The sequence below is a fragment of the Ruegeria sp. BHSC223 genome, assembly GCF_059613025.1.
On record NZ_JBXWRR010000001.1, the window covers coordinates 55452 to 109183 of the forward strand.

A 53732-nucleotide genomic window follows, 5' to 3' on the forward strand; every position below is an offset into this window, starting at 1 on the left:
TGGTCTGGACCGGCAGCGATGGGCAAGGCGTGATGGCCGAGGATCAGTTCCGCCGACTGTCCGACGAGATCGAGGCGAATTTCCAGGGCGCGCGCAATGCTGGCCGGCCAATGGTGCTGGAAGGCGGGCTCGACTGGAAGCCGATGGGTTTCTCGCCCTCGGACATGGAGTTTCAGAAGACCAAGGAAGCCGCCGCCCGCGAGATCGCGCTGGCCTTTGGCGTGCCGCCGATGCTGCTGGGCATCCAGGGCGACGCGACCTATTCGAACTATCAGGAGGCCAATCGGGCGTTCTATCGCCTGACGGTTCTGCCCCTGGTGACGCGGGTGGCGGCGAACCTGTCGGACTGGCTGTCGGGCCTGTCGGGCGAGGAGGTGCTGTTGAAGCCCGACCTGGACCAGGTGCCGGCGCTGGCCGCCGAGCGCGATGCGCAATGGGCGCGGGTCAGTCGTGCCGATTTCCTGACCGGGGCGGAAAAGCGGATGTTGCTGGGCCTGCCGGCGCTGGCGGAGGACGCCCATGGCTGAGGGGTCGGGCTATGCGCCCTTTGACTGTGCGCCGGGCCTGCGGCTGGAGGCGCATGAGCGGGTGGCCGCGTTGCAACACGAGCATCTGTGCCGCAGGCTGGACCAGCTGGACGAGGCGATCGAGCGGATGGAGCGGCGGCTGTGGCTCACGGTCTACGGTGTCGCAGGCGCGATCCTGGCCCAGGTCTTTCAATCCTTTCTGGTGATTTCTCCCTGATATGGCAATGATTTACGAGGAGTGTTTCATGGAAATGGATGCCGGACTTGAACATAAATTCGCCCGCTTCGGCGATGGTCTGACGGTCAGCGAGGATGCGGTGATCGAGGGCTATGCCAGCCTTTTTGGCCAGACCGATCAGGGCGGCGACAATGTGCAGGCGGGGGCCTATGCGGCCTCGCTCAAGGCACTGAACGCAGCCGGGCAGCGGGTCAAGATGCTGTGGCAGCACGACCCGGCCCAGCCGATCGGGGTCTGGGATGAGGTGCGCGAGGATGCACGCGGTCTGTGGGTCAAGGGTCGGTTGCTGGAGAGCACCCAGAAAGGGCGCGAGGCGGCGGCCCTGATCCGCGCGGGGGCCATCGACGGGCTGTCGATCGGCTATCGCACCCGCCGGGCCAGCAAGAATGACAAGGGCCAGCGGCTCTTGACCGAACTGGAGCTGTGGGAAGTGTCGCTGGTGACCTTTCCCATGCTGCCCAGTGCCCGGGTCGCGGCCAAGGGGACATCCCCCGAGGTCGAACAGGCCTGGCGCAGCATTGCCGAGCTGTTCGACAGCGCCCGGCAGGAACTGGCGCGAAGGTAAGCGCGCCGCAACCCACCCGAAAGGACGTGCCGATGAGCAAGACCGAGATCCCGGCCTTGGCCGGAGAGGGTGTGCCCCTGGTTCAGGAGGTGAAGCAGGCGATGACTGGCTTCGTGAATGAATTCAAGGGTTTTCGCACCGAAGTTGAAACCAAACTGCAACAGACAGAAGAGCGTATGACCATGCTGGATCGTAAATCACTCACCGCGGCGCGTCCGCATCTGGCCGCCTCCGTCGAGGACGGCGCCCCGCATCAGAAGGCGTTCGACGCCTATCTGCGCTCGGGCGATGACGATGCGCTGCGGGGGCTGACCCTGGAAGGCAAGGCGATGTCGACCGCGATCAACAGCGATGGCGGCTATCTGGTCGACCCGCAGACCGCCGAGCGTATCAAGGCGGTGCTGCATTCGACGGCCTCGATCCGCTCGATCGCCTCGGTGGTGCATGTGGAGGCGAACTCGTTCGACGTGCTGATCGACCACACCGATATCGGTGCCGGCTGGGCGGATGAGACCGCTGCGGCCAGCGAGACCGGGACGCCGTCGATCGACCGTATTTCGATCCCGCTGCACGAGCTGAGCGCTCTGCCCAAGGCAAGCCAGCGCCTGCTGGATGACAGCGCCTTTGACATCGAGGGCTGGCTGGCCGACCGCATCGCCAACAAGTTCGCCCGCGCCGAGGCGCAGAGCTTTATCAACGGGGACGGGGTCAACAAGCCGCGCGGTTTCCTGAACCATGCCGCTGTCGACAATGACAGCTGGGCCTGGGGCAATATCGGCTATGTCGCCTCGGGTGTGGCCGCTGGTGTGGATGCCGATGATATCGTCGATCTGGTCTATGCGCTGGGGGCGCAGTACCGCGCCAACGGGGCGTTCGTGATGAACTCGAAAACCGCGGGCACCATCCGCAAGCTGAAGGATGCCGATGGCCGCTTCCTGTGGTCGGATGGTCTGGCGGCGGGAGAGCCCGCGCGGCTGATGGGCTATCCGGTGGTGATTGCCGAGGACATGCCCGACCCGGCAACCGACAGCTATTCCATCGCGTTTGGCGATTTCAACGCGGGCTATACCGTGGCCGAGCGTCCGGATCTGCGCGTGCTGCGCGACCCGTTCAGCGCCAAGCCGCATGTGCTGTTCTATGCGACCAAGCGCGTGGGCGGCGATGTGAGCGACTTTGCCGCGATCAAGCTGCTGAAATTCGGCACCGCCTGAGCGTAGCCGGAGCCGGGGCCGGGTGACTGGCCCCGGGTGCGGGCGCGCGCCGGTATCCCTGGCGTTGTCTAGCTGCTCCCCTCCGTCCGAGCAACGTGAGGCGGCGCGGGCCCGCATGACATGAGACGAACGGCCCGGAGGGGCCCGAGCTTGCGGAGTGAATTGATGATGTTGATCGAAGAGACCGCCGTTGCGGATGCCGCGCTGCCGGTGGCACAGTTCAAGGCGCATTTGCGGCTGGGCACCGGGTTTGCAGAGGATGACGTGCAGGACGAGGTGTTGCGCAGTTTCCTGCGGGCCGCCATTGCCGCGATCGAGGCGCGAACGGGCAAGATCCTGATCTCGCGTCAGTTTTCCTGGACGGTCTACAACTGGCGTGATGCCACGGGGGACGTGTTGCCGGTGGTGCCGGTGCAGACGGTCACCTCGGTGACGCTGCGCGATGGGGGCGGGCAGGACACGGTGCTGGACCCGGCCGCCTATCGGCTGGAACGTGACAGCCAGCGGCCGCGGCTGCGCCCGGCGGGGGCGCTGCTGCCGACCGTGGCCACCGGTGGCGCGGCGATTGTCGCCCTGGTGGCCGGGATGGCCGCCGATTGGGGCGGGCTGCCGGCCGATCTGGGGCAGGCGGTGCTGCTGTTGGCGGCGCATTACTATGAATACCGGCACGAGACAGCGCTGGGCGATGGCTGCATGCCCTTTGGCGTCACCAGCCTGATCCAGCGCTATCGCACCGTGCGCTTTGGCTCGGGGGTGGTGCAATGAAGGCGCCGCATCTGAACCGGCGCCTGGTGCTGGAGGCACCCGCGCGGGTGGCTGACGGCGCGGGCGGATATGCCGAGAGCTGGACGGCCCTTGGCACGGTCTGGGCCGATGTCACCGCGCGCAGCGGAGCCGAGCGGTTCGAGGCGGGCGCGTCCCGCTCGCGGGTCAGCTATCGCATCACGCTGCGCGCGGCGCCCGACGGGTCGTCGATGCGGCCCGCGCCCGAACAGCGGTTCACCGATGGCGCCCGCGTTTTCGTGATCCGGGCGGTGGCCGAGCATGACCCGGCCGGACGGTTTCTGACCTGTTTTGCGGATGAGGAGGTAACGGCATGAGCTATGGCGTGGCGGCGGCGTTGCAGGCGGCGGTCTATCAGCACCTGCTGGCGGATGCCGGGGTGGCGGCCCTGGTGGGGACGGACATTTACGATGCGCTGCCTTCGGGCACGCTGCCGCAGACCTATGTGCTGCTGGGTCCGGAAGAGGTGCGCGATGCCTCGGACCAGAGCGGCGAGGGGGCCGAGCACCGGTTCACCGTCTCGGTGATCTCGGAGGCGGCCGGGTTCGCTGGCGCCAAGACGCTGGCGGGCGCGGTGAGCGATGCGCTGGACGATGCGGCGCTGAGCCTGGCGCGCGGGCGCCTGGTGGGGCTGTGGTTCGACCGGGCCTCGGCCCGGCGGACCGGGACGGGGGGCGCGGTCCGGCAGATCGACCTGCGGTTTCGCGCCCGTGTCGAAGACAATTGATCAACCTGAACGTGGAGTAACATCATGGGTGCCCAGAACGGCAAGGACCTGCTGGTCAAAGTGGACATGAACGGCACGGGCCTGTTCGAAACCATCGCGGGGCTGCGTGCCACCCGCGTAAGCTTTAACGCCGAGAGCGTGGATGTCACCAGCCTGGAGAGCCAGGGGGGGTGGCGCGAGCTCTTGTCGGGGGCGGGGGTCAAATCGGCCTCGATCTCGGGCTCGGGCGTGTTCAAGGATGCGGGCACCGACGAGCGGGCGCGGCAACTGTTCTTTGACGGCGAGACGCCCGATTTCCAGGTGATCATCCCCGATTTCGGCATTGTCGAGGGGCCGTTTCAGGTGACCGGCATCGACTATGCGGGCAGTCATAATGGCGAGGCGACCTATGAGGTGAGCCTGGCCAGCGCCGGTGCGCTTGCCTTTACCGCGATCTGATCATGGCCAATCCGTGGACGGGAGAGGTGACCCTGGTCATCGATGGTGAGCAACGGGTGCTGAAGCTGACGCTGGGCGCGTTGGCCGAGCTTGAGGCTGAACTGGAGAGTGGCTCGCTGGTGGAACTGGTGCAGCGGTTCGAAGGGGGTGCGTTTTCCAGCCGCGACGTGCTGGCGTTGGTGGTTGCGGGGCTCAGGGGCGGGGGCGCGGATGTGAGCCGCGCCCAGCTTCTGCGGGCCGAGATCGCCGGTGGGCCGCTGGCAGCGGCGCGGGCTGCGGCGGAACTTCTGGCGCGCGCCTTCATGCTGCCGGGGGAAACATGAACGGGTTCGACTGGCCCGCGCTGATGCGGGCCGGGATGTTGGGATTGCGGCTGACGCCCGAGGCGTTCTGGCGCCTGACCCCGGCCGAGTTGCGGCTGATGCTGGGGCAGGGTGCCGGGACCGCGCCGATGGGCCGCGCCGGACTGGATGCGCTGCTGGCGGCCTGGCCGGACCAGACACAAGGAGAGGATCATGGCGGAAACTGACGGGTTTTCGGAACTGGAAGCCACGGGCGAAAGCCTGGGCGATACGCTGGGCGATGCCGCTGTCATGGCCGCGGGCTTTGACGCGGAACTACGCCGGGTGCGCAGCGCGCTGGCGGCCACGGGGCAGGATGTGCAGACGCTGGAGCGGGGCCTGTCTAAGGGGCTGCGCCGCGCCTTCGATGGCGTCGTGCTAGACGGCATGAAACTGTCAGACGCGCTGGAAACGGTGGCCCGGTCGATGATCCAGACCACCTATTCGGCGGCGATCAAGCCGGTGACCGATCATTTCGGCGGGTTGATCGCGGATGGTGTGGGTTCGCTGTTCGAAGGGCTGTTGCCCTTTGCCAAGGGCGGCTCGTTCAGCCAGGGCCGGGTGATGCCCTTTGCCAGCGGCGGCGTGGTCAGCGGGCCGGTGGCCTTTCCCATGCGGGGCGGCATGGGGCTGATGGGCGAGGCGGGGCCGGAAGCGATCATGCCGCTGGCGCGCGGCGCCGATGGCAAGCTGGGCGTGCGCAACAGCGGCGGCGGTCGCGCAGTGAACGTGGTGATGAACATCACCACCCCCGATGTGCAGGGGTTCCGCCGCAGCCAGGGTCAGATCGCCGCCCAGATGGGCCGCGCGCTGGGTCGTGGCAATCGCAATCGCTAACAAGGGGAGCGGATCATGAACTTCCACGAGGTGAGATTTCCCGCCAATCTGAGCTTTGGCTCGATCGGGGGGCCCGAGCGGCGCACCGATATCGTGACGCTGGTCAACGGGTTCGAGGAGCGCAACTCTCCCTGGGCACATGCGCGCCGGCGTTATGACGCGGGCGTGGGCATGCGCTCGCTGGACGATATCGAGACGCTGATCGCGTTCTTCGAGGCGCGTCAGGGGCAGGTTTACGGGTTCCGATGGAAGGACTGGTCCGACTTCAAGTCGAGCCGCGCCTCGGCCGAGCCGCGCTATGACGATCAGGTGATCGCTGTGGGTGACGGGGTCGAGACCGCCTTTCCTCTGGTCAAGACATATCGGTCCGGCACCGTCAGCTATGCGCGACCGATCAGCAAACCGGTACTGGGCACGGTCCGGATCGGTCTGGATCAGGATGAGATGAAAGAAGCGGTGGATTACGAGGTGGACGTGACCACCGGTCTTGTGCGTTTCGAGGCGCCGCCTCCGGTCGGTGTGCAGATCAGCGCCGGTTTTGAGTTCGACGTGCCGGTGCGCTTCGACACTGACCGGATCCAGACCAGCGTGGCCAGTTTCCGCGCGGGCGACGTGCCCAATGTGCCGGTGGTCGAGGTGCGTGTGTGATGGGCGGGCCGAGCGAGGCGATGCAGGCGCATCTGGCCAGCGGGGTGACCTCGCTGTGCCGGTGCTGGGCGATCCTGCGCAAGGATGGGGTGCGGTTCGGGTTCACCGATCACGATTGCATGCTGGCGTTTGACGGGTTCACCTTCAAGGCCGATAGCGGTTTGACGGCGGCGGCGTTGGAGCAGAGCACCGGCCTGTCGGTGGACAATTCCGAGGCGCTGGGCGCGCTCAGCGACGCGGCGGTGCGCGAGGAGGATATCGAGGCGGGCCGGTTCGACGGGGCCGAGGTACTGTCCTGGCTGGTCAACTGGACCGAGCCGGAGCAGCGCTGGTTGCAGTTTCGCGGCTCGATCGGCGAGTTGCGGCGGGGCGGCGGTGCGTTTCAGGCCGAGTTGCGCGGGTTGACCGATGCGCTGAACCAGCCGTTGGGCCGGGTGTTTCAGAAACCCTGTACGGCGGTTCTGGGCGATGGCGCCTGCCGGTTCGACCTGGATCAGCCCGGATACCGGGCAGAGATCGCGGTGGAGCAGGTCGACGAGGGCCGGGTGTTTCGCTGGACCGATCTGTCCGGGTTTGAGCCGGGGTGGTTCCAGCGGGGGCGGCTGGATGTCACGAGTGGCGCGGCGGCGGGTCTGTGGGCGCTGATCAAGTCGGACAAGGTGACAGCGGCGGGTCGCGAGATCGAGCTGTGGGAGCCGATCCGGGCCGTGCTGCGTCCGGGCGACGGGCTGCGGTTGACGGCGGGCTGCGACAAGCGAATGGAAACCTGCCGCCTGAAGTTCAACAACCTGCTGAATTTTCAGGGCTTCCCAGATTTGCCGCGCGAGGATTGGGTCATGGCCAGCCCCAAGCGGACCGGTGCCAATAGTGGTGGGAGCCTGAGATGACCGGGCGTGGCAGTGACGCGGTTGCCATTGCCCGCAAATGGCTGGGCACACCCTATCGGCATCAGGCCTCGACCCCGGGGGCGGGCAGTGATTGCCTGGGTCTGATCCGGGGTATCTGGCGTGGGCTTTATGGCCGTGAGCCTGAAGCCGTGCCGGCCTATTCGATGGACTGGTCCGAACCTCAGGGCGAGGAACGCCTGTGGCAGGCCGCGCGTCGGCATCTGATCGAAACTGCGCCCGGGCCTGTGGTGCCCGGAGAGGTGCTGTTGTTCCGGATGCGTGGCGGCAGCGTCGCCAAACATTTGGGCATTGTGTCCGAGGCGGGAGCCTGTCCCCGGTTCATCCACGCCTATTCCGGGCATGGCGTGGTCGAGAGCCCCCTGAGCGCGCCGTGGCTGCGGCGTGTGGTGTCCCGGTTCGAATTTCCTCAGGAGGTGAGTTGATGGCGACGATACTTCTTTCTGCCGCCGGTGCGGCGATTGGCGGCTCGGTCGGTGGAACCGTTGCGGGACTGTCTTCGGCGGTGTTGGGACGGGCCGTGGGTGCGACCGTGGGCCGGGTTCTGGATCAGCGGTTGCTGGGCTCGGGCGCCGAAGCGGTGGAAACCGGTAAGGTCGACCGCTTCCGGCTGACCAATTCGGGCGAGGGGCATGCCATCGCGCAGGTCTATGGCCGGATGCGGGTGGGTGGTCAGGTGATCTGGGCCTCGGATTTTGCCGAGACCACGACGACGAGTGGCGGTGGCAAGGGCTCGCGCCCGCAGCCGAGGACCACGCAGTACAGCTATTCGGTGTCGCTGGCGGTTGCGCTTTGTGAGGGCGAGATTGCCGGTGTGCGCCGGGTCTGGGCGGACGGGGACGAGATCGCGCGGGACGAATTGAACATGCGCGTCTATCGCGGCACCGCCGATCAGCTGCCCGACCCGGTGATGGAGGCGGTCGAGGGTGCGGGTCTGGTGCCTGCTTATCGCGGTACCGCCTATGTGGTGTTCGAGGATCTGGATCTGGACCGGTTCGGCAACCGGGTGCCGCAATTCTCGTTCGAGGTGGTTCGAAGCGACCAGCCCGATGCCGATCCTGCCGAGCTGGGGCTGGCGGGGCTGGTCAAGGGCGTGGCGCTGATTCCGGGAACCGGGGAATATGCGCTGGCCACCACCCAGGTGAACTATTCCAACGGGCCGGGCAGTTTCTGGGCGGCCAACAGCAACTCTCCATCCGGGCAGACCGATTTTCTGACCTCGTTGGAGGCGCTGGGCGAGGAATTGCCCGAAGTGGGCGCGGCCTCGCTGGTGGTGTCGTGGTTCGGTGGCGATCTGCGCTGTGGCAATTGCGAGATCCGGCCCAAGGTCGAGCGCAAGAATATCGACGGCAGCAACATGCCCTGGCGGGTTTCGGGCCTGAGCCGGACCACGGTGGATGAGATTGCGCGGATCGAGGACCGCCCGATCTATGGCGGTACGCCGGCCGACGCGGCGGTGGTCGAGGCGATCCGGCACATGCACGAGGCCGGGCAAAGGGTGATGTTTTATCCGTTCATCCTGATGGACCAGTTGGCGGGCAACACGCTGATCAACCCATGGACCGGTGAGGAGGGGCAGCCGCATCTGCCCTGGCGGGGGCGGATCACGCTGAGCCTTGCGCCGACCCAGCCTGGCACGCCCGACGGCACCGCGGCAGCGGATGCCGAAGTGGCGGCGTTTTTTGGCACGGCCTCGGCTGCGGATTTCGTGATCGGTGACGGGGTGGTGACCTATACCGGCCCCGAGGATTGGGGCCTGCGCCGGTTCATCCTGCACTATGCGGCGCTGTGCAAGGCGGCGGGCGGTGTCTCGTCCTTTTGCATCGGTTCCGAGATGCGCGGCCTGACCCAGATCCGGGGCGCCGCCGGGTTTCCGGCCGTTCAGGCCTTGCGCGCTCTGGCGGCAGAGGTACGGACCATTCTGGGGCCGGAAACCAAGCTGGGCTATGCCGCGGACTGGAGCGAATATTTCGGCTATCAGCCGCAGGATGGCAGCGGGGATCGCTATTTCCATCTTGATCCGCTGTGGGCCGATCCCGAGATCGACTTTGTCGGTATCGACAACTACATGCCGCTGTCGGATTGGCGTGATGGCGAAGACCATGCCGATGCCCAGGCCGGAACCCGACATATCTATGAGCAGGACTATCTGCGCGGCAATGTCGAGGGCGGTGAGGGCTATGACTGGTACTACCATTCGCCCGAAGCGGAGGCGGCGCAGATCCGTACGCCGATCACGGATGATGCCCATGGCGAGGCCTGGGTTTGGCGGTACAAGGATATCCGCAACTGGTGGGCCAACCCCCATCACGAGCGGATCGGGGGCAACCGTCAGGCTTTGCCCACCGATTGGGTGCCGCAATCGAAACCGATCTGGTTTACCGAGCTTGGCTGCGCGGCTGTGGACAAGGGCACCAATCAGCCCAACAAGTTCCTCGATCCGAAATCCTCGGAATCGAGCCTGCCGAAATACTCGAACGGCGCGCGCGACGACCTGATGCAACTGGCCTATCTGAATGCGGTACTGGGGTATTGGAACGAGCCGGGGAACAATCCGGTCTCGGTCGAGTATGAGGCGCCGATGATCGACATGGCCAATGCTTATGTCTGGGCCTGGGATGTGCGGCCCTATCCCGCCTTTCCCAACAATCGCGAATTGTGGGCCGATGGGGCGAATTACGCGCGCGGCCACTGGCTGAACGGGCGGTCGGGCAACCGCACATTGGCCTCGGTCGTGCGCGAGATCTGTGCCCGTGCCAAGGTGAGCGCGGTGGACCTCGGCGCGCTTTGGGGCATCGTGCGGGGCTATACGGTAGATCAGGTCAGCGATGCCCGATCCGCATTGCAACCGCTGATGCTGCGATACGGGTTCGATGCGATTGAACGCGATGGCAAGCTGGTCTTTCGCCTGCGCGATGGCGGCAGCCCCGTGGAGCTGGACCGCGCGCTGCTGGCCCTGCACGAAGAGATCGATGGCGCTCTGGAGCATCGGCGCGAGTCCGATCTGGAGCTGAGCGGACGGGTCAGGCTGCGTTTTGTCCAGGCGGATGCGAACCATGATGTGGTGGCCGAAGAGGCGGTTCTACCCGATGACGCCACTCATGCGGTGTCATCGAACGAGATGCCGCTGGCGCTGACTCGTGCCGAGGGACGACAGACGGTGGAGCGCTGGTTGGCCGAGGCGCGTCTGGGTCGCGATACGATCCGTTTTGCGCTGCCGCCCTCGAGGCTGGCGCTGGGCGCGGGCGACGTGGTGCGCCTGCCCGATGCCGGGGACGAGATCGGCGGGCTGTATCGTGTGGACCGGGTCGAACAGGCGCATATGCAGCTGATCGAGGCCGTGCGGGTTGAACCGAATATATATCAGACTTCGGACATGGCTGAGGATCGTCCTGTGGTTCAGGAGTTTGTGCCCCCGGTTCCGGTGCTGCCCTTGCTGTTGGATTTGCCGCTGATCACCGGGGATGAGGTGCCGCATGCGCCGCATGTGGCGGTCACAGCACAGCCATGGCCCGGTACGGTCGCGGTCTACTCCTCGGCCAGCGACGAGGCCTATCGTCTGGACGAGATCGTCGCGACCCGGGCGGTGATCGGAGTGACCGAGACGCCGCTGGCCCGCGCGCGCGCGGGCTTGTGGGACCGTGGCGATGCGGTTCAGGTTAAGCTGGTTGCAGGAGAGCTGGAGTCGCGTCCTCTTGAGGCGATCCTGAACGGAGAGAATCTGGCCGCGATCGGCGATGGGTCGACCGACAACTGGGAACTGTTCCAGTTCCGAGAGGCCGAGCTGATCGCGCCCGATACCTATCTGCTGCGCCACCGGCTCAGGGGACAATTGGGAAGCGACGCGTTGATGCCCGACGTGTGGCCCGCAGGCTCTCAATTCGTGCTGGTCGACCCGCGTCTGGTGCAGCTTGACCTTGCCAGTTCGGAACGGCGGATCGCGCGGCATTACCGGATCGGCCCGTCTCGTCGGAGTTATGACGATCCATCTTATGTGCACCGGGTCGATGCATTTGATGGCATCGGCTTGCGCCCCTATGCCCCGGCCCACCTGCGCGCAGTTGAGAACGGCGCCGACATTCAGCTGTCCTGGGTGCGGCGTACCCGGATCGACGGCGACGACTGGAGCCTGCCCGAGGTGCCTTTGGGCGAAGAAAGCGAAAGCTATCTGGTCCGGGTGATCAAGGATGGTGGCGTGCTGCGGGAAGAAACCGTGTCGTCTGCCGCCTGGACCTATGGCGCGGCGGCGCAGGTGGCGGATGCTGTGGCGCGGCCCTTTGTTCTGTCGGTGGCGCAGATTTCGGCCCGGTTCGGTCCGGGTCTGTTCCGTAGCGTGACGGTCGAGGCCTGAGCGATGCGTCCGGTTCTGCATGGCGATGTCAGCGCGGCGGCGCGGGCCTTGCTGCACGTTCCCGCCGGTACACGTCGGTCGCTCTGCCGTCGGATGCTGTCCGAGGCGGAGATGGCCGATGCCCATGTCCGTGCGACCGGGCGGCTCCATCCGCTGTTTGGCAATGGTTCTTTGATGTCTGCGGCGCGCAAGCGGGTGTTGGCGGATGAGCCCGGGTTCGACGATCCGGGCTATTGCCGGTGCTTCGAGATCGTGCTGAGCGCCCTGATCCACCGTCAGATCAGCCGCGCGCGCAACTGACGCAAAGCGTAGCGGCGGGATCGAGCGTCAGCCGCCCCTCGGGCAGGTCGTCGCCGCAACCGTCGCAATAGCCGTATTCTCTGGCCGAGATCCGATCGAGCGCCAGCCTTAGACGGCGGGCCTCGACCTCGCGCCTTGCCTGCTGGGCCTTGGCCATGGCCTGATTCTGAAGTGCGTCCATCCGGCTGAGACGGCCCACCGATTGTTGATCCAACTCTACCACCGCCCGCGCCGATTGCCCCACCGCGCTGCTGTCGCCCAGTTCCTGCAAGCGCTCCTGAATCAGAGCCCGGAAACGGGCAAGCCGCGTCTCATTCATTTCCGTCACCACGCCCATCACGTATTGAGGTTGGTCAAATCGATCCTAACTGACTAGATTAGTCACAAAGAAGGATGACAGGCCATGATGGAAACGCGCAAGAAACTTGCCCCCGTGGACCCGGTCTGGGACCGGATCACCGCCGAAGCGCAGGACGCTGTGGACAGAGAGCCCCTGATGGGTGGGCTGGTGCATGCCTGTATCCTGCACCACAAGAATCTGGACAGGGCGCTGTCCTATCGCATTTCGGCCAAGCTCTGCTCGAACGAGATGTCGATGATGGTGCTGCGCGAGATTGTGGACGATGCCTATGACAGCGCGCCCGAGTTGGTCGAGGCCGCCCGCGCCGACCTTATGGCGGTCTACGAGCGTGACCCGGCCTGCCACCGGCTGTTGCAACCGATCCTGTATTTCAAGGGATATCAGGCGATGCAGGCCTATCGCGTGGCGCATTGGCTGTGGACACGCAAACGTTATGACCTGGCCTATTTCTTCCAGATGCGGGTGTCCGAGATCTTTGGCGTCGACATTCATCCGGCGGCCCGGATCGGCAAGGGGATCATGATCGACCACGCCCATTCCATCGTCATCGGCGAAACTGCGGTGGTCGGCGATAACGTGTCGATGCTGCATTCGGTGACGCTGGGCGGGACCGGCAAGGAAGAAGAGGACCGTCACCCCAAGATCGGCGATGGCGTGCTGATCGGGGCGGGGGCCAAGGTGCTGGGCAATATCAAGGTCGGCCATTGCAGCCGCATCGCTGCCGGTTCGGTGGTGCTGAGCGAGGTGCCGCCCTGCAAGACCGTCGCGGGCATCCCGGCCAAGATCGTCGGAGAGGCGGGCTGTGACCAGCCCTCGATCAACATGGACCAGCGGTTCCCGAACGGGTCGGACTGAGGCGCCTGTCTCCGAGATTTCATTTGTCTTGAATGCGAGAAGGGGCGCGTTGCACCCCTTTTCTCTATTGGCGCTTCTGAGGGAAAGTATTTTGAATTAATCTCTTAACTGCGACTGTTGATCTTGATTACCGGGTTGTCGGGATAGAATTCTTCGGCTTTGGACCATAATGGATAAAGGTTGGTCCTATCTGAGTTCGAGCGCCTTGTGGTACTGCCACGCGCGGCGCATTATCTGATGCAACGGTAAGACTTTTCGCAGTTTGACTTGGGGGCATGCAATGATCTTCACGACCAAGGGCCGCGGGCGGCTATACGATTCGATCCTGGAAACGGTGGGCAATACGCCGGTGATCCGGCTGAAGAGGATCGCGCCGGGGCATGTCACGATGTATGTGAAATTCGAGGCGTTCAACCCGGCGGGATCGGTCAAGGACCGGCTGGCGCTGAACATCATCGAGGCCGCAGAACGCGAGGGCCGGTTGCAGCCGGGCCAGACCGTGGTCGAGGCGACCAGCGGCAATACCGGTATCGGGCTGGCCATGGTCTGCGCCGCCAAGGGCTATCCGCTGGTCATCACCATGCATGACGGATTCTCGGTCGAACGCCGTCGCCTGATGCGGATGCTGGGCGCCAAGGTGGTGCTGACCCGCAAGGAAGACAAGGCGGTGGGCATGGTGGTGAAAGCCAAGGAACTGGCCGAGGCAAACGGCTGGTTCCTGGCGCATCAGTTCGAGACCAAGGACAATGCCGATATTCACGAGGCCACAACCGCGCAAGAGATCCTCGGCGATTTCGACGGCGCGCGGCTGGATCACGTGGTGCTGGGCTATGGTACTGGTGGTACCGTCACCGGGTTGGGCCGGGTGCTGAAAACCGCGCGGCCGGATCTGAAGATCACCCTGAGCGAGCCTGCCAATGCCGCGCTGGTGCAATCGGGCGAGGCGCAACAGCGCAATGCCGAGGGCGAACCCGCCGCGACCCATCCCGCTTTCAACCCGCATCCGATCCAGGGCTGGACGCCGGATTTCATCCCGCTGGTGCTGCAAGAGGCGCTGGACAACGGGTACTTCGATGGCCTTGAGCCGGTGAGCGGCCCGGAAAGCATCGCCTGGTCCAAACGCCTGGCGGCCGAGGAGGGCATCCTGACCGGGATATCGGGTGGCGCCAGTCTCGCGGCCGCGATGAAGGTGGCCGAGGCCGCGCCCGAGGGCTCGGTGCTGCTGGCGATGCTGCCCGATACCGGCGAGCGCTACCTGTCAACGCCGCTGTTCGAGGATATTGCGGCGGAGATGGACGAGGCCGAACAGGCCCTGTCGGCCTCGACACCCGGTTATCAGTACTGACTGGCGCAGCGCCGCAGCAGTTTTCAGGACTATCCTGCCAGCACGATCGCCGCTGCGCCGATGATGGTCACTCCGGCCCCCAGGAATGCCAATGCCTTGGGTCGATGGCCCTCTTTTAGCCAGATAACAGGCAGGACGAGAAGCGGCGAGAGAGAGCCCAGGATCGCGGCGATCCCTGCGTCGAGATGGGCATAGGCAAACAGCAGAAGCGTCGATGACACGCCATAGCCGATGAAGCCGGGCAGGATGGTCCGAAACAGAAGGCCGGGCGACATCTCGGTGGCGCTTCGAAAGACGGGCGACGGCCAGAGAGCGACAAGCGATATCGCAAATGCCGCCCCGGACAGGCGAATGGCCGAGGCTGCAATCGGGTCCGTGCCGGCCAGCATCGCGGGTTTCATGACAAGGAACCCAAAGCCCTGAAACCCCGCCGCAAGCAGCCCCAGGATGACCACCTTGACCTGCGTGCCAGCGAGCCGATCGCTGTCAGACCGCGGATCACTGCCCTGAAGGATCGCCATCAGGACCCCGGTCAGCACAAGGGTTGCGCCGAGCAGGTCGAGGACAGACAGGGTTTCTCCGAAAGCCAGAAACGCCATGCCCGCAACCAGAGGCGCCTTGAGCGCCAGAAGGACCTCGGTCCGCCGTGGCCCGCCGAGGCGCAGGCACTCGATCATGGCAAGGTTGCCAAGAATGATACCGATCAGAATGCTGGCTGCGAAAGCGGGCCAATGCTGCCAGGCGATCGTCGGCCACAGACCAAGGACCGAACAGCCCGCGCAAAGGATCGCGGCACAGGCGAGCAGCTGAACCCGCGTAAACTCAAAAGCGCCCAGGCGCCGGGCAGGTTCCTGAGCAAGGACGATGCCGCTGGCCCAACCCAGCGACGCACCGACCGCCGCCGATAGGGGAAGAAACAGCATGACATCACCTCTGATTCGCTACATAATAAGTAGCGAATACATGCTACGCAAAAATTAGCAAAGAGGGCGTGACAATGCCAACAAAGATCCCTCTGCCCGGCACGCCGGTGCGCGGGTCGAAATCGGGAAAGCCGATCATGGCGCTGTTCGACCTTCTTGGGCGGACCTGGGCGCTTGGCATCGTGTGGCAGCTGGATGGTGGCCCGCTGACCTTTCGCCAATTGCAGAGCCGATGTGAAACGGTATCGCCGACGGTGCTCAACAAACGGTTGGGGGAACTGCGCGAGAGCGGTTTTGTCGAGCTGACCAGCGAAGGATACCATTTGACGGAAATGGGCCGCGACCTCTTTGCCAAGCTCAAACCGCTCGGGGCATTTTCGCAGGTCTGGGCCGATGCCGTGTTGTCCGGCGACAAGGAGTAAGCGAGATGACCACCCACGACGCTACCGTATCGTGGCGCCTGACCTCTGGCGATTTTGCCAAGGGCAGCTACAACCGGGCCCACCAGTGGGCGTTCGACGGGGGCGCGACCTGTCTGGCCTCGGCCTCGCCGCATGTGGTTCCGACGCCGATGTCGGACCCGTCCGCTATCGACCCCGAAGAGGCGTTTGTTGCGGCCATCGCCTCTTGTCACATGCTCTGGTTTCTGGATATCGCGCGGCGCGCGGGCTATGTGGCCGCGTCCTACCGCGATCACGCCAAGGGGCAAATGACGGCCAATGACGCGGGCAAGCAATGGCTGTCCCGCGTTGATCTGCGACCCCGCATAACCTGGACGGGTGAGGGGCCGGCACAGCAAGCATTGAGAGCCCTTCATCAAGAGGCGCATGAGAATTGTTATATCGCAAATTCAGTCAGGACCGTGATCGAGGTTCATCTTTGACAGGCTGAATTGGCACTTGGCTCTAGTACGACAAAGCCCCGGCGCTGTGGCCGGGGCTTTGTGTGTTTCGCGGTGGTGGCCGGTCAGGCCAGCATGACCATCGGGTTTTCCAGGTTGTCGACGATCGCCTGCAACAGCTGCGCGCCAAGCGCGCCGTCGATCACCCGGTGATCGACCGACATGGTCACCGACATCACGGTCGCCACGGTCAACTCGCCATCGGCGCCGACCACCGGTTTCTTGACCCCGGAACCGACCGCCAGGATACCCGCATGCGGCGGGTTCACGATGGCGTCGAAATTGTCGATGCCGAACATGCCGAGGTTCGAGATGGCAAAGCTGCCGCCCTGGTATTCATGCGGTGCCAGCTTGCGGTCGCGGGCACGGGTGGCGAGATCCTTCATCTCGGTCGACAGCGCCGAGAGCGACTTCATGTCGGCATCCTTCAGCACCGGCGTGAACAGCCCGCCCTCGATGGCGACGGCAACGGCCACGTCCGAGGGTTTCAGCTTCAGCACCCGGTCACCGGCCCAGACCGCGTTGCAGTCGGGCACCTGTTGCAGTGCGTTGGCGACCGCCTTGATGATGAAGTCGTTGACGCTCAGCTTGACGCCACGCCCTTCGAGCTGCTTGTTCAGCTGGGCGCGGAACTTCATCAGCGCATCCAGCTTGATATCGCGGCGCAGGTAGAAATGCGGGATCGTCTGCTTGGCCTCGGACAAGCGCGCGGCGATGGTCTTGCGCATGCCGTCAAGCTTGACCTCTTCATACTCGCGACCGTCGTACATACGGGCAACCATATCGGCGCTGGGTCCGCTGGGGGCTGCTGCGGCAGGAGCGGCAGCTGCGGCTGCGGGGGCAGGGGCCGCAGCAGCGGGGGCAGGCGCCGCTGCCGGGGCGGTGGCGCCGATCACGTCTGCCTTGACGATCCGGCCATGCGGGCCGGAGCCTGCGATTTGCGACAGATCGAGCCCCTTGTCAGCGGCGATCCGGCGCGCCAATGGCGAGGCGAAGACGCGGCCACCATCAGCACCCTTGGGTGCAGCAGGGGCCGCGGTGGGGGCTGCTGCGGGCGCCTCGGACGCCGCAGGGGCGGCCTCGTTGCCCGCGGCGGCGGCCGGGGCCGCCTTGGGCGCGCTGGCGATATCGCCCGCGCTTTCGCCCTCTTCCAGCAGCACCGCGATGGGGGTGTTCACCTTGACCCCTTCGGTGCCTTCGGGCACCAGGATCTTGCCGACGATGCCTTCGTCGACGGCTTCGAACTCCATCGTGGCCTTGTCGGTCTCGATCTCGGCCAGCAGATCTCCCGAGGAGACGGTATCGCCTTCCTTGACCAGCCATTTCGCCAGGGTGCCTTCCTCCATGGTGGGAGACAGGGCGGGCATCAGGATTTCGGTGGGCATCTCTGTCGCTCCTTACCGATAGGTCACTTGTTTGACGGCTGCGACCACTTCATCAGTGGTGATCAGCGCCAGTTTTTCCAGGTTCGCGGCATAGGGCATCGGCACGTCCTTGCCGGTGCAGGTGATGATCGGCGCGTCGAGATAGTCGAAGGCCTGCTGCATCACCTCCGAGGCGATATAGCTGCCGACGGAGCCCTGCGGCCAGCCTTCCTCGACAGTGACCAGACGGTTGGTCTTCATCACCGAGGCGATCACGGTGGGCAGGTCCATCGGGCGCAGGGTGCGCAGGTCGATCACCTCGGCGCTGATACCGTCACCGGCCAGCCGTTCGGCGGCCTCGAGCGCGTATTGCATACCGATGCCAAAGCTGACGATGGTCACATCGGTGCCCTCGCGCCAGATCCGCGCCTTGCCGAAGGGAACCACCAGGTCATCGACCTGCGGCACATCGAAACTGCGGCCATAGAGGATCTCGTTTTCCAGGAAGATCACCGGGTTCGGATCGCGGATCGCCGATTTCATCAGGCCTTTGTAATCGGCGGCCGAGTAGGGCATCGCCACTTTCAGGCCGGGGATCTGCATGTACCAGGCGGCATAGTCCTGGCTGTGCTGGGCGGCCACGCGGGCGGCGGCGCCGTTGGGGCCGCGGAACACAATCGGACAGCCCATCTGGCCGCCGGACATGTAGAGCGTCTTGGCAGCCGAGTTGATGATATGGTCGATCGCCTGCATGGCGAAGTTGAAGGTCATGAATTCGACGATTGGCTTGAGCCCGCCAAAGGCCGAACCGACGGCGATCCCGGCAAACCCGTGCTCGGTGATCGGCGTGTCGATCACCCGCTTGGAGCCGAATTCGTCCAGCATTCCCTGGCTGATCTTGTAGGCGCCCTGGTATTCGGCCACCTCTTCGCCCATCAGATAGACGGCCTCGTCGGCGCGCATCTCTTCGGCCATCGCGTCGCGCAGCGCCTCGCGCACGGTCTGCGACTTCATCGGCGCATCCGCCGGCCAGTCAGGCGACAGGTCGACCTTGGGTGCGGCGGGAGCCGCGACCGGGGCAGGGGTTGCGGGCGCCTCGGAGCCCCCTGCGGGGGCCGCCTCGTTGCCCGCATCGGCCGCTGGTGCGGCCGACAGCGCCGCATCGACGCTTTCGCCTTCTTCCACAAGAAGGGCGATGGGGGTGTTGACCTTGACCCCTTCGGTGCCTTCGGCGATCAGGATCTTGCCGACGATGCCTTCGTCGACCGCCTCGAACTCCATCGTGGCCTTGTCGGTTTCGATCTCGGCCAGGATATCGCCCGAGGAGACGGTGTCGCCCTCCTTGACCAGCCATTTCGCCAGGGTGCCTTCCTCCATGGTGGGGGACAGGGCGGGCATCAGAATTTCGGTTGCCATGTCGTGATGTCCTCTCAGGCGTAGATATCGGTCCAGAGCTCGTCGACCGACGGCTCGGGGCTTTCTTTCGAAAATTCGGCGGCCTGGTTGACGATCTCCTTGATCTCCTTGTCGATCGCCTTCAGGTCATCTTCGGTGGCGTGTTTGCCGCTGAGCAGCATCTCGCGCACCATCTCGATCGGGTCGCTCTGTTCGCGCACTTTCTGCACCTCTTCGCGGGTGCGGTACTTGGCCGGGTCCGACATCGAGTGGCCGCGATAGCGATAGGTCTTGACCTCGAGAATATAGGGCCCCTTGCCGGCGCGGCAGTGGGCCACGGCCTTTTCGCCGGCCTCTTTCACCGACAGCACGTTCATGCCGTCAACGGTTTCGCCGGGGATGCCAAAGGCTTCGCCGCGGGTGTAGATATCGGGCGAGGAGGTCGAGCGTTTCTGGGCGGTGCCCATGGCGTATTGGTTGTTCTCGATCACGAAGACGACCGGCAGTTTCCACAGGGCGGCCATGTTGAAGGTCTCGTAGACCTGGCCCTGGTTGGCCGCGCCATCGCCGAAATAGGTAAAGGTGACGCGACCGTTGTCCAGGTACTTGTCGGCAAAGGCCAGGCCCGCACCCAGCGGCACCTGGGCGCCGACGATGCCATGGCCGCCGTAGAAATGATTCTCTTTCGAGAACATGTGCATCGAGCCGCCCTTGCCCTTGGACAGGCCGCCCTCGCGCCCGGTCAGTTCGGCCATGACGCCGCCCGGTTCCATGCCACAGGCCAGCATGTGGCCGTGGTCGCGATACGAGGTGATGCGCTTGTCACCCTCTTCGGCGGCGGCCTCAAGACCCACGACAACCGCTTCCTGGCCGATATAAAGATGGCAGAACCCGCCGATCAGACCCATGCCGTAGAGTTGGCCGGCCTTTTCCTCGAATCGGCGGATCAGCAACATCTCGCGGTAATAGTGCTTCAGTTCTTCGGCGGAAGTATTTGATTTTCTTGAGGTCTTTCTCGTCGCGGTCACGGCGCCATTCCTCTGTCGGTGAAATAGTTTAGCATTAAACTATCTAATAAAGCATTTTTCGCCGCATGACGAGTGCTAATATGACGCGGCGGCAAGGCCGGGTGGGGCCGGAAAATCTTCGCAGAAGATTTTCGACGTCAGGAGATTTTTCTACGAAAAATCCAGGCGCTTCGCCTCAGCGGATCACGATCTCGTCGGCGCGCAGCAGGCCCAGTACGGACCGGGCCTGTTCGTCCAGCAGGTCAAGATCCAGATAATCGTCGCTCAGACGCCGGGTCAGGTTTTCCATCCGGTCGATCTGTTCCTCGACCTTGGCCAGGTCGCGCGACAGCACCTCGCGCTCGGCGGCAATCTCGACCCGGCGGAACAGGCCGAAATCGCCCTGCACGGCCGCAAAGGTGAAATAGATCGCCAGCGCAAAGGAGACCGCGAAAAACGCGATCGCGCCGATGCTGGGTCTGGTTGTCCGGGACACGCGGTATACCTGCCGTCTTGATTGCCTCTGGTCGCACCTCTGGCGGGTGCGTGACCCTAGTATGACACAGGCGGATCCGCTTGTGAATCCCTCTTCTTCACGTGTTTTTCGGGTTTTTACCTTGTCATCTGACGGGTTGCAGGATGCCGCTCATCTCGTCGTGGATCACCTGCCGGGTCAGCTGGATGAAGCGGTCGATCGCGGGCGGGGTGCCGGTGGCCGTGCGCCAGGCCAGCCCGACAGTTCTGTGCATCGCGGGTCTCAGCGGCCGCGTGGTGACATCGGCGCCGGTCGCGCGGACTTCGGAGGCGACATAGAGCGCGGGCAGCAGGGTGATCCCCATGCCCAGCGACACCATCTGCCGCAGGGCGTCCAGGCTGGTGCCCTCGAATTCCGTGCTGAGCCGGGCCCCGGCGGTTTCGCACAGGCCCTGAACCTGTCCGTGCAGCGCATAACCGGGGCTGAGGCCCAGCATGGTTTCGCCCGCCAGATCGGCTTGCCGGACCTGGGGTACGCCCGCCAGCCGGTGCGCCGGGTCTACCGCCAGTTCCAGCGGCTCGCGAAACAATGGCGCCACGCGGATATCGTCCCGGCCGACAGGCAGCTGGGTCAGGATCAGGTCATAGCGCCCGGCCGCCAGATCCTCGACCAGGTCACGCGGGGCGCCGTCGCGGATCGCCAGTTTCAGCCTGGGATACTGGCGATGCAACTGGCGCAGCACCCGTGGCAGCAGATAGGGGCCGATGGTCGGGGTCGAGCCCAGCCGCAGCGTGCCGGTCATGTTGTCCCGCATCGGGCTGGCATAGAGGGTCAGTGCTTCGACCTCGCGCAGGATACGCGCCACCATCTCGGATACGTCGCGGCCCTCGGGGGTCAGGATCAGGCCGCTGCGGCGCCGCTCCAGCAACCGCGCGCCCACCGCCTTTTCCAGCGCCGCGATTTGCAGGCTGAGCGAGGGCTGGCTGATGCCCAGGCTGCGCGCGGCGCGGCGATATTGCCCGGCGGCCACAAGGGTCGAGAAATAGGTGAGCTGGCGCAGGGTGATGTCGGGCGGCATACGGATTTCTCAATGATAGGTAAAACCTATCTTAATCTATGCCGGTATTGGGTTCTTTCCTGATAAGCGCTCCCCATCTTTGGCGCAGGCCGCGATATGTCGCGGCAGGGTTCACAATCGGAGGAGACCGTAAATGACCGCAACAGGCAGAGTTCGCGCATTCTCTTTGAAGCTGAGGATGGCGGTGCTGAAAGAGCGCCGGGCCGAGCTGAAACAGCGCATCCTGACCGAGCTCAAGCGCCCGGCGCCCTGTGCCCAGACGCTGCGTATGCTCAAACGGCGCAAGCTGTCGCTGAAAGACGAACTGGCCCGTCACGAGGGCCTGTTGCGGACGCTCGACGCGATGGGGCCGCAACGGGAACAGCGGTTGGAGAGCGCGTGATGTTTCGACTGGTGTTCATGACGACCGGCCTGCGCTGGCTGCACAGCCCCGATCTGGGCGACATGCGCCGCGCCATCCTGTCCGAGGATGACGACGGGCCGGATGGCGGTGGGATCCGTCCCGCAGGGTCCCGCGCGCGGGTGTAAATGGCGCGCGGGCTTGCGATGAATTGAGTTAGCCCGCATGCGTGAGGGCGGCGACACCGGGCAGGGTCTTGCCCTCCATCCACTCCAGAAACGCGCCGCCCGCGGTCGAGATATAGGTGAAATCCCCCGCTGCGCCGCTGGCGTTGAGCGCGGCCACCGTATCGCCGCCACCGGCGACCGAGATGAGCTTGCCCGCCCGGGTCAATGCCGCCGCCTTCAGCGCGGCGGCATTGGTTGCCGCGTCAAAGGGTTCCAGCTCGAACGCGCCCAGCGGCCCGTTCCAGATCAGGGTCCGGCTTTTCTCGAAAATCGCCTTGATCGTCGCAAGGCTGTCAGGGCCCGCATCCAGGATCATGCCCTCGTCGGGGCAGCGGTCGGCGGGCAGGATCTGATGTGGCGCGTGGCTTTCGAATTTCTCGGCCACCACGACATCGCTGGGCAGCACGATGGTGCAGCCTGCCGCCTCGGCCTTGGCCAGGATCTCGACAGCGGTGTCTTTCATGATGCGTTCGGCCAGCGATTTGCCCACCGGCATCCCCTTGGCCACCAGAAAGGTGTTGGCCATGCCGCCACCGATCACAAGGTAATCGACCTTTTCGATCAGGTTGCCCAGCAGTTCCAGCTTGGTCGAGACCTTGGCGCCACCGACGACTGCGGTGACCGGGCGTTCGGGCTTGCCCAGCGCCTTTTCCAATGCCTCAAGCTCGGCCTGCATCAGCCGCCCGGCGCAAGAGGGCAGCAGGCGCGCGATTGCTTCGGTCGAACTGTGGGCGCGATGCGCGGCGGAAAAGGCGTCGTTGCAAAAGATATCGCCCAGCCGTGCCATCCCGGCGGCCAGATCGGGATCGTTCTTGGTTTCGCTGGCGTGAAAGCGGGTGTTCTCCAAGAGCAGCACCTGGCCGGGCTGCAAAGCCTCGGCGGCCTCTTCGGCGGCGGGGCCGACGCAATCATCGGCAAACAGCACCTTGGTTTCGAACGCCCGTTCCAGCGTTGGAACCAGCTGGCTCAGCGACAGGTTCTTGCGCCGCTCGCCGCCGGGGCGGCCGAAATGCGCCAGCAGGATGGGGCGGCCCCCGGCGGCAAGGATATCCCGGATGGTGGGCATCAGGCGGCGGATGCGGGTCGAGTCGGTCACCACCCCGTCCACGATCGGCACGTTGATATCGACCCGCACCAGCACGCGCTTGCCGTTCAGGTCCATGTCGTCGAGTGTTTTCCAGCCCATCAGCCGCAATCTCCTTGCTTCAATGCGTTTGCCGGTTTCTCTACCCGAATGGGCGCCCCCGTCAATGGCGTGCCTTGTCGATCCCGCGCGTGATGGTTAGGTTCCCGGCAAACACAGTGACAGGAGGGCCCGATGGCCGAAATCAAGGATCCCGAAAACACGATCATCGTCGAGCTGAAGGACGGCAATGTCGTCATCGAGCTGCTGCCCGACGTGGCGCCCAAACATTCCGAGCGGATGAAGGAGCTGGCGCGCGCCGGCGAGTATGACAATGTCTGCTTTCACCGGGTGATCGACGGCTTCATGGCGCAGACCGGCGATGTGGCCAACGGCGACATGGAAGACGGGTTCAACATCCGCCGCGCGGGCACCGGTGGTTCCTCGCTGCCTGATCTGCCGGCCGAATTCTCGAAACTGCCGCATGACCGGGGCACCTTGGGTGCTGCGCGCTCGGCCAATCCGAACTCGGCCAACAGCCAGTTCTTCATCAACTTCAAGGACAACCATTTCCTGAATGGCCAGTACACCGTTTATGGCCGGGTGATTTCGGGGATGGAACATGTGGATGCGATCACCCGCGGCGAGCCGCCTGCGAATCCCGATCGCATGATCAGCGTCAAGGTGGCCGCAGATGTATAAGCTTGCGGCCCTTCTGGCGCTGTTCGCCGTTCCGGCGGGCGCGACCGGCCTCAAGATCGAGGTGGCGGGCGAGGCCAATGGCACCGTCACCATCGACCTGCTCGAGGATGTGGCCCCAAAACATGTGGAACAGATCACTGCGCTGGCGGCTTCGGGCGCGTATGACGGGGTGGTGTTTCACCGGGTGATCGACGGGTTCATGGCCCAAACCGGCGATGTGCAATATGGCCGCATGGGCGGCGACATGCGCCTTGCCGGGCGGGGCGGGTCCGACCGGCCCGACCTGCCGGCCGAGTTCTCGGATATCACCTATGAACGCGGTGTGGTGGGCATGGCCCGCGCGCAGGACCCCAACAGCGCCAACAGCCAGTTCTTCATCATGTTCGCACCGGGGCCGTTCCTGGACGGTCAATATACGGTGGTGGGCAAGGTGACCGGCGGCATGGACGTGGTTGACGCGATCAAGCGCGGCACCGGTCCCAACGGCTCGGTGATCGGCCAGCCCGATCAGATGAAAACGGTCAGCGTGACCGACTGATTATGCGTCGCCGGCGCCTCGTTTCGGGGCACCGGCGGCCTCACTTTTGCGTGTGTGGGGTAGCGCGATGCCATCGGTGCGGTGACCATGGATCGGAAATGCGAACCTCAGAGGTCCCGGCATGCGCCTTCTTTCCCTCTTTCTTGCGATCTGGCTGGCGCTGCCCGTTCTGGCCGGACCGGAGATCTGGCGCCATGAGTGGCCCGATACCGATTTCGACAAGACCAGCGTAGCGCATTGGCGCGAGATCCAGTCGGGCGGCCCGCCCAAGGATGGTATCCCTGCGCTGAGCGATCCCGCGTTTCTGAGTGCTACCGAGGTGACGGACCTTGAGGGGCGCGAGCCGGTGATCACCGTGGCCTTGTCCGGACATGCAGCACGGGCCTATCCGCTGCGCTATCTGATGTGGCACGAGATCGTCAATGACCGCATCGGCACGGTGCCGGTGGCCGTGACCTTCTGCCCGCTGTGCAATTCGGGCCTGACCTTCGACCGGCGCAGCCCGGCGGGAGAGCTGGAGTTCGGGGTGACCGGCAAGCTGCGCAACTCGGACATGGTGATGTATGACCGCCAGACACAGAGCTGGTGGCAGCAGGCGCAGGGGCTGGCGATCGTGGGCAGGCTGACGGGGATCGAACTGACGCCGCTGCCCAGCTGGATGGAGAGCTGGGACCAGTTCCGCGCCCGTTATCCAGACGGTCTGGTGATGGCCGAGCCGGCGTTTCGCCGCGCCTATGGCCGTAACCCCTATGTGAGCTATGACAGTGCCCTGCGCCCCTTTCTCTATGATGGCAAGGCACCGCCGCATGGTATCCCGGCATTGGCGCGGGTGGTTCGGGTAGGTGAACGGGCTTGGCCGCTGACACGGCTGGCCGAGGCCGGGGTGCTGGAGGAGGCGGGGATACGCTTTGAATGGCGCGCGGGGCAGGCGTCGGCCCTTGATACGTCCCAGATCGGTAAGGGGCGTGATGTGGGGTCGATCAGGGTGCGCGACGGGCGGGGGAGCGATCTGCCTCATGACGTGATGTTCGCCTTTGCCTTTCACGCGTTCTGGCCCCAGGGCGAATGGATGCTGGGCGCGGATTGAGCCGATCCGGCGCGGCCGGGCGGGCCAAGATTTTTAGACGAAAAATCTGGTGCTGCCCGGGTCGACCGTTGCGCCAAATCAAAAGCGCCGCGGGAGGCCCGCGGCGCTTTGTATGTTCTGAAAGAGAGAGGTCTCAGGCACCTTCGGGCTTGTGCGCCGGGGCGGCTGCGGCCGGGTTCGCGCCGGGCTTTGCTGCGCGACCGGGGTTCAGCGGATCGTCCTGACGCTGTACCGAACCTTCGAAATGAGCACCGCTCTCGATCGCGATGGTCTTGTGGATGATGTCGCCTTCGACCCGTGCGGTCGAGGTCAGGCGCACCTTGAGGCCCCGAACCCGGCCCACGATCCGGCCATTGATCACCACGTCGTCGGCGGTCACTTCCCCCTTGATGGTGGCGGTCTCACCGATGGTCAGCAGATGCGCGCGGATATCGCCCTCGACCGAGCCTTCGACCTGGATGTCACCAGAGGTCTTGATATTGCCGGTGATATGCAGATCCGAGGAGAGGATCGAGGCCGGTGGCTTGGGCTTGGGCGCAGCTGCCTTGTAATCGCTCGGAGCGGGTGCGGCAGGAGCCACAGGCGCAGCGGGTTTGGCCGCCTCGGGGGCCTTGGGGGCGGGCTCGTTGATTTTGCTCTTAGAAAACATTGCGTGAAGCCTTGATGTAAGTCATGGGGTTAACGGGTCTTCCGTTGACATGCACCTCGTAGTGCAGATGCGTCCCGGTGGACCGACCGGTGCTACCCATATCAGCAATATGATCCCCGCGCGAGACCCTTTGGCCGACCTTTACACGGAGTTGCGAGTTATGGGCGTAATAGGTCTCGATCCCGAAGGCGTGGCGGATCTTGATCAGCTTGCCAAACCCCGACTGCCAGCCCGCATGGGTGACCACGCCATCGGCGGTCGCATGGATGTCGGTGCCGTGCTTGCCCGCGAAATCCGACCCGTTATGCATGCGTTTGCCGCCTGTCTTGGGGTCGCGCCGATAGCCGTAACCGCTGGTAAAACGCACCGCGGCGCGGACCGGCGACGCAAAGGGCGCCTGTTCGGCTGCGATCCGGTAAAGGTTCAGCTGATCCATCTGCTGAAGCAGTTCATTCGCGCGAAGTTCGTCGGCTGAGGGTTCCTCACCGCGCGTGCTGAAGGACAAAGGGGTAAGCGGCCCGCCCTGGCCGCTATAGCCGCGCCGCACTTCTTCGATAATGCGGTCGGTGGGCATGCCGGCGCTGCGGAACATCTTGTCCAGCGGCTCCAGCGAAATCGTCATTGCCTCTTCAAGCTGGCGGAAGATCTGGTCGTTGCGCTCTTCCATCAACTTGATTTCAAGCTCCAGCTCGGCACGCGCATCAAGCGCCGACTGCGCGTCGGCGCGAATCCTGTCGCGTTCTTCGGCGGTGCGTTCCAGTGCGGCGGCCATGAAATCCATCTGCGCAGGCACTTCGGCGGCCACCTGCTGCACGGCGGCTGACCCTTCGGTGTTTGCGTGCAGCCGCTTCAGCTCTGCCCGCGCGACCTCGCGTTGTTTCATCGTCGAGCGCAGTGTGGTCTGGATCACTTCGACACCGGTTTCCAACTCGCGCCGACGGTTCTCCGAGGCGAGCAGCTCTGTCTGCATCGCCGAAATCTGGGTCAGCGCCGCGTTAAACCGTTGTTGTGCGGCGACTGCCTCCTCGGCGCGGGCGTCACGTTCGCGCGACAGCTCGTTCAGGCGCTCCTGATACGTAGCCTGGTCGCGCTTGGCTTGTTCGCGGAAATTTCCCGCGCCGATACTGTCCATCAGCAGGATCGCGGTGGCGACAATCGTCCAGGCCACCAGCAGCGTTGCGCCGCCAAAGGCGATCAACTGAGTTTCAGGCCGGAGCCTTATGAACCGTGTGTCGGTGTCGGATTTCAGAAAGACACGGCGTTCAGGAAATCTTTTTTCCAGAAACGAGTGGATTTTGATCGCCAGACGTGTTCGCACGCGCCCATCCCTTGTTGCCCCTAAGCGAGCCCCGGCAAATGAGTGAGTGGTGTCGGGGCCATAGCCCGTGTGAATACCGGCGTGGTGCCGATCGGGCAAGTTTCTTTACCAGATGAGGGGAAAGCGCGCCCATCGCGGTCCGGTTTCGGCGAAAAACCGCCGAAACCATGCGTTTGCATGGGGTAATCCGGCTAGATACCCCGTTCGCGCTGGGGTGTTTCCTCGGCCAGCGGCCAGTAGAAATCGGGCGGGAGTCCCGCCTCGGCGCGTTTTTCCTCGTTGAAGGGGGGCTTCAGCGCGCCGTGGAAATAGCGCCGGACAAGCGCGTGGAACGCGTCCTTGGGATCGGTATTCTCGCGCCCGCACAGGAAGTGGAACCATTTCGAGCCATAGGCCACATGACCCACTTCCTCGGCATAGATCACCTCGAGCGCGGCGACCGCCTGCGTCAGCCCGGCCTTGCGGAAAATGTCGATCATCCCCGGCGTCACATCCAGCCCACGCGCTTCGAGCACCATGGGTACCACCGCCAACCGGCCCATCAGGTCTTCGGCGGTATCTTCGGCGGCGCGCCACATGCCGGCATGGGCCGGAAGGGCGCCATAATGGCTGCCGATATTCTCAAGAACATCGCAGACCATATTGAAGTGCTTGGATTCCTCGTCCGCGCATTTCACCCAGTCGTCGTAGAACCCAACCGGCATCGCTACATGGCCGAAGCGCGCGATGACGTCCCAGTGCAGGTCGACCGCGTTCAGTTCGATATGCGCGACCGCATGCAACAGTGCGATGCGCCCGGCCTCGGACCCCGGACGCCTGCGGGGCACGTCGCGGGGGCTGAGCAGTTCGGGCCGCTCGGGCCGGGCGGGATGCAGTGGCGGGTGCGCAGTGCCCACCGCGATCGGGTCGGCTTCACCCTTACGGGCGGCAAACCATGAGGCGGCGTGGCGGCGCGACAGCTCGGTCTTGGCGCGTCCGTCGGCGGTGGTCAGCACCTCGACGGCCATTTCGGTCAGGGTCAGGCTCACAGGGCGCGCACCGCGTCCAGCACCTCGTCCACATGACCGGCAACCTTGACCTTGCGCCAGACGCGCGCGATCCGGCCCTCGGCGTCGATCAGAAAGGTCGACCGTTCGATCCCCATGGATTTCTTGCCATACATGTTCTTTTCCACCCAGACGCCATAGCGCTCGCAGACATCGCTTTCGGCATCCGACAGCAGCGGTGTGGTCAGCCCGTGCTTGGCGACGAATTTGTCATGTTTGGCCACCGTATCGCGCGAGATCCCCAACACCTGGGCACCGGCATCGGCAAAGGCCTGCAGGTTCACAGAAAAGCCGATGGATTCCTTGGTGCAGCCCGGAGTATCATCGCGGGGATAGAAGAACAGAACAACCGCGCGACCGCGCAGGTCGGACAGGCTGATCTCGCCGCCGCCATCGCGGGGAAGCGTGAATTCGGGGGCAATATCTGTGACGTCGGGCATCGGGGCACTCCGGCTGGGTTTCATGACTAGGTTACGCGCATAATAGGTCGCGGCGGAGAAGTTGGAAGACATCGACAAGACCTCGGACGGGGCCGACCCCGCAAAACCGCGCCGCAGCCGCCGGCGGGTGACGTTGCTATGGGCGATGCGCGGCACCGTGCTGTTGGTGTTTCTGGCGGTCTTTTCCGGGTTGATGCTGTTGGGCCAGACCCTTCAGGCGCCACCCTGGCTGCAATCGCGGGTCGAGACGCGGCTGACCCAGGCGCTGGACGGGATCAGCATCCGGTTTGGCGGCGTCTACTTCGTGATCAACAAAGGTTGGCGCCCACGTCTGCGCCTGCGCGATCTCGAGCTTTCCGATGCGGGTGGCCGGGTGATCGCCCGGCTTGCGGATGCCGAGGCCAGCCTGGCGATGCGTCCCTTGTTGCGCGGTCAGGTCCAGCCTAAGCGGATCGTGCTGAATGGCGCCTCGGCCACGCTGCGGCGCGATGCCCAGGGGCAGTTCTCGCTGTCGCTGGGCGGGCAGGGTGGCGGTTCGGTCGGGCAGGCGCCGACATTCGCGCAATTGCTGGAATCCTTCGATGCCGTGTTCCTGCTCCCGCAGCTTGACGCGCTCAGCTCGGTCGAACTGACGGCAGTGTCGCTCGACTATGAAGATTTGCGCCAGGGGCGCGGCTGGACGCTGGATGGCGGTCAGGTTCTGGTTACCCGAGGTGGCGGCGACCTGCGCATCGCCACCGAGTTCACGCTGCTCAGCGGGCGCGACTATGCCAGCCGGTTCGAGGCCAATTATACCAGCACGCTGGGCCAGCCCTCGGCCAGTTTCGGCATCTCGATCGAGGATCTGGCCGCCGCCGATATCGCGGCCCAGGCGCCCGCGCTGGCCTGGTTGCAGGTGCTGGATGCGCCGATTTCGGGCGCGCTTCGCGGTGGGTTCGACGCGGCGGGCGCGCTGACCCCGATTTCGGCCACGCTTCAGATCGGACGCGGGGCGCTGCAACCCAACCCGAACACGCGGCCGATTCCCTTCGCCTCGGCGCGCACCTATTTTACCTATGACCCGGCCGAGCAGCGGCTGAGCTTTGCCGAGGTGGCGGTGGACAGCGCCTGGGGCGCCGCCCAGGCGGATGGGGTCGCTTATCTCGATGGGGTGGAGCATGGGCGGCTCGACCGGCTGGTGGGACAGTTCGGCCTGCATGGTCTGCGGGTCAATCCCGCCGGGGTCTATCCCGAGCCGCTGACAGTCGACCGGGCCGAGGTCGATTTCCAGATGACCCTCAACCCGTTCCGCCTGCGGATCGGGCGAATGGATGTGATCGACGATGGCCGGACCCTGCGGCTGGACGGGGATCTGGGGGCCGCGCCCGAGGGCTGGCAACTGGCGCTCGACGCGCAGCTGGACGCGATCACACCGGCGCAAGTGCTTTCCTATTGGCCGGAAACCGTGGCGCCGAAACCGCGCGAATGGGTGACCGATAACCTGGTCGAGGCGCAGCTGAGCGATCTCGACCTCGCGCTCCGGCTTCGCCCCGGCGAGAAGCCGGACCTCTATGCTGATTTCGATTTTGCCGAGGCACAGATCCGTTATGCCAAGACCTTGCCGCCGCTGATGCGCGCGCGCGGGCAGGCCAGCCTGCTGGGTGGCCGTTTCGCGGTGACCGCCGATGCGGGCGTGGTGGTGGCCGCTCAGGGCGGCGAGATCGACGCCACCGGCACCTCGTTCATCATCCCCGATATCGGCATCCGCAAATCGGCGCCGGGCATTGCCCGGATCACGGCGAGCGGGCCGGTCACGGCCGCGCTGTCGCTGCTGAACGAGCCGCCGCTCAGCATCCTCGACAAGGCCAACCTGCCGGTCGATCTGGCGCAGGGCCAGGCCCGCTTGACCGGAACGCTGGCGCTGCCTCTCAAGGACAAGGTGACGATCGCGGATATGGAGTTTCACCTCTCCGGCGTGCTCGCTGAGGTGGCCAGCGAGGTGTTGGTTCCCGGTACGCCGGTCTCGGCGCCCCGGCTTGAGGTGACCGGGGATCAGGACCGGATCGCGTTGCAGGGTGCGGGGCTGTTTGGCAGCGTTCCAGTCGCCATGCGCTGGCAGCAACCATTGGGGCAGGGCCAACGCAGTAGTCTGACCGGGCGGATCGCGGTGACCCCCGATCTGGTTCGCGAACAGCGCTTGGGCTTGCCCGATGGCATGCTGACCGGTGCCGGCGAGGCCACATTTACACTGGGCATTGGCGGCGGCGAGCCGTTGCGCCTGACAGCTCAGTCGGATCTGTCAGGGCTGCGCCTGTCGCTGCCGGAACTGGGCTGGTCGAAACCGCCTGCCGACGCGGGCCGGATGTCGTTGTCGGCAACGCTCGGACAAGGCGGACAGGTCGACGCGATCGAGGTTGAGGCCGCCGGGCTGCGCACGCGCGGCAGTATCGAGTTCAATCCCGACCGCAGTTTCGCGCGCGCCCGTTTCAGCTCGTTCGAGCTGGGTGATTGGCTGGCGGTGCCGGTCGAGCTGATCGGGCGGGGTGCCGGCGCCCCGCCCGATATCGCGGTGCAGGGCGGTACGCTGGACCTGCGCCAGGCCAGTTTTGGGAGTAGCGGCTCGTCGGCGCAGAGCAGTGGCGACAGTGGGGTGGCCCCCGGGGTGACCCTAACTCTCGACCGGTTGCAGGTCAGCGATACCATCGCGCTCAGCGGCATGCAGGGCAGTTTCGCAACCGGGGGCGGGCTCAATGGCCGCTTTACCGGGTCGCTGAACGGGCAAGTCCCCATTTCGGGACAGCTGATCGGACGGGGTGCGCGCAGCGCTGTGTTTCTGCAGGCCGAGGATGCCGGTGCGGTGTTCCGCGCCGCGGGGATCCTCGATCAGGCCCATGGCGGCAGCTTCCAGCTGGTGATGGAGCCGGTGGGCGCGCCGGGCAATTACGACGCTCAACTGCGGGTGCGCAACACGCGGGTGCGCGACGCCCCCGCCATGGCCGCGCTCTTGAACGCGGTGTCGCTGGTGGGGTTGCTTGACGAAATGTCGGGGCAGGGCATCCTGTTTGGCGAAATTGATGGCAGGATGCGGCTGACGCCCAGAACGCTGACGATTCTCGAAGGCAGCGCCGTCGGCCCGTCAATCGGGGTGTCGATCAACGGGACCGTGGATACGGAAAACCGGGTTCTGGACCTGCGCGGCGTGGTCTCGCCTATCTATCTGCTCAATGCGATCGGCAGCGTGCTGACCCGCAAGGGAGAGGGGCTGATCGGGTTCAACTATACCCTGACCGGGCCGATGCAACGGCCTCAGGTCTTTGTCAATCCGCTCTCGGGGCTGACGCCCGGCTTTCTGCGCGACATGATCCGCGCGCCCGCGCCCAGCCTGCCGGCGGTGCCCGAGGAAAACGCCGCCCCCGCGCCCACCGCCCCTGCGGGCACGCCCGCCCCCGCGCCGCAACCCGCCCCGTCGCCGCGACCTGAGCCGTCGCACGGCGGCGATCGCTAGAGCGGTCGTCGGCATGACAGACGAATTGCCTGTGGTCAAAGCACGTGGCGCGCTCTATAGGCGCGGGCCATGAAGCTCAGCGATTTCGATTTCGACCTGCCCGACGACCTGATTGCCACGCGGCCCGTCCAGCCGCGATCCTCTGCGCGCCTGCTGGTGGCGCGGGGCGATGCGATCACCGATGCGGTGGTGCGCGATCTGCCCGACTGGCTGCGTCCGGGCGACCGGCTGGTGCTCAATGACACGCGGGTGATCCCCGCACGGCTGAGCGGCACCCGCCAGCGCCAGAGCGCGCAAGGGCCGGTCACGGCCCGGATCGAGGTGACCTTGCTGGAACCGCGCGCCGATGGTGGCTGGAGCGCGCTGGCGAAACCTCTGCGCAAGTTGCGTGAGGGGGAAACCATCAGCTTTTCCAGCGATCTGTCGGCGGATGTTGAAGTGATCAAGGACGGGCAGGCGCATCTGCGGTTCAACCTGACCGGCCCCGATTTCGACGCCGCGCTGGCCCAGGCGGGTGCGATGCCGTTGCCGCCCTATATCGCCGCAAAACGCCCTGCCGACGAGCAGGACAAGACCGATTACCAGACCGTCTGGGCTCGCCATTCCGGCGCGGTGGCAGCGCCCACCGCCTCGTTGCATTTCGACGAGGCGCTGCTGGCGGCGCTGGCCGCGCGCGGCGTCACCTTTACCCACGTTACCCTGCATGTGGGCGCGGGTACCTTCCTGCCGGTCAAGGTCGAGGATGTGACCACCCACAAGATGCATGCCGAATGGGGACGGGTCAGCGCCGAGGCCGCGGCCGAGATCGCCGCCACCAAGGCGGCGGGCGGGCGGGTGATTCCGGTTGGCACCACCGCGCTGCGCCTGATCGAAAGCGCCGCGCGCGGCGGCCGGATCGCGCCCTGGGAGGGCGAGACCGATATCTTTATCTATCCCGGCTTTGCGTTCCGCGTCGCCGACGGGCTGATGACCAATTTTCACCTGCCCAAATCGACGCTGCTGATGCTGGTCTCGGCCCTGATGGGGCAGGATCGCATACGCGAAATCTATGCCCATGCGGTGGCACATCGCTATCGTTTCTTCTCTTATGGGGATGCGTCGCTTTTGCTGCCGGGCTAGGCGATAACGGATGAGACCCGGACCCGTTTGTCATGCACAAGCAGAGGTTCGACCCTTCACACTTTGGGCTGAGTGCCCGCAACCGCACAAAGGCAATCACGATGCTTCAGGTTCTTTCCAGCGCATGGGCGCTGCTTTTGGGCATTGGCCTGTTGATGGTAGGCAACGGTCTGCAGGGTACCCTCTTGGGTGTGCGGGGCGAGATCGAGGGGTTTTCCACCTTCGAGATGTCGCTGGTGATGTCGGCCTATTTCGTGGGCTTCCTAGGCGGCTCGCGCATGGCGCCCGAGATGATCCGCCGGGTCGGGCATGTGCGGGTGTTCGCGGCGCTGGCCTCGTTCATCTCGGCGGTGATGATCCTCTATCCCGCCTTTGCCAATACCTATGTCTGGATGCTGGGGCGGGTGATTATCGGGTTCTGTTTTTCGGGCGTTTATGTCACGGCCGAAAGCTGGCTGAACAATGCCGCCGACAACACCAACCGGGGCAAGGCGCTGTCGCTTTACATGATCGTGCAGATGACCGGTATCATCGTGGCCCAGGGGCTGATCCAGGTGGGTGACCCGGGCGGCTACGAGGCATTCATCATCGCCTCGATCGTGGTTTCGATCTCGTTTGGACCGATCCTGCTGTCGATCTCGCCGACGCCGGCCTTTGACAGCACCAAACCGATGAGCCTGAAGGCACTGATGCAGACCTCGCCGCTGGGCTGTGTCGGCATGTTCCTGCTGGGGGGCGTGTTCTCGGCCCAGTTCGGGATGAGCGCGGTCTATGCCGCCAATGTGGGGCTGACGCTGTCGCAACTGTCGATCTTTGTCGCCACCTTTTACGTGGGCGCACTGGTGGTGCAATATCCGCTGGGCTGGCTGTCGGACCGGATGGACCGGCGGGTGCTGATCCTGTTTGTGGCGCTGGTCGGGGGCGGTGGCGCCATGCTGGGCGCGGTGATGGGGGGCCGGTTCGAGTTCCTGCTGCTGGCGGCGCTGATCATCGGTGGGCTGTCCAACCCGCTTTATTCTCTGCTGATCGCCTATACCAACGACTATCTCGACTATGACGATATGCCGGCGGCCTCGGGCGGGCTGGTGTTCATCAACGGTCTGGGCGCCATCGCCGGTCCGGTCACCACCGGCTGGTTGATGTCGGACGGGGTGTTCGGTCCGCCGGGCTTTTTCTTCTTCATCGCGGCGCTGATGTTCGCCACAGCCGCCTATGCCGCCTATCGCGCGACTCAGCGCCCCTCGACCCCGGTCGAGGAGACCAGTTCGATGGCGTACATGTATCCAACCGCCTCGCCGGTGGCGATCGAGATGGCGCAGGAAGTGGCATTCGAGGCCGATCAGGGCGGGGAAGAGGAGAAATAGGCGATTTTTCCCCTTGTTTCGTGACGCATTGTTGCAAATCGTTACTGTTACAGAATTTTAAAAAAGCGTTTAATCCCCATTAACCTGGGGACAAAGGAGAGTGGAGACAGACCGATGGTCGGCCCCGAAGACGTATTGAAATTCTGGCTGGACGAGGTGGGTCCGGCTGGATGGTATATTCAGGACGAGGCGCTTGACGCCCGGATCCGGGACAAGTTCCAGACCACGTGGGAGGCAGCGGCAGAGGGCAGGTTCTCGCTGTGGCTCACCTATCCCAGCGGGGTTCTGGCCTATATCATCCTCACCGATCAGTTCCCCCGCAACATGTTCCGCGGATCGGGACAGGCCTTTGCAACCGACCGGGCGGCATTGATGGCGGCCAAATGTGCGGTGGACAAGGGCTGGGATCTGAAGATCGACGAACCAGCGCGGCAATTCTTCTACCTGCCGATGATGCATTCCGAAAACCTGTGCGATCAGGAACGCTGTGTGCGGCTGATGTGCCAGCGGATGCCCGAATCAGGTGCATCGAACCTGTTGCATGCACGCGCCCATCGCGAGGTGATCCGCAAATTCGGACGCTTCCCCTATCGCAATCAGGCGCTTGACCGGGCCAGCACCCAGAGCGAGGCCGACTATGTCTCGCATGGCGGATATGGCGCCACGGTGCAGCAGTTGCAGCGCAAGGCGAGCTAGGTTCAGGCGCCGTCCGACGCCGGCTGACAGCCGCGAAGGTCCGAGAGGCCGCGCACCAGACGGTCGGCGGCGGTTTCAAAGGCGCGATCCAGCAATTGATCGGGCAGGGTGGCCAGATTGGTCATCCGCGCCTGCATCCCCTCCAGGCGTGTTTCCAGCCCATCGAGGCGGTTTTTAAGCCGCTCTGCCGCCTCGGTGCCCTGTGCGGCGCCCAGATCGGCGCGGAGGCCGGAAAGCTCGGCCCGGACCCCGGCGACCTCATCCCGCAGCGGTGCCAGCTCGGCGATCCCGGCGGAAACGCGCTCACTCACCGTGTCCACGGTCGCCATCATCCGCCAGCCCAGGAACAGGCAAAGCGCCACCAGGATCAGCGTTGCATTCAGAAATGCCAGAAACAGGTCCTTGAGGGTTTTCTTCACGTCCGCTCTCCACATCGCCAGTCCTGCCCTCGGTTCTAGCGCAAAGACCGGTGCCGGTATAGGCTGGCATGGCGGGTGTATCGCCGCTGTCTCTGCGTCACATTTGTCGCGGAGGAGTACTGTTGATGTGTGCAAAAAATTAGTTTAATGGTAAACTAGTTTTCAGAGCGGGTCTGGCCGAGGGAAGAACATGGCTGAAAAATCCTATGACGTGATCGTAATCGGTGCCGGACCGGGGGGCTATGTGGCCGCCATCCGTGCAGCGCAGCTGGGGCTCAAGACCTGTGTGGTCGAGCGCGAGCATCTGGGCGGCATCTGCCTCAACTGGGGCTGTATTCCGACCAAGGCGCTGCTGCGCTCGTCCGAAGTGTTCCACCTGATGGAGCGCGCCAAGGAGTTCGGGCTGAAGGCCGACAATATCGGCTATGACCTCGACGCGGTGGTGAAACGCTCGCGTGGGGTGGCCAAGCAGCTTTCGGGGGGCATCGGCCACCTGATGAAGAAGAACAAGATCGACGTGGTGATGGGCGAGGCGACGATCCCGGCCAAGGGCAAGGTGTCGGTCAAGACCGACAAGGGAGCCCAGGATCTGACCGCCAAGAACATCGTCTTGGCCACCGGCGCCCGCGCGCGCGAGTTGCCGGGGCTTGAGGCGGACGGCGATCTGGTCTGGACCTACAAACACGCGCTGCAACCGGTGCGGATGCCCAAGAAACTGCTGGTGATCGGCTCGGGCGCCATCGGCATCGAATTCGCCAGCTTCTACAACACGCTGGGCGCCGACACGACCGTGGTCGAGGTGATGGACCGTGTTCTGCCGGTGGAAGACGCCGAAATCAGCGCCTTTGCCAAGAAGAGCTTTGTCAAGCAAGGGATGAAGATCATGGAGAAATCCATGGTCAAGCAGCTCGACCGCACCAAGGGCAAGGTGACCGCCCATATCGAGGCTGGCGGCAAGGTCGAGAAGATGGAGTTCGACACCGTGATTTCTGCCGTGGGCATCGTCGGCAACGTGGAAAACCTCGGGCTCGAAGCGCTGGGGGTCAAGATCGACCGCACCCATGTGGTGACCGACGCCTATTGCCGCACCGGGGTCGAGGGGCTTTATGCCATCGGCGATATCGCCGGCGCACCCTGGCTGGCGCACAAGGCGTCTCACGAGGGCGTCATGGTGGCCGAACTGATTGCGGGCAAGCACGCCCACCCGGTCAAACCCGAAAGCATCGCGGGCTGCACCTATTGCCACCCTCAGGTGGCATCGGTCGGCTATACCGAGGCCAAGGCCAAGGAGCTGGGATACGACATCAAGGTCGGTCGCTTCCCCTTCATCGGCAATGGCAAGGCGATTGCCCTGGGTGAGGCCGAAGGCATGGTCAAGACCATCTTCGACGCCAAGACCGGCGAGCTGTTGGGTGCCCATATGGTCGGCGCCGAGGTGACCGAGATGATCCAGGGCTATGTTGTGGGCCGACAGCTGGAGACCACCGAGGAGGACCTGATGCACACGGTCTTCCCGCACCCGACGCTGAGCGAGATGATGCACGAAAGCGTTCTCGACGCATACGGTCGCGTCATTCACATGTAAGATCGATAATTTGTGAAACGAAATTGACCCTCTCCCAGTCACCTGGGAGAGGTTTTTTGTTTCGTGATCGTGGTTTTGAGGTAGGCAATGATCTGACAGCCCAGAACCGAGGGAGACATGGAGCAGCGATTGTGCGTCAGGTTCAACCAGAGGCATCTCGCAGAGTCCGATTTTCGGGGAGCGGGCCTGCCGATCCGATCAGACTCGTTCTATCCGGCCGCCAGCGCGAGCCCAGTGCGCCAAGCCTCCCAAGTTGTGCACCTCGGTAAATCCCAGAGACAACAACAGTTTGCGCGCCCGGGCGGAGCGCCCACCCGAGGCGCAATAAACCGCGATACGCTCTGCGCCCTCCAGCCGCGGTTCGAATTCCGGGTGGCGGCGATCGGCACGCGCGCTCAACTGCATAAGCGGAATATGCAGAGCACCGGCGGCCTTTCCGGTGGCGGCCAGCTCGCCCGTTTCGCGCACGTCGATCAGCAGCAGGTCACCGCGGCTGGCCGCCTCGACCGCCTCGCTGACGCTAAGGCCGGGCTGGGCGGGTTTGCGGAAAAAGAACATCTGGAATCTGTCCGAGTGATTGCGGGTTTTCGCCAATTTAACATTCAATCAATTGAATGCAATGTCAAAACCTTTGCATCTTACATTTGTTCCCTTTACGTTCTGTTAATCGGGTTGGAGACTCACGGCGCTTCGCCTATCTCTGTGGCATTGGGTCCGAGGGCAGTTCATGGCTGAGCAGAAGTTCATCGAGGTACGCGGCGCGCGCGAGCATAATCTCAAGGGGATCGACGTGGATATTCCGCGCGATCAGTTGGTGGTGATCACCGGCCTTTCAGGCTCTGGCAAGTCGAGCCTGGCCTTTGACACCATCTATGCCGAAGGGCAGCGACGCTATGTCGAAAGCCTGTCGGCCTATGCGCGCCAGTTCCTGGACATGATGGAAAAGCCGGATGTGGACCATATCAGCGGTCTTTCGCCTGCGATTTCCATTGAGCAAAAGACCACCAGCAAGAACCCGCGCTCGACCGTCGGCACGGTGACCGAGATCTACGACTATATGCGTCTGTTGTTCGCGCGCGCCGGCACGCCCTATAGCCCGGCCACCGGCCTGCCCATCGAGGCGCAGCAGGTGCAGGACATGGTTGATCGCATCATGGCGATGGAGGAGGGCACGCGCGGCTATCTGCTGGCCCCCATCGTGCGCGACCGCAAGGGCGAATACCGCAAGGAGTTTCTGGAACTGCGCAAGCAGGGCTTTCAGCGGGTCAAGGTGGATGGCCAGTTCTACGAGCTGGACGAGCCGCCGACGCTGGACAAGAAATTCCGCCACGATATCGACGTGGTGGTCGACCGCATCGTGGTGCGCGAGGGGCTGGAAACCCGGCTGGCCGACAGCCTGCGCACCGCGCTCGACCTCGCCTCGGGCATTGCCATCCTGGAAACCGCACCCAGCGAGGGCGAGCCCGAACGCATCACCTTTTCGGAAAACTTTGCCTGCCCCGTCTCGGGCTTTACCATCCCCGAGATCGAACCCCGCCTGTTCTCGTTCAACGCGCCTTATGGTGCCTGCCCGAAATGCGACGGTCTGGGGGTCGAGCTGTTCTTTGACGAACGCCTCGTGGTGCCCGATCAGAGCCTCAAGGTCTATGACGGTGCGCTGGCGCCCTGGCGCAAGGGCAAGTCGCCCTATTTCCTGCAAACCATCGAGGCCATCGCCCGCCATTACCAGTTCGACAAGAACACCCCCTGGAAGGATCTGCCCGAAAAGGTGCAGCAGGTGTTTTTGCGTGGCTCGGGCGACGAGGAAATCCAGTTCCGTTATGACGAGGGCGGCCGCGTCTATCAGGTCACCCGCAGTTTCGAAGGCGTCATTCCCAACATGGAACGCCGCTATCGCGAGACCGACAGCAACTGGATCCGCGAGGAGTTCGAGCAATATCAGAACAACCGCCCCTGCGGTGCCTGCGGCGGCTTCCGGCTGAAACCCGAGGCGCTGGCGGTCAAGATCGCGGGCCTGCATGTGGGTGAGGTGGTGCAGATGTCGATCAAGGAGGCCTATGCCTGGATCGACACCGCACCCGCCGCGCTGAGCGCGCAAAAGAACGAGATCGCACGCGCCATCCTCAAGGAAATCCGCGAGCGGCTGGGTTTCCTGAATAACGTGGGATTGGAATATCTTACGCTGTCGCGTTCAAGTGGCACCCTGTCGGGGGGCGAAAGTCAGCGCATCCGCCTGGCGTCTCAGATCGGCTCGGGCCTCACCGGCGTTCTCTATGTGCTTGATGAGCCGTCTATCGGCTTGCACCAGCGCGACAATGACCGGCTGCTGACCACGCTCAAGAACCTGCGGGATCAGGGCAATACGGTGATCGTGGTGGAACACGACGAAGAGGCGATCCGCGAGGCCGATTATGTGTTCGACATCGGCCCCGGCGCGGGTGTGCATGGCGGGCAGGTGGTCAGCCACGGCACGCCGGCGCAGATCGCCGCCGATGCGGCCTCGGTCACCGGGCAATACCTGTCAGGCAGCCGCGAGATATCGGTCCCGGCCGAGCGCCGCCCGGGCAATGGCAAGAAACTGACGGTGGTCAAGGCCACCGGCAACAACCTGCGCGAGGTCACCGCCGATTTCCCGCTGGGCAAATTCGTCTGCGTCACCGGCGTCTCGGGCGGCGGCAAGTCGACGCTGACCATCGAGACCCTGTTCAAGACCGCCAGCATGCGCCTGAACGGTGCCCGCCAGACGCCCGCGCCCTGCGAAACGATCAAGGGGCTGGAGTTCCTCGACAAGGTGATCGACATCGACCAGCGTCCCATCGGGCGCACTCCGCGGTCAAACCCCGCCACCTATACCGGCGCCTTCACGCCCATCCGCGACTGGTTCGCGGGCCTGCCCGAGGCCAAGGCGCGCGGCTACAAGCCGGGACGGTTCAGCTTCAACGTCAAGGGCGGCCGTTGCGAGGCCTGCCAGGGCGACGGTGTCATCAAGATCGAGATGCATTTCCTGCCCGATGTCTATGTCACCTGCGAAACCTGCAAGGGCGCGCGCTATAACCGCGAGACGCTGGAGGTGAAGTTCAAGGGCAAGAGCATCGCCGATGTGCTTGATATGACTGTGGAAGATGCGCAGGAGTTCTTCAAGGCGGTGCCCTCGATCCGCGAGAAGATGGACGCGCTGTCGCGCGTCGGTCTCGGCTATATCAAGGTCGGCCAGCAGGCCACGACGCTCTCGGGCGGCGAGGCGCAGCGGGTGAAGCTCAGCAAGGAGCTCAGCCGCCGATCGACCGGTCGTACGCTCTATATCCTCGACGAACCGACTACCGGCCTGCATTTCGAGGATGTGCGCAAACTGCTCGAAGTGCTGCATGAGCTGGTCGAACAGGGCAACACGGTGGTGGTGATCGAACACAATCTGGACGTGGTCAAAACCGCCGACTGGATCATCGACATCGGCCCCGAGGGCGGCGATGGCGGTGGCATGATTGTGGCCCAGGGAACGCCCGAGGATGTGGCCGCGACCGAACGCAGCCATACCGGGCGCTACCTGAAACCGATGCTCAACCCCGAGCGGGTGGCGGCAGAGTGAGACGCGGCGCGCTCACGACTTGAACGCGGCATTGGCCAGATGCGTGACCCTTTCCAGAATGACGCGTGAACTTGGGTTCGCGCGATAGATCTGGCCATCGGCCTTGAAATACCACCAGCCGCTCTCGACCGGTGGAAGCCCGTAATAGGCGGTGTTGATCAACACCATCGCGTTGTCTGGCAGGCGGGCTCCTGCGCTCAGGCCGCCTGAGGAAGGGTCAACGGTCATGAAACGTGCCGGAGACGGCGCGTTGCAAGACGCATCGGCGCTGTTGTCGTCAATACAAGCTGCCTGGGCGGGGGTGGTTGTCGTCAGCACGAGCAATGCCAGTGCCGTTGCGTGATACCGCATCGGATCCATACTCCATACCAAATTTTGTTGTGTGAAGGATGAACGCCGCTTTGGCCGCTTTGGTTCCCTGACTGAAAAGCAAAAATGTTTTCCACAGCGCGCGATACACGGATCAACCGCTTTGGCTGGGCTATTTCGGAGGCAAACGGGGGCGGCCCTATTTGCGTGGGGCGGATGTGGACGGCGTCCCTTGCGCACGCCGCCCGAGCAACGGCACCAGGAACAGGGCCAGAAATCCGCTGTTCATCACTACGTTGAACGCGGCCCCGGCCAGCACCGATCCGGCGCTGTCGATCACGAACCAGGCCAGCACCCCGCGCAGGATGATCCGCCCGCCGGTCTCGGGGTCGCGGGCATAGACGTCGCGCACCACCTGCCAGATCATCACCCCAAGCCCGACCAGCAAACCGCCGCTGATCGCGGTCATCAACCGCACGGCGGCGCTGTCCAGCCGGTCTGCCCCGTCCAGCGGCAAAATGGCAAGGTCCAGGAACATTTCGAAGGGCGCGCGCTGGTCCAGCGCGATGGTGGCGAACATCGCCAGCCCGAACAGCGCGCTGACAACAGCGGCGAACGACAACAGGCGGGTGGCGCGATCATGGGTCATCTCAACTCTCCATTTCTGATGCTGGGGTCAGCCTGCCACCACACATCGCGGCAAAACAATTACCTGAGGGGTAAGTGAAATCCGCGCCCGATCCCTTATGCTGGGGCAAGCGGAGGGCAGGGATGACAGATACATTCGGAGATGTGCTGAGGGAATGGCGCCAGTTGCGCCGGATGAGCCAGATGGAACTGGGCCTGTCGGCAGGTGTCTCACCGCGCCATATCTCGTTTCTGGAAAGCGGCCGAGCCCGGCCCAGCCGGGGCATGGTGCTGCGGCTCTGTGACGAGCTGGAGGTGCCGGGCAGCGCCCGCAACCGCTGGCTGACCTCGGCGGGGCTGGCGCCTGCCTATCACAGCCGGGCAGGCGATGCGCCCGAAATGGCGCCACTGACACAGGCGGTGGACTGGATGCTCAGCCGCCACGCACCCTATCCGGCGATGGCGGTGGATCGGCACTGGTGCCTCAAGGCGATGAACAAACCCGCCACGGCGATGTTCGCGGCCACCGGGCTGGGCGCGGGCGACAGCCTGATCGACGCGCTTCTGGACAATCCCGCCCTTGCGGCGGCGCTGGAAAACCGGGCCGAGGTCGAACGGCTGAGCCTGGCGCGCCTGCGCACCGAACTGGCACATTTTGGGCAGGACCCGGTGCTGGAACAGGCGGTGGCCCGGTTGGCGGACAGGGTCGCCGCCCAGCCCGGTACCGCGGAAGAGCCGATGCCCGCCGTGATCCCGGCCCGCTATCGGCTGGGCGAGGCGGTGCTCTCCTTCTTCACCACGATCACCCAGTTCGGCGCCACCGGAGATATTGCCATGTCCGAACTCAGGATCGAGATGTTCTTTCCCGCCGATGACGCCACCCGGCACGCTGTACAGGTGCTCTGGGGGACTGCAACGCCCGGAGATTGAGACATTGCGCCTTTGCGCTATGCTTTGATCGGGGATCAGAGGAGGACAACAATGCGCAAGTTGCAGACCCAGGGCGTGCATCACATCACCCTGACCGGTGCCGACCGGCAGAGCACGATAGATTTCTGGGAGGGGGTGCTGGGCATGCCCTTTGTCTTTGACCAGCCCAATCTCGACAACCCGGACGAGGGCCATGTCTATTTCGACCCCGGCGACGGGCGGTTGATCACTGTCTTTACCAACGAGACGCGCAAGGGCACGCCCGACCGCACGCCCACCGATCCGGGTTGCGTGCATCACATCGCCTTCAATGTGTCACAGGCGACCTTCTGGCAGGCGGTCGAACGTCTGGACGAACGCGGCATCGAGCATTCCGGCCCCCGCGACCGGGGGTTCATGGATTCGATCTATTTCAAGGATCCGCTGGGCCTCCTGATTGAACTGGCCAGCTACCGGTTCGAGCCGCCGGTGGGTTGCACCCATGCCGATGTGCTGATCCGCGCGCACCGGATCCGGGTGGCGCGCGGTGACTACAATATCGACCGCATCCATCTGGCCGATGCAATCGAGGCGCTTGTGAGCGACCGGCAGGACAGCCTGTCCAAGGATCGGGGGCCGAAAAACCCCTGGTAAGCTCGGGGGCGGTACGTCAATTTCCTTGCTGACACCGCCCCCTTTGGCAGTCCATCCTGCCTGCGACCCTTCCCGAGCTGAAAGGACGCCTGATGGCAACGCGGAAACGGCCCAACATCCTGCTGGTCATGGCCGATCAGATGACGCCCTTCATGCTCGAGGCCTGCGGCGGTACCGGTGCGCGCACCCGTCATCTGAGCCGGCTGGCCGACCGCGCGGTGCAGTTCACCAATGCATATACGCCTAGCCCGATCTGTGTGCCGGCCCGATCCTGTTTCATGACCGGGCTCTATACCTCGACCACGGGCTGCTACGACAATGGCGATCCCTATCACAGTTTCCTTCCCACCTTTGCCCATTACCTGACCAATGCGGGCTATGAAACGGTGCTGTCGGGCAAGATGCATTTCATCGGCGCCGACCAGTTGCACGGGTTTCAGCGGCGTCTGAACCCCGATATCTACCCTTCGGGATTTCTGTGGTCCTATCCGCTGCCGCCCGAAGGGGACGCCTCGTTCCAGGCCTTTGATTTCACGCCGCAATACCTGGCCGAAAATATCGGGCCCGGCTGGTCGAAAGAGCTGCAATACGACGAGGAGACGCAGTTTCGGGCGCTGGAATACCTGCGCCACGCCCCGGACAGTCCGTGGATGCTCACCGTCTCCTTTACCAACCCGCATCCGCCCTATGTGGTGCCGCGCGCCTATTGGGAGATGTACAAGGACGCCGATATCCCGCTGCCGGACTATCCGGGTGACATGGACGCGCGCTATTCCGAGTTCGATCACGCGCTGCGGCGCTGGCACGGCCTGCATCAGCGCGGCCACGAGATTCGCGACCCCCGGAACCTGATCGCCATGCGGCGCGGCTTTGCGGCGCTGGCCCATTATGTCGACGACAAGATCGGTGCGTTGCTCGAGGTGCTCGACGAGACCGGTCAGCGCGACGAGACGGTGATCATCGTCACTTCGGATCATGGCGAGATGCTCGGTGAAAAGGGGCTGATCCAGAAGCGCAGCCTTTACGAATGGTCGGCACGCATCCCGCTGATCATCGACCTGCCCGGCGCGGCACCCGGCCGGATCGACACGCCGGTGTCGCTGCTGGACCTGCCGGCCACGCTGATCGAGTTGGCCGGTCAGACACCGGTCGCGCCGCTCGAGGGGCGATCCCTGCTGGGCGCGGTGCTGGGGCAGGAGCTGGACACCGTGCCCATCGTCTCGGAATACCATGGCGAGGGCATCATGCGGCCCAGTTTCATGGTGCGGCTGGGGGACTGGAAATATCACTACTGCCACGGTTCGGCGCCGCAGCTCTACAATCTGGCCGAGGATCCGGGCGAATGGCACAACCGCGCCGGAGAGCCGGACCTTGCCGAAACCGAGGCGCGGCTCGACCGGGTGATCACCGGCGGCAATTTCGATCTGGAGCGGATCGCGCGCGAGGTCTGGGAGCGGCTGCCGCTCAAACAGGTGGTCAACGCCGCCATGCAGCGCAACGGCACCGCCTGGGATTATCGTCCCGACCCGGATACGGGCCGGAATTATGTTCGCTCTTAAAGGTCAGTTCAGGATGTCTGCCACAGCCCCGATCAGGTTCAGCACCTTGTGGGTGTCGCGATCGACCTGATAGACATAGTCGCCCGCCCGCACGTAATAGCCATTCTGCTTCAGACCATAGCGATAGGGGTCGTCGATGCGGAAATAGTCGCGCGAAATAAGGTCGCCGATGCCATAGCGCGCCTTCACCTGTCCCGGCGGCACACAAGGCACCGCCTTCTTTGCCAGGCCCGGCGGACAATGCACCGAGGCGCTCGGATTGGCGGGCTGGATCACCTTGACCTTGTTCCCGCCAGTCTGGCTGCCCTTGCCTTTGCCCTGACCATTGCCGTTCCCGGCCAGAACCGGTGCCGCCGACAGGGTCAGGCCTACGATCAGCATCACGGATGTCATTCGTTTCATGCGCTTCCCTTTCCGTTGCGACGGCAATCCTGCCTGTTCTGGAACCAAGATGGTGACTATGCCAGCCCGCCGCCAGCCGATACGCGAGAAACCGCCGGTGCAGACACCGACGGGTCTGGCTTCTTTCTGGTCCGAAATACTCCGGGGTGAATTGGCCGCAGGCCAAGAGGGGCAGCGCCCCTCAGCCACGCCCGCGTTTTTCGAACCGGGGCAGCATGGCGCTGAAATCCATACCCTTGCCATCCTCTTCCTCGACGAACCGGGCGTATAGCGCCTCGGCCAGCTGACCCATCGGCGTATCCGCATCGGCGCTGCCGGCGGCCTGCTGGCTCAGCCGCAGATCCTTGAGCATCAGTTCGGCGGCGAAACCGGGCTTGTAGTCGTTGTCGGCGGGCGATTGCGGCCCCACTCCCGGCGCCGGGCAATAGGCGTTCATCGTCCAGCTATAACCCGACGAGGTCGAAACCACGTCGAACATCTTCTGCCGGTCCAGCCCCAGCTTGTCGGCCAGCGCAAAGGCTTCGCAAGTGGCGATCATGGTGACGCCCAGGATCATGTTGTTGCAGATCTTGGCGGCCTGTCCGGCGCCTGCAACGCCGCAATGCACGGCCTTCTGTCCCATGATGTCGAACAGAGGCTTTGCCTTCTCAAACGCCGCCTCCGAGCCACCGGCCATGAAGGTCAGCGTACCCGCCGCCGCGCCACCGATGCCGCCCGAGACCGGCGCGTCGACAGCCAGCAGTCCGGCCGCCTCGGCCTCCGCCGCCACCGCGCGGGCGCTGTCCACGTCGACGGTCGAGCAATCGACCAGCGCCGCGCCCGCCGTCATCGCCGGGATCACCTCGGCCGCAACGGCGCGCAGGATCTGGCCGTTGGGCAGCATGGTCACCACCACATCGGCGCCGCGCGCGGCCTCGGCCGCGCTGGCCGCGCGGGTCACACCCGCCACCTCGACCGGCGCCATGTCGAACCCGGTCACCTCGTGACCGGCCTTGGCCAGGTTGGCCGCCATCGGCGCCCCCATATTGCCCAGACCGATAAAGCCGATTTTCATGCCTATTCCTCCTCGAATGTCAGCGCCTCGGCGCCCAGCGGCTGCAACATGGCCGATACCGCCACCGCAGGCACCGTCAGGTCGGCATATTGCCAGCGCGGATTGCGATCCTTGTCGATGATCTGGGCGCGGATCCCTTCCAGGAAATCGCCCTTTTCCATCGCACGATAGGTGAAGCGGTATTCCAGCTCCAGCGCCTTGCGGATGCTCAGCGTCGCGCCGCGCAACCGGTGCAGCATCTCCACCGTGCAGGCCATGGACAGCGGCGAGTTCCGCTCGAGGCCGGCGAGAATTTTCGTCGAAAATTCTCCGCCATCGCCCCTGAGCGAGGTCAGGATATCCCCCAGCGTCTCGCCACCGAAATGGCGGTCGATCTCCGCCTGCATGGCGCGCAACTCACCCGGCGGCGGGGTTTGGGCATGCGTGGCCAGAACCGCCGGATCGCCCGAGGCCTCGAGCATCTCGATCAGCCCTTCCCAGTCACCTTGCGGGATGTAGAGATCGGCAAAACCCGCAAAAATCGCGTCATCCGGTCCCATCCGCCCGGCGGTGGTGCCCAGGTATTCGCCCAGCCGCCCCGGCGCCAGCGCCAGCATCAGCGTGCCGCCCACATCCGGCACCAGCCCGATGCCGCATTCGGGCATGGCGATCTTGCTGCTTTCGCCGACCACCCGGTGCGAGCCGTGACAGCCGATGCCGACACCGCCGCCCATGGTAAAGCCCTGCATGAAGCTGACCACCGGCTTGGGATACTCGAAGATCATCGCATTCATGCGATATTCGTCGCGCCAGAAGGTGCGCCCGTAACCGTAGTCACCTCGGGTGCCGGTATCATAGAGCTCGGCAATGTCGCCGCCCGCGCAAAACGCCTTGTCACCCTCGGCGTCGATGATCACCAGCGCGACGTCATCATCCTCGCGCCAGTTCCTCAGCGCCGCGTCGATCGCCATGCACATGTCATAGCTCATCGCGTTCAGCGCCTGCGGGCGGGTCAGCGTGATCCGCCCGGCGCGCCCCGTAACCCGGATGTCGATATCTGCCATCACTTCCTCAGCGGTTGGCCAGCATGTGGCGGGCGGTGATCACCCGCATGATCTCGTTGGTGCCTTCCAGGATCTGGTGCACCCGCAGGTCGCGGACCAGCTTCTCGATCCCGTAATCGGCAAGATAGCCGTAACCGCCATGCAGTTGCAGGCACTGATCCACCACTTTCGAACCGGTCTCGGTCACGAATTTCTTGGCCATGGCGCAGAATTTGGTGGCATCGGGCGCCTTGTTGTCCAGCTTCCACGCGGCCTGCCGCAGGAAGGTGCGCGCCGCCTGCAACTCGATCTCCATATCCGCCAGCCGGAATTGCAGCGCCTGGAACTGGTCGATGGATTTGCCGAACGCCTTGCGCTCGCCCATGTATTGCAGCGTCATGTTCAGCGCCGTCTGCGCCGCGCCCAGGCTGCACGAGGCGATATTCAGCCGCCCGCCATCCAGCCCCATCATCGCGTATTTGAACCCGTCGCCCTCGACGCCGACCAGGTTGCCCGCGGGCACCTTGCAATCGTCGAACTGCACCTGGGCGGTGGGCTGGCTCTTCCAGCCCATCTTCTGTTCCAGCGCGCCAAAGCTCAGACCGGGCGTGCCATCCTCGATATAGACGGTCGAGATGCCCTTGGGCCCGTCTTCGCCGGTGCGCACCATGCAGACATAGGCATCTGAATAGCCACCGCCCGAGATGAACGCCTTGGTGCCGTTGAGCACATAACCCTCGTTGGTCTTCTCTGCCCGCGTCTTCAGCGCCGCCGCGTCCGAGCCGGACCCCGGTTCGGTCAGGCAATAGCTCAGCACCGTGTTGAGCGACAGCACATCCGGCATCACCCGCGCCTTCAACTCGTCACTGGCGAAATTGTCCAGCATCTTGGCGCACATGTTGTGGATCGACAGAAAGGCCGCGACCGACGGGCAGGCCATGCTGAGTGCCTCGAACACCAGCGTGGCATCCAGCCGGGTCAACCCGGCACCGCCGGCCTCCTCGGACACGTAAAGCCCGCCAAAACCCAGCTCACCCACCTGCGGCCACAGGTCCTTGGGAATGGTGCCCTCGGCCTCCCATTGCCGGGCAAAAGGCGCGATATTGTCCTGCCCGAATGCGTGGGCCATGTCGAAGATCGCGGTCTGTTCCTCGGTCAGTGCAAAATCCATGACGTTTCCTCCATCGGCAGGACAGCAGAATTGAACAGTTGTTAATTTCTTACCGCCGCGCCGGTATCCGATCAAGCGTCAATGCCGCAAATACCCTATGCAGAAATGCAAAGCGCGCCGCCCCAGGCCCTTTCACTTTGCCTTAAATACTCCGGGGTGAATTGGCCGCAGGCCAAGAGGGGCAGCGCCCCTCCGACTATAAATCCGCGTGGAACTCCTCGATCAGGTGGCGCACAACGGCACGCCCCGCATCCTCGCCCCGGGCCAGCGCCTCGGCATGGACCCGGCGTTGTCGGGTGGCCGAATTGCCATGTTCGGCGATCTGGCGCAGCCGGGCGATCTCGGGCAGGGTGCCCAGCGCCTCGGCATCCTCTGACAGCATGCCCATCAGCTCGTCCATCAGCACCGTCATCGGCTTGACCGAGCGATCGCCGAAATCGATCAGCCCTTCGCCCACACCATAACGCTGCGCGCGCCAGCGGTTCTCGCCCACCAGGAAACGGTCGTAATGGCGCCAGCGCAGGTTGCGCGCCTTCAGGCGACACAGCATCCGCATCAGCGCCTGGTTCATCGCCGCCAGCGACAGCGCATGCTCCAACCGGGGCTGCACATCCATGATCCGGGTTTCCAGCGTCGGGAACCGGTGCGAGGGGCGCAGGTCCCACCAGATCTTGGTGGTGTCTTCGATCACCCCCAGTTCCACCAGGATACCCGTGGTGCGCTCATACTCCGCCCAGCTTGCGAATGTGGGCGGCAGGCCGGTGCGCGGCAGGTTGTCGAAGATGGTCAGCCGGTAAGAGGACAGGCCGGTGTCTTCGCCATTCCAGAAGGGCGAGGAGGCCGACAGCGCCAGCAGATGGGGCAGGAAATAGCTGAGCTGCGGCATCAGATCGGCGCGCAGCGCCTTGTCCGCGACCCCGATATGCACATGCATGCCACAGATCAGCATCCGCCGCGCCACCCCGCCCAACGCATGTTGCAGCGCGTCGTAGCGTTCCTTGCGGGTGTGGTGCTGGTCCTTCCAACTGGCGAACGGGTGGCAGGAGACCGCGATCGGGGTCAGGTTATGCTCGGCCGCCCGTTGTGAGACGCAGGCGCGCAGACGTTTCAGGTCGTCGCGCGCGGCGGCAATGGTGGCATGGGGGCGGGTGCCGACCTCGATCTGGCATTGCAGGAATTCCGGGCTGACCTGGCCTTCGCAATCAGCCTGACAGGCCGTCATCAGCGCCTCGGGCGCCTCGGCCAGATGCAGGCTGTCGCGGTCGACCAGCAGATATTCCTCTTCGATGCCGAGTGTGAATTCCTTTTGCATGACCCCTCCACTGCCGGTTTCGGACCAGTGAACAGGCAACAGGTGGCTTTGCCAAGCAGGAATGGCGTTGGCCTGAGGGGCCGGGACGGGTAAGGAACGGGCCGGGACAGGCTGACAGAGCGGGGCGGCGGGATGAAGAAACGCAGATTTCCAAGGGTAAATGCATGGTTGTCACGCTGGGGCGTGGCGCTGAGCGATGCGCGCGAGGCGCAGGCGGAACAGGCCCGGCTGGCCGATTTCGAGGCGCGCGGCGGGTTGGAGACGGCGGCCTATGCGCTGAGCCCCGGGATGCGGACCTTCGATCTGGCGCCGCTGATCGAGGATTACGCCCAGCATGCCGACGCGCTGGCGGCGCTGCATGACCCTGCGCAGTGCCGCACCGGCTACCGCAGCGGCAATGGCTATTACGACACCCCGGATGCCGAGGCGTTGTATCTGATGATCCGCCGCTATCAGCCGCGCCGGGTGATCGAGGTGGGCTGTGGCAACTCGACCCGGATCACGCGGCAGGCGGTGCTGGATGGCGGGCTGGAGACCGAGATCACCGCGATCGACCCCTGGCCGCGCGCCGATATCGCGGGTGTGGTGGACAGGTTTGAGCAAGCCCGGCTCGAAGAGGTGGATCCGGCGCTGTTTGCCGGGCTCGAGGCCGACGATGTTCTGTTCATCGATTCAAGCCACCAGGTGCGGATGAGCAATGATGTGGCACATCTGTTCTGTCGCATCATCCCGGCGCTGGCGCCGGGCGTGGTCATTCATGTGCACGATGTGTTTCTGCCCTATGAATATCCCAAGCGCTTCTTTTACGACTGCCCGTCCTGGGGTGAGCAATATGTATTGCATGCGCTGTTGCAGTCGGGCGGGTATGAGCTGCTCTGGCCCGGCTACTATCTGCAACGGGCGCGTCCCGATGCGGTCGAGGCGTTGCCGTTTCTGGCCCAGGGCCGGGCGCAGTCGCTGTGGATCCGCAAGCTATAGGGGTGAGTGCCCGGTTGTGACCAAAAGGCGCGCGCTTTGCGCGCACGCGTCTTGTTTGCGCTCGGGCCGCGCAGGCCCCGGGGCGCTGCCCCGGACCCCGGGATATTTGCGGCAAGAGGAAAGGGTCAGAGCAGGCGGACCTGGGTGCCGACCTGGACCAGTTCGTAGAGTTCCTCGACATGCTGGTTGTAGAGGCCGATACAGCCCGAGGAGCTTTGGCGTCCGATCTTGCGGGTGTCATGGGTGCCATGCACCAGATAGGCGGGCCAGGTCAGATACATGGCGCGGGTGCCCAGCGGGTTGCCGACCTCGCCGCCCTCGATCCGGACCGGCAGGGTCGGGTCGCGCTCGCGCATCGAGGCGGTGGGGGTCCAGCTGGGGTTGACGGTCTTGCGCACGACCTCGGTATATCCGCGGCGGGTCAGTTCCTCGGTCATCGGGACCGAGGAGGGATAGAGCTTGTAACTGCCATCGGCACCCCAGTAATGCACCGCGCGGCTGGTGATATCGGCCAGCAGGCAGCCGACGCCGAGTTTTTCGAAATGGTCCTGCCAGTTCTGTTGCGAGAAAGAGGAGATGTTGCGCCGCACGGGCACCTGATCGCGAATTGCGGTCTCGGTTGTCGGGAAAGCGTCGGTCGACTGCGCGCGGGCGAGCGCGGGCGCGGCAAGCGCTGCCGCGGCACCGAGAAGGGTTGCACGGCGGGTCATGCGGGTGGTGGACATGTGAAACTCCGGTTTTCCTGCCTGATTAGCCATAGGATATATTGCTGCAATCGGTGCAATGGAAAAGGGGGAAACCTGTATCCGATTGTGTCGAAACGCGGCTGTTCACGCGTTTGTCATAAGTCGAGAGCGACGGGAAGGGGGGTCCTGCGCTGGAAGGTTGGGCCAAGGCGCCCGGGGAAAGGCCGCGACGCGTCGAACGCGATGGGCCAGAGGTGGAAACGCCCCGGTCCGCAGGGGCCGGGGCGTTCCTTGTCAGGGCTTATTCCATCACGGGGATGGAGAATTCGCCGCCTTCCTTGATGCCCGAGGGCCAGCGGGCGGTGACGGTCTTGGTCCGGGTATAGAACTTGAACGCGTCGGGGCCGTGCTGGTTCAGGTCGCCAAAGGCGGATTTCTTCCAGCCGCCGAAGGTGTGATAGGCCAGCGGCACCGGGATCGGCACGTTGACGCCGACCATGCCGATATTGATCCGGTTGGCGAAATCGCGCGCGGCGTCGCCGTCGCGGGTAAAGATCGCGGTACCGTTGCCGTATTCGTGGTCCATGGCCAAGCCAAGGGCCTCTTCATAGCTCTTGGCGCGCACGGTGCTGAGGACCGGGCCAAAGATCTCTTTCTTGTAGATGTCCATGTCGGGGGTGACATGGTCAAAGAGATGCGGGCCGACAAAGAAGCCGTCCTCATAGCCCTGCAGGCTGAAATCGCGGCCATCGACCACCAGCTTGGCGCCCTGTTCCACGCCCGAGTTCACCAGGCGCAGGATGTTCTCCTTGGCGGCGGCGGTGACAACGGGGCCGTAATCGACATCCTTGCCGGCGGTATAGGGGCCGACTTTCAGTTTTTCGATGCGGGGCACCAGTTTCTCGATCAGGCGGTCGGCGGTCTCATCGCCCACCGGCACGGCAACCGAAATGGCCATGCAGCGTTCGCCCGCGGCACCGTAACCGGCGCCCACCAGCGCGTCGGCGGCCTGGTCCATATCGGCGTCGGGCATGATGATCATGTGGTTCTTGGCGCCGCCGAAACACTGCACGCGCTTGCCCTGGGCGCAGCCGGTACCATAGATGTATTCGGCGATCGGGGTCGAGCCGACAAAGCCCACCGACTGGATCACAGGGTTGTACAGGATCGCGTCCACCGCTTCCTTGTCGCCGTTGACGACCTGAAGGATGCCCTTGGGCAGTCCGGCCTCTTCCATCAATTCGGCCAGCATCAGCGGCACCGACGGGTCACGCTCGGACGGTTTCAGGATGAAGGCGTTGCCGCAGGCGATGGCGGGCGCGAACATCCACATCGGGATCATGGCGGGAAAGTTGAACGGCGTGATGCCGGCGGTCACACCCAGCGGCTGGCGCATCGAATACATGTCGATGCCGGGGCCGGCGCTGTCGGTGAACTCGCCCTTCAGCATGTGGGGGGCACCGATGCAGTATTCCACCACTTCCAGCCCGCGCTGCACGTCGCCTGCGGCGTCGGGCAGGGTCTTGCCGTGCTCGCGGCTCAGCGCCTCGGCCAGCTTGTCCATGTCGCGGTTCAGAAGGTCGACGAATTTCATCATCACCCGCGCCCGGCGCTGCGGGTTGACGGCGGCCCAGGCGGGCTGGGCGGCGGCGGCGATTTCCACCGCGCGGGCCATTTCCTCGGTCGAGGCGAGCGGGCATTTAGCCTGCACTTCGCCGGTGGCGGGGTTGAAGACATCGGCAAAGCGGCCC

58 protein-coding genes (2 of these 58 cut by a window edge) are annotated in these 53732 nt (G+C 64.4%); 35 read left to right on the plus strand and 23 right to left on the minus strand.

All coding sequences use genetic code 11. The features are described 5' to 3' along the window. The 16 genes from AC2FNY_RS00285 to AC2FNY_RS00360 form a co-directional block, all read left to right on the plus strand. Positions 1 to 527 carry the 3' end of a phage portal protein gene (locus tag AC2FNY_RS00285; protein ID WP_234143914.1) on the plus strand. 646 nt of this gene lie to the left of the window's left edge, so the window shows 527 of its 1173 coding nt (coding positions 647-1173); its start codon lies beyond the left edge, outside the window; its stop codon occupies positions 525 to 527. Beyond that, positions 520 to 744: a GTA head formation protein, RCAP_rcc01685 family gene (locus tag AC2FNY_RS00290; protein WP_234136992.1), complete on the plus strand. Its 225-nt coding sequence runs from the start codon at positions 520 to 522 to the stop codon at positions 742 to 744. The genes AC2FNY_RS00285 and AC2FNY_RS00290 overlap by 8 nt, the downstream gene beginning before the upstream one ends. Positions 745 to 772: 28 nt before the next feature. Next, entirely contained in the window at positions 773 to 1330 is a 558-nt protein-coding gene (locus tag AC2FNY_RS00295) for an HK97 family phage prohead protease (protein ID WP_496801284.1), read from the plus strand. 32 nt (positions 1331 to 1362) lie between these two features. Next, positions 1363 to 2541: a phage major capsid protein gene (locus AC2FNY_RS00300; protein WP_496801285.1), complete on the plus strand. Its 1179-nt coding sequence runs from the start codon at positions 1363 to 1365 to the stop codon at positions 2539 to 2541. 165 nt (positions 2542 to 2706) lie between these two features. Continuing rightward, positions 2707 to 3306 (plus strand): head-tail connector protein, encoded by a 600-nt coding sequence (locus AC2FNY_RS00305; protein ID WP_496801286.1) that lies wholly within the window; start codon positions 2707 to 2709, stop codon positions 3304 to 3306. Then, entirely contained in the window at positions 3303 to 3641 is a 339-nt protein-coding gene (locus tag AC2FNY_RS00310; RefSeq protein WP_234166404.1) for a phage head closure protein, read from the plus strand. The genes AC2FNY_RS00305 and AC2FNY_RS00310 overlap by 4 nt, the downstream gene beginning before the upstream one ends. Continuing rightward, complete coding sequence (locus tag AC2FNY_RS00315) at positions 3638 to 4051, plus strand: DUF3168 domain-containing protein (RefSeq protein WP_234166405.1); 414 nt, start codon at positions 3638 to 3640, stop codon at positions 4049 to 4051. Before AC2FNY_RS00310 ends, AC2FNY_RS00315 begins: the two co-directional genes overlap by 4 nt. A gap of 24 nt (positions 4052 to 4075) precedes the next feature. Continuing rightward, positions 4076 to 4489 carry a phage major tail protein, TP901-1 family gene (locus AC2FNY_RS00320; protein ID WP_234136988.1) on the plus strand — a complete coding sequence of 138 codons (414 nt, stop codon included), beginning with the start codon at positions 4076 to 4078 and terminating at the stop codon, positions 4487 to 4489. A gap of 2 nt (positions 4490 to 4491) precedes the next feature. Next, a complete protein-coding gene (locus AC2FNY_RS00325; protein WP_496801287.1) occupies positions 4492 to 4812 on the plus strand; it encodes a gene transfer agent family protein in 321 nt (106 codons plus the stop codon). Continuing rightward, positions 4809 to 5018 carry a rcc01693 family protein gene (locus AC2FNY_RS00330; protein ID WP_234175545.1) on the plus strand — a complete coding sequence of 70 codons (210 nt, stop codon included), beginning with the start codon at positions 4809 to 4811 and terminating at the stop codon, positions 5016 to 5018. Before AC2FNY_RS00325 ends, AC2FNY_RS00330 begins: the two co-directional genes overlap by 4 nt. Next, positions 5005 to 5667: an RcGTA-type gene transfer agent tail tape measure protein gene (locus AC2FNY_RS00335; protein ID WP_234175546.1), complete on the plus strand. Its 663-nt coding sequence runs from the start codon at positions 5005 to 5007 to the stop codon at positions 5665 to 5667. The genes AC2FNY_RS00330 and AC2FNY_RS00335 overlap by 14 nt, the downstream gene beginning before the upstream one ends. A gap of 15 nt (positions 5668 to 5682) precedes the next feature. Beyond that, complete coding sequence (locus AC2FNY_RS00340) at positions 5683 to 6315, plus strand: DUF2460 domain-containing protein (RefSeq protein WP_234136981.1); 633 nt, start codon at positions 5683 to 5685, stop codon at positions 6313 to 6315. After that, positions 6315 to 7202: a phage/gene transfer agent baseplate hub protein gene (locus tag AC2FNY_RS00345; protein WP_496801288.1), complete on the plus strand. Its 888-nt coding sequence runs from the start codon at positions 6315 to 6317 to the stop codon at positions 7200 to 7202. Before AC2FNY_RS00340 ends, AC2FNY_RS00345 begins: the two co-directional genes overlap by 1 nt. Beyond that, positions 7199 to 7645: a C40 family peptidase gene (locus AC2FNY_RS00350; RefSeq protein ID WP_496801289.1), complete on the plus strand. Its 447-nt coding sequence runs from the start codon at positions 7199 to 7201 to the stop codon at positions 7643 to 7645. The genes AC2FNY_RS00345 and AC2FNY_RS00350 overlap by 4 nt, the downstream gene beginning before the upstream one ends. Continuing rightward, on the plus strand, positions 7645 to 11571 hold the full coding sequence (locus AC2FNY_RS00355) for a baseplate multidomain protein megatron (RefSeq protein WP_496801290.1): 3927 nt from the start codon (positions 7645 to 7647) through the stop codon (positions 11569 to 11571). Before AC2FNY_RS00350 ends, AC2FNY_RS00355 begins: the two co-directional genes overlap by 1 nt. A gap of 3 nt (positions 11572 to 11574) precedes the next feature. Next, entirely contained in the window at positions 11575 to 11871 is a 297-nt protein-coding gene (locus AC2FNY_RS00360; protein WP_496801291.1) for a DUF7742 family protein, read from the plus strand. On the opposite strand, the gene AC2FNY_RS00365 is transcribed toward AC2FNY_RS00360, so the two are convergent. Next, entirely contained in the window at positions 11852 to 12190 is a 339-nt protein-coding gene (locus AC2FNY_RS00365; RefSeq protein ID WP_238904012.1) for a TraR/DksA family transcriptional regulator, read from the minus strand. The genes AC2FNY_RS00360 and AC2FNY_RS00365 overlap by 20 nt on opposite strands. 84 nt (positions 12191 to 12274) lie before the next feature. Between AC2FNY_RS00365 and cysE the strand changes: the two genes are divergently transcribed. Both cysE and AC2FNY_RS00375 read left to right on the plus strand, forming a co-directional pair. Beyond that, positions 12275 to 13087, plus strand: a complete 813-nt coding sequence (cysE, locus tag AC2FNY_RS00370; RefSeq protein ID WP_234136974.1) for a serine O-acetyltransferase — start codon at positions 12275 to 12277, stop codon at positions 13085 to 13087. Between the two features lie 280 nt (positions 13088 to 13367). After that, positions 13368 to 14432, plus strand: a complete 1065-nt coding sequence (locus AC2FNY_RS00375; protein ID WP_234166414.1) for a pyridoxal-phosphate dependent enzyme — start codon at positions 13368 to 13370, stop codon at positions 14430 to 14432. A 29-nt stretch (positions 14433 to 14461) separates the two neighbouring features. On the opposite strand, the gene AC2FNY_RS00380 is transcribed toward AC2FNY_RS00375, so the two are convergent. Beyond that, positions 14462 to 15355 carry an EamA family transporter gene (locus AC2FNY_RS00380; protein WP_496801292.1) on the minus strand — a complete coding sequence of 298 codons (894 nt, stop codon included), beginning with the start codon at positions 15353 to 15355 and terminating at the stop codon, positions 14462 to 14464. A gap of 74 nt (positions 15356 to 15429) precedes the next feature. Between AC2FNY_RS00380 and AC2FNY_RS00385 the strand changes: the two genes are divergently transcribed. Together AC2FNY_RS00385 and AC2FNY_RS00390 are read left to right on the plus strand one after the other, a co-directional pair. Then, entirely contained in the window at positions 15430 to 15777 is a 348-nt protein-coding gene (locus tag AC2FNY_RS00385) for a winged helix-turn-helix transcriptional regulator (RefSeq protein ID WP_234166416.1), read from the plus strand. A gap of 5 nt (positions 15778 to 15782) precedes the next feature. Further along, on the plus strand, positions 15783 to 16238 hold the full coding sequence (locus AC2FNY_RS00390; protein WP_496801293.1) for an OsmC family protein: 456 nt from the start codon (positions 15783 to 15785) through the stop codon (positions 16236 to 16238). 83 nt (positions 16239 to 16321) lie between these two features. Here AC2FNY_RS00390 and AC2FNY_RS00395 read toward each other — a convergent pair whose 3' ends face one another. The 5 genes from AC2FNY_RS00395 to AC2FNY_RS00415 form a co-directional block, all read right to left on the minus strand. After that, positions 16322 to 17641 (minus strand): pyruvate dehydrogenase complex dihydrolipoamide acetyltransferase, encoded by a 1320-nt coding sequence (locus tag AC2FNY_RS00395; RefSeq protein ID WP_496801294.1) that lies wholly within the window; start codon positions 17639 to 17641, stop codon positions 16322 to 16324. Between the two features lie 12 nt (positions 17642 to 17653). Continuing rightward, a complete protein-coding gene (locus tag AC2FNY_RS00400; protein ID WP_234143939.1) occupies positions 17654 to 19036 on the minus strand; it encodes a pyruvate dehydrogenase complex E1 component subunit beta in 1383 nt (460 codons plus the stop codon). 14 nt (positions 19037 to 19050) lie between these two features. Continuing rightward, positions 19051 to 20043, minus strand: coding sequence for a pyruvate dehydrogenase (acetyl-transferring) E1 component subunit alpha (gene pdhA, locus AC2FNY_RS00405; protein WP_496801295.1), 993 nt, complete (start codon positions 20041 to 20043; stop codon positions 19051 to 19053). A 175-nt stretch (positions 20044 to 20218) separates the two neighbouring features. After that, on the minus strand, positions 20219 to 20518 hold the full coding sequence (locus AC2FNY_RS00410; RefSeq protein ID WP_234136965.1) for an FtsB family cell division protein: 300 nt from the start codon (positions 20516 to 20518) through the stop codon (positions 20219 to 20221). A gap of 124 nt (positions 20519 to 20642) precedes the next feature. Then, complete coding sequence (locus tag AC2FNY_RS00415; protein WP_234166420.1) at positions 20643 to 21575, minus strand: hydrogen peroxide-inducible genes activator; 933 nt, start codon at positions 21573 to 21575, stop codon at positions 20643 to 20645. Positions 21576 to 21708: 133 nt separating this feature from the next. Here AC2FNY_RS00415 and AC2FNY_RS00420 point away from each other — a divergent pair, with 133 nt between their 5' ends. Both AC2FNY_RS00420 and AC2FNY_RS00425 read left to right on the plus strand, forming a co-directional pair. Continuing rightward, the gene (locus tag AC2FNY_RS00420) at positions 21709 to 21957 is read left to right on the plus strand and encodes an HP1242/YdcH family protein (RefSeq protein ID WP_234136962.1); all 249 of its coding nucleotides are present in this window, start codon (positions 21709 to 21711) and stop codon (positions 21955 to 21957) included. Then, on the plus strand, positions 21957 to 22103 hold the full coding sequence (locus tag AC2FNY_RS00425; protein ID WP_234136961.1) for a hypothetical protein: 147 nt from the start codon (positions 21957 to 21959) through the stop codon (positions 22101 to 22103). The genes AC2FNY_RS00420 and AC2FNY_RS00425 overlap by 1 nt, the downstream gene beginning before the upstream one ends. 28 nt (positions 22104 to 22131) lie before the next feature. Here the strand turns inward: AC2FNY_RS00425 and AC2FNY_RS00430 are convergent, their stop codons facing one another. Beyond that, positions 22132 to 23328: a phosphoglycerate kinase gene (locus AC2FNY_RS00430; protein ID WP_496801296.1), complete on the minus strand. Its 1197-nt coding sequence runs from the start codon at positions 23326 to 23328 to the stop codon at positions 22132 to 22134. A 132-nt stretch (positions 23329 to 23460) separates the two neighbouring features. On the opposite strand from AC2FNY_RS00430, the gene AC2FNY_RS00435 reads away from it, so the two are divergent. From AC2FNY_RS00435 to AC2FNY_RS00445, 3 genes are all read left to right on the plus strand, one after another. Next, complete coding sequence (locus tag AC2FNY_RS00435; RefSeq protein WP_234136959.1) at positions 23461 to 23967, plus strand: peptidylprolyl isomerase; 507 nt, start codon at positions 23461 to 23463, stop codon at positions 23965 to 23967. Then, positions 23960 to 24505 (plus strand): peptidylprolyl isomerase, encoded by a 546-nt coding sequence (locus AC2FNY_RS00440; RefSeq protein ID WP_234136958.1) that lies wholly within the window; start codon positions 23960 to 23962, stop codon positions 24503 to 24505. The genes AC2FNY_RS00435 and AC2FNY_RS00440 overlap by 8 nt, the downstream gene beginning before the upstream one ends. Before the next feature lie 121 nt (positions 24506 to 24626). Continuing rightward, positions 24627 to 25592 (plus strand): DUF3179 domain-containing protein, encoded by a 966-nt coding sequence (locus AC2FNY_RS00445; RefSeq protein ID WP_234166423.1) that lies wholly within the window; start codon positions 24627 to 24629, stop codon positions 25590 to 25592. A gap of 133 nt (positions 25593 to 25725) precedes the next feature. Here the strand turns inward: AC2FNY_RS00445 and AC2FNY_RS00450 are convergent, their stop codons facing one another. From AC2FNY_RS00450 to AC2FNY_RS00465, 4 genes are all read right to left on the minus strand, one after another. Continuing rightward, the gene (locus AC2FNY_RS00450; protein ID WP_234136955.1) at positions 25726 to 26241 is read right to left on the minus strand and encodes a bactofilin family protein; all 516 of its coding nucleotides are present in this window, start codon (positions 26239 to 26241) and stop codon (positions 25726 to 25728) included. Continuing rightward, positions 26231 to 27559, minus strand: a complete 1329-nt coding sequence (locus AC2FNY_RS00455; RefSeq protein ID WP_234136954.1) for a DUF5930 domain-containing protein — start codon at positions 27557 to 27559, stop codon at positions 26231 to 26233. Before AC2FNY_RS00455 ends, AC2FNY_RS00450 begins: the two co-directional genes overlap by 11 nt. Before the next feature lie 191 nt (positions 27560 to 27750). After that, positions 27751 to 28566, minus strand: a complete 816-nt coding sequence (locus tag AC2FNY_RS00460; RefSeq protein ID WP_496801692.1) for a ferritin-like domain-containing protein — start codon at positions 28564 to 28566, stop codon at positions 27751 to 27753. Positions 28567 to 28583: 17 nt separating this feature from the next. Continuing rightward, positions 28584 to 29045 (minus strand): peroxiredoxin, encoded by a 462-nt coding sequence (locus tag AC2FNY_RS00465; RefSeq protein WP_234175558.1) that lies wholly within the window; start codon positions 29043 to 29045, stop codon positions 28584 to 28586. 61 nt (positions 29046 to 29106) lie between these two features. On the opposite strand from AC2FNY_RS00465, the gene AC2FNY_RS00470 reads away from it, so the two are divergent. The 4 genes from AC2FNY_RS00470 (at position 29107) to AC2FNY_RS00485 (ending at position 35708) form a co-directional block, all read left to right on the plus strand. After that, positions 29107 to 32529, plus strand: coding sequence for a YhdP family protein (locus AC2FNY_RS00470; protein WP_496801297.1), 3423 nt, complete (start codon positions 29107 to 29109; stop codon positions 32527 to 32529). A gap of 69 nt (positions 32530 to 32598) precedes the next feature. Next, positions 32599 to 33648: a tRNA preQ1(34) S-adenosylmethionine ribosyltransferase-isomerase QueA gene (queA, locus tag AC2FNY_RS00475; protein WP_496801298.1), complete on the plus strand. Its 1050-nt coding sequence runs from the start codon at positions 32599 to 32601 to the stop codon at positions 33646 to 33648. 101 nt (positions 33649 to 33749) lie between these two features. Beyond that, the gene (locus AC2FNY_RS00480) at positions 33750 to 35012 is read left to right on the plus strand and encodes an MFS transporter (RefSeq protein ID WP_234143953.1); all 1263 of its coding nucleotides are present in this window, start codon (positions 33750 to 33752) and stop codon (positions 35010 to 35012) included. 114 nt (positions 35013 to 35126) lie between these two features. Beyond that, positions 35127 to 35708: a DUF924 family protein gene (locus AC2FNY_RS00485; protein WP_234143955.1), complete on the plus strand. Its 582-nt coding sequence runs from the start codon at positions 35127 to 35129 to the stop codon at positions 35706 to 35708. Between the two features lie 2 nt (positions 35709 to 35710). On the opposite strand, the gene AC2FNY_RS00490 is transcribed toward AC2FNY_RS00485, so the two are convergent. Then, complete coding sequence (locus tag AC2FNY_RS00490; protein WP_234136946.1) at positions 35711 to 36127, minus strand: hypothetical protein; 417 nt, start codon at positions 36125 to 36127, stop codon at positions 35711 to 35713. 190 nt (positions 36128 to 36317) lie between these two features. Between AC2FNY_RS00490 and lpdA the strand changes: the two genes are divergently transcribed. Continuing rightward, positions 36318 to 37712, plus strand: a complete 1395-nt coding sequence (gene lpdA, locus AC2FNY_RS00495) for a dihydrolipoyl dehydrogenase (protein WP_496801299.1) — start codon at positions 36318 to 36320, stop codon at positions 37710 to 37712. 198 nt (positions 37713 to 37910) lie between these two features. Here the strand turns inward: lpdA and AC2FNY_RS00500 are convergent, their stop codons facing one another. Next, the gene (locus tag AC2FNY_RS00500; RefSeq protein WP_234136944.1) at positions 37911 to 38270 is read right to left on the minus strand and encodes a rhodanese-like domain-containing protein; all 360 of its coding nucleotides are present in this window, start codon (positions 38268 to 38270) and stop codon (positions 37911 to 37913) included. Positions 38271 to 38439: 169 nt separating this feature from the next. Here AC2FNY_RS00500 and uvrA point away from each other — a divergent pair, with 169 nt between their 5' ends. Then, entirely contained in the window at positions 38440 to 41298 is a 2859-nt protein-coding gene (gene uvrA / locus AC2FNY_RS00505) for an excinuclease ABC subunit UvrA (protein WP_496801300.1), read from the plus strand. Positions 41299 to 41310: 12 nt separating this feature from the next. On the opposite strand, the gene AC2FNY_RS00510 is transcribed toward uvrA, so the two are convergent. Then, positions 41311 to 41649: a hypothetical protein gene (locus AC2FNY_RS00510; RefSeq protein WP_496801301.1), complete on the minus strand. Its 339-nt coding sequence runs from the start codon at positions 41647 to 41649 to the stop codon at positions 41311 to 41313. Between the two features lie 157 nt (positions 41650 to 41806). After that, entirely contained in the window at positions 41807 to 42256 is a 450-nt protein-coding gene (locus AC2FNY_RS00515; protein ID WP_496801302.1) for an excinuclease ABC subunit A, read from the minus strand. A 122-nt stretch (positions 42257 to 42378) separates the two neighbouring features. Here AC2FNY_RS00515 and AC2FNY_RS00520 point away from each other — a divergent pair, with 122 nt between their 5' ends. The 3 genes from AC2FNY_RS00520 to AC2FNY_RS00530 all read left to right on the plus strand — a co-directional run bounded on the left by AC2FNY_RS00520 (position 42379) and on the right by AC2FNY_RS00530 (position 45356). Continuing rightward, positions 42379 to 43164, plus strand: coding sequence for an MmyB family transcriptional regulator (locus tag AC2FNY_RS00520; protein ID WP_496801303.1), 786 nt, complete (start codon positions 42379 to 42381; stop codon positions 43162 to 43164). A gap of 51 nt (positions 43165 to 43215) precedes the next feature. Further along, the gene (locus AC2FNY_RS00525; RefSeq protein ID WP_234136937.1) at positions 43216 to 43797 is read left to right on the plus strand and encodes a VOC family protein; all 582 of its coding nucleotides are present in this window, start codon (positions 43216 to 43218) and stop codon (positions 43795 to 43797) included. A 92-nt stretch (positions 43798 to 43889) separates the two neighbouring features. Further along, entirely contained in the window at positions 43890 to 45356 is a 1467-nt protein-coding gene (locus AC2FNY_RS00530; protein WP_496801304.1) for a sulfatase-like hydrolase/transferase, read from the plus strand. A gap of 3 nt (positions 45357 to 45359) precedes the next feature. On the opposite strand, the gene AC2FNY_RS00535 is transcribed toward AC2FNY_RS00530, so the two are convergent. The 5 genes from AC2FNY_RS00535 to AC2FNY_RS00555 form a co-directional block, all read right to left on the minus strand. Further along, positions 45360 to 45758, minus strand: coding sequence for a hypothetical protein (locus tag AC2FNY_RS00535; protein WP_234168958.1), 399 nt, complete (start codon positions 45756 to 45758; stop codon positions 45360 to 45362). Positions 45759 to 45939: 181 nt separating this feature from the next. Beyond that, positions 45940 to 46812, minus strand: a complete 873-nt coding sequence (gene mmsB, locus AC2FNY_RS00540; RefSeq protein ID WP_496801305.1) for a 3-hydroxyisobutyrate dehydrogenase — start codon at positions 46810 to 46812, stop codon at positions 45940 to 45942. Between the two features lie 2 nt (positions 46813 to 46814). Then, positions 46815 to 47855 carry an enoyl-CoA hydratase/isomerase family protein gene (locus AC2FNY_RS00545; protein WP_234143975.1) on the minus strand — a complete coding sequence of 347 codons (1041 nt, stop codon included), beginning with the start codon at positions 47853 to 47855 and terminating at the stop codon, positions 46815 to 46817. Between the two features lie 7 nt (positions 47856 to 47862). Beyond that, positions 47863 to 49005, minus strand: coding sequence for an acyl-CoA dehydrogenase family protein (locus AC2FNY_RS00550; protein ID WP_496801306.1), 1143 nt, complete (start codon positions 49003 to 49005; stop codon positions 47863 to 47865). 196 nt (positions 49006 to 49201) lie between these two features. Then, a complete protein-coding gene (locus tag AC2FNY_RS00555; RefSeq protein WP_234143977.1) occupies positions 49202 to 50317 on the minus strand; it encodes a carboxylate-amine ligase in 1116 nt (371 codons plus the stop codon). A 132-nt stretch (positions 50318 to 50449) separates the two neighbouring features. Between AC2FNY_RS00555 and AC2FNY_RS00560 the strand changes: the two genes are divergently transcribed. Then, a complete protein-coding gene (locus AC2FNY_RS00560; RefSeq protein WP_496801307.1) occupies positions 50450 to 51295 on the plus strand; it encodes a class I SAM-dependent methyltransferase in 846 nt (281 codons plus the stop codon). A gap of 125 nt (positions 51296 to 51420) precedes the next feature. On the opposite strand, the gene AC2FNY_RS00565 is transcribed toward AC2FNY_RS00560, so the two are convergent. Beyond that, complete coding sequence (locus AC2FNY_RS00565; RefSeq protein WP_496801308.1) at positions 51421 to 52020, minus strand: L,D-transpeptidase; 600 nt, start codon at positions 52018 to 52020, stop codon at positions 51421 to 51423. Positions 52021 to 52282: 262 nt separating this feature from the next. Next, positions 52283 to 53732 carry the 3' portion of a CoA-acylating methylmalonate-semialdehyde dehydrogenase gene (locus tag AC2FNY_RS00570; RefSeq protein ID WP_234136926.1) on the minus strand. The gene runs 50 nt beyond the window's last position, so 1450 of the gene's 1500 nt are visible here — the last part of the coding sequence; the start codon falls outside the window, past its right edge — the gene reads right to left on this strand; its stop codon occupies positions 52283 to 52285.

What these genes read in the sequence shown, in the direction of transcription:
- AC2FNY_RS00290 (WP_234136992.1), top strand. Translation starts at nt 520, where the DNA reads ATGGCTGAGGGGTCGGGCTATGCGCCCTTTGACTGTGCGCCGGGCCTG.
- AC2FNY_RS00295 (WP_496801284.1), top strand. Translation starts at nt 773, where the DNA reads ATGGAAATGGATGCCGGACTTGAACATAAATTCGCCCGCTTCGGCGAT.
- AC2FNY_RS00300 (WP_496801285.1), top strand. Translation starts at nt 1,363, where the DNA reads ATGAGCAAGACCGAGATCCCGGCCTTGGCCGGAGAGGGTGTGCCCCTG.
- AC2FNY_RS00305 (WP_496801286.1), top strand. Translation starts at nt 2,707, where the DNA reads ATGATGTTGATCGAAGAGACCGCCGTTGCGGATGCCGCGCTGCCGGTG.
- AC2FNY_RS00310 (WP_234166404.1), top strand. Translation starts at nt 3,303, where the DNA reads ATGAAGGCGCCGCATCTGAACCGGCGCCTGGTGCTGGAGGCACCCGCG.
- AC2FNY_RS00315 (WP_234166405.1), top strand. Translation starts at nt 3,638, where the DNA reads ATGAGCTATGGCGTGGCGGCGGCGTTGCAGGCGGCGGTCTATCAGCAC.
- AC2FNY_RS00320 (WP_234136988.1), top strand. Translation starts at nt 4,076, where the DNA reads ATGGGTGCCCAGAACGGCAAGGACCTGCTGGTCAAAGTGGACATGAAC.
- AC2FNY_RS00325 (WP_496801287.1), top strand. Translation starts at nt 4,492, where the DNA reads ATGGCCAATCCGTGGACGGGAGAGGTGACCCTGGTCATCGATGGTGAG.
- AC2FNY_RS00330 (WP_234175545.1), top strand. Translation starts at nt 4,809, where the DNA reads ATGAACGGGTTCGACTGGCCCGCGCTGATGCGGGCCGGGATGTTGGGA.
- AC2FNY_RS00335 (WP_234175546.1), top strand. Translation starts at nt 5,005, where the DNA reads ATGGCGGAAACTGACGGGTTTTCGGAACTGGAAGCCACGGGCGAAAGC.
- AC2FNY_RS00340 (WP_234136981.1), top strand. Translation starts at nt 5,683, where the DNA reads ATGAACTTCCACGAGGTGAGATTTCCCGCCAATCTGAGCTTTGGCTCG.
- AC2FNY_RS00345 (WP_496801288.1), top strand. Translation starts at nt 6,315, where the DNA reads ATGGGCGGGCCGAGCGAGGCGATGCAGGCGCATCTGGCCAGCGGGGTG.
- AC2FNY_RS00350 (WP_496801289.1), top strand. Translation starts at nt 7,199, where the DNA reads ATGACCGGGCGTGGCAGTGACGCGGTTGCCATTGCCCGCAAATGGCTG.
- AC2FNY_RS00355 (WP_496801290.1), top strand. Translation starts at nt 7,645, where the DNA reads ATGGCGACGATACTTCTTTCTGCCGCCGGTGCGGCGATTGGCGGCTCG.
- AC2FNY_RS00360 (WP_496801291.1), top strand. Translation starts at nt 11,575, where the DNA reads ATGCGTCCGGTTCTGCATGGCGATGTCAGCGCGGCGGCGCGGGCCTTG.
- AC2FNY_RS00365 (WP_238904012.1), bottom strand. Translation starts at nt 12,190, where the DNA reads ATGAATGAGACGCGGCTTGCCCGTTTCCGGGCTCTGATTCAGGAGCGC.
- cysE (WP_234136974.1), top strand. Translation starts at nt 12,275, where the DNA reads ATGATGGAAACGCGCAAGAAACTTGCCCCCGTGGACCCGGTCTGGGAC.
- AC2FNY_RS00375 (WP_234166414.1), top strand. Translation starts at nt 13,368, where the DNA reads ATGATCTTCACGACCAAGGGCCGCGGGCGGCTATACGATTCGATCCTG.
- AC2FNY_RS00380 (WP_496801292.1), bottom strand. Translation starts at nt 15,355, where the DNA reads ATGCTGTTTCTTCCCCTATCGGCGGCGGTCGGTGCGTCGCTGGGTTGG.
- AC2FNY_RS00385 (WP_234166416.1), top strand. Translation starts at nt 15,430, where the DNA reads ATGCCAACAAAGATCCCTCTGCCCGGCACGCCGGTGCGCGGGTCGAAA.
- AC2FNY_RS00390 (WP_496801293.1), top strand. Translation starts at nt 15,783, where the DNA reads ATGACCACCCACGACGCTACCGTATCGTGGCGCCTGACCTCTGGCGAT.
- AC2FNY_RS00395 (WP_496801294.1), bottom strand. Translation starts at nt 17,641, where the DNA reads ATGCCCACCGAAATCCTGATGCCCGCCCTGTCTCCCACCATGGAGGAA.
- AC2FNY_RS00400 (WP_234143939.1), bottom strand. Translation starts at nt 19,036, where the DNA reads ATGGCAACCGAAATTCTGATGCCCGCCCTGTCCCCCACCATGGAGGAA.
- AC2FNY_RS00415 (WP_234166420.1), bottom strand. Translation starts at nt 21,575, where the DNA reads ATGCCGCCCGACATCACCCTGCGCCAGCTCACCTATTTCTCGACCCTT.
- AC2FNY_RS00420 (WP_234136962.1), top strand. Translation starts at nt 21,709, where the DNA reads ATGACCGCAACAGGCAGAGTTCGCGCATTCTCTTTGAAGCTGAGGATG.
- AC2FNY_RS00425 (WP_234136961.1), top strand. Translation starts at nt 21,957, where the DNA reads ATGTTTCGACTGGTGTTCATGACGACCGGCCTGCGCTGGCTGCACAGC.
- AC2FNY_RS00430 (WP_496801296.1), bottom strand. Translation starts at nt 23,328, where the DNA reads ATGGGCTGGAAAACACTCGACGACATGGACCTGAACGGCAAGCGCGTG.
- AC2FNY_RS00435 (WP_234136959.1), top strand. Translation starts at nt 23,461, where the DNA reads ATGGCCGAAATCAAGGATCCCGAAAACACGATCATCGTCGAGCTGAAG.
- AC2FNY_RS00440 (WP_234136958.1), top strand. Translation starts at nt 23,960, where the DNA reads ATGTATAAGCTTGCGGCCCTTCTGGCGCTGTTCGCCGTTCCGGCGGGC.
- AC2FNY_RS00445 (WP_234166423.1), top strand. Translation starts at nt 24,627, where the DNA reads ATGCGCCTTCTTTCCCTCTTTCTTGCGATCTGGCTGGCGCTGCCCGTT.
- AC2FNY_RS00450 (WP_234136955.1), bottom strand. Translation starts at nt 26,241, where the DNA reads ATGTTTTCTAAGAGCAAAATCAACGAGCCCGCCCCCAAGGCCCCCGAG.
- AC2FNY_RS00460 (WP_496801692.1), bottom strand. Translation starts at nt 28,566, where the DNA reads ATGGCCGTCGAGGTGCTGACCACCGCCGACGGACGCGCCAAGACCGAG.
- AC2FNY_RS00465 (WP_234175558.1), bottom strand. Translation starts at nt 29,045, where the DNA reads ATGCCCGACGTCACAGATATTGCCCCCGAATTCACGCTTCCCCGCGAT.
- queA (WP_496801298.1), top strand. Translation starts at nt 32,599, where the DNA reads ATGAAGCTCAGCGATTTCGATTTCGACCTGCCCGACGACCTGATTGCC.
- AC2FNY_RS00480 (WP_234143953.1), top strand. Translation starts at nt 33,750, where the DNA reads ATGCTTCAGGTTCTTTCCAGCGCATGGGCGCTGCTTTTGGGCATTGGC.
- AC2FNY_RS00485 (WP_234143955.1), top strand. Translation starts at nt 35,127, where the DNA reads ATGGTCGGCCCCGAAGACGTATTGAAATTCTGGCTGGACGAGGTGGGT.
- lpdA (WP_496801299.1), top strand. Translation starts at nt 36,318, where the DNA reads ATGGCTGAAAAATCCTATGACGTGATCGTAATCGGTGCCGGACCGGGG.
- AC2FNY_RS00500 (WP_234136944.1), bottom strand. Translation starts at nt 38,270, where the DNA reads ATGTTCTTTTTCCGCAAACCCGCCCAGCCCGGCCTTAGCGTCAGCGAG.
- uvrA (WP_496801300.1), top strand. Translation starts at nt 38,440, where the DNA reads ATGGCTGAGCAGAAGTTCATCGAGGTACGCGGCGCGCGCGAGCATAAT.
- AC2FNY_RS00510 (WP_496801301.1), bottom strand. Translation starts at nt 41,649, where the DNA reads ATGCGGTATCACGCAACGGCACTGGCATTGCTCGTGCTGACGACAACC.
- AC2FNY_RS00515 (WP_496801302.1), bottom strand. Translation starts at nt 42,256, where the DNA reads ATGACCCATGATCGCGCCACCCGCCTGTTGTCGTTCGCCGCTGTTGTC.
- AC2FNY_RS00520 (WP_496801303.1), top strand. Translation starts at nt 42,379, where the DNA reads ATGACAGATACATTCGGAGATGTGCTGAGGGAATGGCGCCAGTTGCGC.
- AC2FNY_RS00525 (WP_234136937.1), top strand. Translation starts at nt 43,216, where the DNA reads ATGCGCAAGTTGCAGACCCAGGGCGTGCATCACATCACCCTGACCGGT.
- AC2FNY_RS00530 (WP_496801304.1), top strand. Translation starts at nt 43,890, where the DNA reads ATGGCAACGCGGAAACGGCCCAACATCCTGCTGGTCATGGCCGATCAG.
- AC2FNY_RS00535 (WP_234168958.1), bottom strand. Translation starts at nt 45,758, where the DNA reads ATGAAACGAATGACATCCGTGATGCTGATCGTAGGCCTGACCCTGTCG.
- mmsB (WP_496801305.1), bottom strand. Translation starts at nt 46,812, where the DNA reads ATGAAAATCGGCTTTATCGGTCTGGGCAATATGGGGGCGCCGATGGCG.
- AC2FNY_RS00545 (WP_234143975.1), bottom strand. Translation starts at nt 47,855, where the DNA reads ATGGCAGATATCGACATCCGGGTTACGGGGCGCGCCGGGCGGATCACG.
- AC2FNY_RS00550 (WP_496801306.1), bottom strand. Translation starts at nt 49,005, where the DNA reads ATGGATTTTGCACTGACCGAGGAACAGACCGCGATCTTCGACATGGCC.
- AC2FNY_RS00555 (WP_234143977.1), bottom strand. Translation starts at nt 50,317, where the DNA reads ATGCAAAAGGAATTCACACTCGGCATCGAAGAGGAATATCTGCTGGTC.
- AC2FNY_RS00560 (WP_496801307.1), top strand. Translation starts at nt 50,450, where the DNA reads ATGAAGAAACGCAGATTTCCAAGGGTAAATGCATGGTTGTCACGCTGG.
- AC2FNY_RS00565 (WP_496801308.1), bottom strand. Translation starts at nt 52,020, where the DNA reads ATGTCCACCACCCGCATGACCCGCCGTGCAACCCTTCTCGGTGCCGCG.